General features: G+C 68.1%; 52 protein-coding genes, 1 tRNA gene and 1 pseudogene (2 of these 54 cut by a window edge). 27 read left to right on the top strand and 27 right to left on the bottom strand.

The features are described 5' to 3' along the window. The 8 genes from D473_RS0112735 to D473_RS0112695 form a co-directional block, all read left to right on the top strand. Nucleotides 1-994, top strand: partial view of a DegT/DnrJ/EryC1/StrS family aminotransferase gene (locus tag D473_RS0112735; protein WP_017609453.1) — the 3' portion only. The gene continues 326 nt to the left of window position 1, outside the view; the window shows 994 of its 1,320 coding nt (coding positions 327-1,320); its start codon lies off the left edge, out of view; its stop codon occupies nt 992-994. Then, the gene (gene argC / locus D473_RS0112730) at nt 987-2,030 is read left to right on the top strand and encodes an N-acetyl-gamma-glutamyl-phosphate reductase (RefSeq protein WP_026126889.1); all 1,044 of its coding nucleotides are present in this window, start codon (nt 987-989) and stop codon (nt 2,028-2,030) included. Before D473_RS0112735 ends, argC begins: the two co-directional genes overlap by 8 nt. Beyond that, nucleotides 2,027-3,877: a M20/M25/M40 family metallo-hydrolase gene (locus D473_RS0112725; protein ID WP_017609451.1), complete on the top strand. Its 1,851-nt coding sequence runs from the start codon at nt 2,027-2,029 to the stop codon at nt 3,875-3,877. The genes argC and D473_RS0112725 overlap by 4 nt, the downstream gene beginning before the upstream one ends. After that, on the top strand, nt 3,874-4,677 hold the full coding sequence (locus D473_RS0112720; protein WP_017609450.1) for a 1-deoxy-D-xylulose-5-phosphate synthase N-terminal domain-containing protein: 804 nt from the start codon (nt 3,874-3,876) through the stop codon (nt 4,675-4,677). Before D473_RS0112725 ends, D473_RS0112720 begins: the two co-directional genes overlap by 4 nt. Further along, a complete protein-coding gene (locus tag D473_RS0112715; protein ID WP_017609449.1) occupies nt 4,674-5,630 on the top strand; it encodes a transketolase family protein in 957 nt (318 codons plus the stop codon). The genes D473_RS0112720 and D473_RS0112715 overlap by 4 nt, the downstream gene beginning before the upstream one ends. Before the next feature lie 7 nt (nt 5,631-5,637). Continuing rightward, nucleotides 5,638-7,476, top strand: a complete 1,839-nt coding sequence (locus D473_RS26620; RefSeq protein ID WP_083917992.1) for an MFS transporter — start codon at nt 5,638-5,640, stop codon at nt 7,474-7,476. Continuing rightward, nucleotides 7,466-7,846 carry a VOC family protein gene (locus tag D473_RS0112700; protein WP_017609447.1) on the top strand — a complete coding sequence of 127 codons (381 nt, stop codon included), beginning with the start codon at nt 7,466-7,468 and terminating at the stop codon, nt 7,844-7,846. The genes D473_RS26620 and D473_RS0112700 overlap by 11 nt, the downstream gene beginning before the upstream one ends. Before the next feature lie 224 nt (nt 7,847-8,070). Continuing rightward, nucleotides 8,071-8,499 carry a DUF4234 domain-containing protein gene (locus tag D473_RS0112695; RefSeq protein WP_017609446.1) on the top strand — a complete coding sequence of 143 codons (429 nt, stop codon included), beginning with the start codon at nt 8,071-8,073 and terminating at the stop codon, nt 8,497-8,499. A gap of 97 nt (nt 8,500-8,596) precedes the next feature. Here the strand turns inward: D473_RS0112695 and D473_RS0112690 are convergent, their stop codons facing one another. Further along, nucleotides 8,597-9,001, bottom strand: a complete 405-nt coding sequence (locus D473_RS0112690; protein ID WP_017609445.1) for a winged helix-turn-helix transcriptional regulator — start codon at nt 8,999-9,001, stop codon at nt 8,597-8,599. A gap of 106 nt (nt 9,002-9,107) precedes the next feature. Between D473_RS0112690 and D473_RS0112685 the strand changes: the two genes are divergently transcribed. After that, nucleotides 9,108-9,515, top strand: coding sequence for a RidA family protein (locus D473_RS0112685; RefSeq protein WP_017609444.1), 408 nt, complete (start codon nt 9,108-9,110; stop codon nt 9,513-9,515). A gap of 109 nt (nt 9,516-9,624) precedes the next feature. After that, complete coding sequence (locus D473_RS0112680; RefSeq protein WP_017609443.1) at nt 9,625-10,089, top strand: hypothetical protein; 465 nt, start codon at nt 9,625-9,627, stop codon at nt 10,087-10,089. Nucleotides 10,090-10,137: 48 nt separating this feature from the next. Here D473_RS0112680 and D473_RS0112675 read toward each other — a convergent pair whose 3' ends face one another. Both D473_RS0112675 and D473_RS0112670 read right to left on the bottom strand, forming a co-directional pair. Continuing rightward, on the bottom strand, nt 10,138-11,685 hold the full coding sequence (locus tag D473_RS0112675; RefSeq protein WP_017609442.1) for a cation:proton antiporter domain-containing protein: 1,548 nt from the start codon (nt 11,683-11,685) through the stop codon (nt 10,138-10,140). 31 nt (nt 11,686-11,716) lie between these two features. Then, on the bottom strand, nt 11,717-12,052 hold the full coding sequence (locus D473_RS0112670; RefSeq protein WP_017609441.1) for a hypothetical protein: 336 nt from the start codon (nt 12,050-12,052) through the stop codon (nt 11,717-11,719). A 99-nt stretch (nt 12,053-12,151) separates the two neighbouring features. Here D473_RS0112670 and D473_RS0112665 point away from each other — a divergent pair, with 99 nt between their 5' ends. From D473_RS0112665 to D473_RS24770, 3 genes and pseudogenes are all read left to right on the top strand, one after another. Then, nucleotides 12,152-12,640 (top strand): hypothetical protein, encoded by a 489-nt coding sequence (locus D473_RS0112665; RefSeq protein WP_017609440.1) that lies wholly within the window; start codon nt 12,152-12,154, stop codon nt 12,638-12,640. 223 nt (nt 12,641-12,863) lie between these two features. Continuing rightward, nucleotides 12,864-13,886, top strand: coding sequence for a zinc-dependent alcohol dehydrogenase family protein (locus D473_RS0112660; protein ID WP_193373276.1), 1,023 nt, complete (start codon nt 12,864-12,866; stop codon nt 13,884-13,886). A gap of 111 nt (nt 13,887-13,997) precedes the next feature. Then, nucleotides 13,998-14,240: pseudogene (locus tag D473_RS24770) on the top strand (NUDIX domain-containing protein); the annotation flags it as partial. 930 nt (nt 14,241-15,170) lie between these two features. Here the strand turns inward: D473_RS24770 and D473_RS0112650 are convergent. Continuing rightward, nucleotides 15,171-16,043: a LysR family transcriptional regulator gene (locus D473_RS0112650; protein WP_033353294.1), complete on the bottom strand. Its 873-nt coding sequence runs from the start codon at nt 16,041-16,043 to the stop codon at nt 15,171-15,173. Between the two features lie 25 nt (nt 16,044-16,068). Here D473_RS0112650 and D473_RS25715 point away from each other — a divergent pair, with 25 nt between their 5' ends. Further along, the gene (locus D473_RS25715; RefSeq protein ID WP_449406451.1) at nt 16,069-16,845 is read left to right on the top strand and encodes a DMT family transporter; all 777 of its coding nucleotides are present in this window, start codon (nt 16,069-16,071) and stop codon (nt 16,843-16,845) included. A 790-nt stretch (nt 16,846-17,635) separates the two neighbouring features. On the opposite strand, the gene D473_RS0112640 is transcribed toward D473_RS25715, so the two are convergent. Beyond that, entirely contained in the window at nt 17,636-17,827 is a 192-nt protein-coding gene (locus tag D473_RS0112640; protein ID WP_017609435.1) for a DUF397 domain-containing protein, read from the bottom strand. Beyond that, nucleotides 17,824-18,699, bottom strand: a complete 876-nt coding sequence (locus tag D473_RS0112635; RefSeq protein WP_026126887.1) for a helix-turn-helix domain-containing protein — start codon at nt 18,697-18,699, stop codon at nt 17,824-17,826. Before D473_RS0112635 ends, D473_RS0112640 begins: the two co-directional genes overlap by 4 nt. A 256-nt stretch (nt 18,700-18,955) precedes the next feature. On the opposite strand from D473_RS0112635, the gene D473_RS0112630 reads away from it, so the two are divergent. The 4 genes from D473_RS0112630 to D473_RS0112615 all read left to right on the top strand — a co-directional run bounded on the left by D473_RS0112630 (nt 18,956) and on the right by D473_RS0112615 (nt 21,487). After that, nucleotides 18,956-19,303 (top strand): hypothetical protein, encoded by a 348-nt coding sequence (locus tag D473_RS0112630; protein ID WP_017609433.1) that lies wholly within the window; start codon nt 18,956-18,958, stop codon nt 19,301-19,303. 289 nt (nt 19,304-19,592) lie between these two features. Next, a complete protein-coding gene (locus tag D473_RS28425) occupies nt 19,593-19,715 on the top strand; it encodes a hypothetical protein (RefSeq protein ID WP_017609432.1) in 123 nt (40 codons plus the stop codon). 227 nt (nt 19,716-19,942) lie between these two features. Then, nucleotides 19,943-20,566: a 3'-5' exonuclease gene (locus tag D473_RS0112620; protein WP_017609431.1), complete on the top strand. Its 624-nt coding sequence runs from the start codon at nt 19,943-19,945 to the stop codon at nt 20,564-20,566. A 30-nt stretch (nt 20,567-20,596) separates the two neighbouring features. Then, complete coding sequence (locus tag D473_RS0112615) at nt 20,597-21,487, top strand: aldo/keto reductase (protein WP_017609430.1); 891 nt, start codon at nt 20,597-20,599, stop codon at nt 21,485-21,487. Nucleotides 21,488-21,639: 152 nt separating this feature from the next. Here D473_RS0112615 and D473_RS0112610 read toward each other — a convergent pair whose 3' ends face one another. From D473_RS0112610 to D473_RS28420, 3 genes are all read right to left on the bottom strand, one after another. Further along, complete coding sequence (locus tag D473_RS0112610) at nt 21,640-21,981, bottom strand: hypothetical protein (RefSeq protein WP_026126886.1); 342 nt, start codon at nt 21,979-21,981, stop codon at nt 21,640-21,642. Nucleotides 21,982-22,011: 30 nt separating this feature from the next. Next, nucleotides 22,012-22,449 carry a phage terminase small subunit P27 family gene (locus D473_RS0112605; protein ID WP_152436826.1) on the bottom strand — a complete coding sequence of 146 codons (438 nt, stop codon included), beginning with the start codon at nt 22,447-22,449 and terminating at the stop codon, nt 22,012-22,014. A gap of 720 nt (nt 22,450-23,169) precedes the next feature. Next, entirely contained in the window at nt 23,170-23,304 is a 135-nt protein-coding gene (locus D473_RS28420; RefSeq protein ID WP_275040650.1) for a hypothetical protein, read from the bottom strand. An 839-nt stretch (nt 23,305-24,143) separates the two neighbouring features. Between D473_RS28420 and D473_RS0112590 the strand changes: the two genes are divergently transcribed. Continuing rightward, nucleotides 24,144-24,608: a hypothetical protein gene (locus tag D473_RS0112590; RefSeq protein ID WP_051043046.1), complete on the top strand. Its 465-nt coding sequence runs from the start codon at nt 24,144-24,146 to the stop codon at nt 24,606-24,608. 723 nt (nt 24,609-25,331) lie between these two features. Here the strand turns inward: D473_RS0112590 and D473_RS0112585 are convergent. From D473_RS0112585 to dnaA, 10 genes are all read right to left on the bottom strand, one after another. Further along, nucleotides 25,332-26,009, bottom strand: a complete 678-nt coding sequence (locus D473_RS0112585; RefSeq protein WP_152436824.1) for a hypothetical protein — start codon at nt 26,007-26,009, stop codon at nt 25,332-25,334. 152 nt (nt 26,010-26,161) lie between these two features. Next, nucleotides 26,162-26,238: transfer RNA gene (locus D473_RS0112580), tRNA-Ile, on the bottom strand. 163 nt (nt 26,239-26,401) lie between these two features. Next, the gene (locus D473_RS0112575; protein WP_017609424.1) at nt 26,402-27,046 is read right to left on the bottom strand and encodes a DUF3566 domain-containing protein; all 645 of its coding nucleotides are present in this window, start codon (nt 27,044-27,046) and stop codon (nt 26,402-26,404) included. 112 nt (nt 27,047-27,158) lie between these two features. Then, complete coding sequence (gene gyrA, locus D473_RS0112570; RefSeq protein ID WP_017609423.1) at nt 27,159-29,714, bottom strand: DNA gyrase subunit A; 2,556 nt, start codon at nt 29,712-29,714, stop codon at nt 27,159-27,161. A 47-nt stretch (nt 29,715-29,761) separates the two neighbouring features. Then, the gene (gene gyrB / locus D473_RS0112565) at nt 29,762-31,696 is read right to left on the bottom strand and encodes a DNA topoisomerase (ATP-hydrolyzing) subunit B (RefSeq protein ID WP_083917990.1); all 1,935 of its coding nucleotides are present in this window, start codon (nt 31,694-31,696) and stop codon (nt 29,762-29,764) included. A 467-nt stretch (nt 31,697-32,163) separates the two neighbouring features. After that, nucleotides 32,164-32,718, bottom strand: coding sequence for a DUF721 domain-containing protein (locus D473_RS28130; protein WP_394296767.1), 555 nt, complete (start codon nt 32,716-32,718; stop codon nt 32,164-32,166). Beyond that, nucleotides 32,702-33,838 (bottom strand): DNA replication/repair protein RecF, encoded by a 1,137-nt coding sequence (recF, locus tag D473_RS0112555; RefSeq protein WP_017609420.1) that lies wholly within the window; start codon nt 33,836-33,838, stop codon nt 32,702-32,704. The genes D473_RS28130 and recF overlap by 17 nt, the downstream gene beginning before the upstream one ends. A gap of 87 nt (nt 33,839-33,925) precedes the next feature. Then, nucleotides 33,926-34,822, bottom strand: a complete 897-nt coding sequence (gnd, locus tag D473_RS0112550; protein WP_017609419.1) for a phosphogluconate dehydrogenase (NAD(+)-dependent, decarboxylating) — start codon at nt 34,820-34,822, stop codon at nt 33,926-33,928. A gap of 94 nt (nt 34,823-34,916) precedes the next feature. Further along, nucleotides 34,917-36,056 carry a DNA polymerase III subunit beta gene (gene dnaN, locus D473_RS0112545; protein WP_017609418.1) on the bottom strand — a complete coding sequence of 380 codons (1,140 nt, stop codon included), beginning with the start codon at nt 36,054-36,056 and terminating at the stop codon, nt 34,917-34,919. Nucleotides 36,057-37,176: 1,120 nt separating this feature from the next. Next, nucleotides 37,177-39,072: a chromosomal replication initiator protein DnaA gene (gene dnaA, locus D473_RS0112540; RefSeq protein WP_017609417.1), complete on the bottom strand. Its 1,896-nt coding sequence runs from the start codon at nt 39,070-39,072 to the stop codon at nt 37,177-37,179. Between the two features lie 861 nt (nt 39,073-39,933). Between dnaA and rpmH the strand changes: the two genes are divergently transcribed. From rpmH to D473_RS0112510, 8 genes are all read left to right on the top strand, one after another. After that, nucleotides 39,934-40,077 (top strand): 50S ribosomal protein L34, encoded by a 144-nt coding sequence (gene rpmH / locus D473_RS26610; RefSeq protein WP_083904634.1) that lies wholly within the window; start codon nt 39,934-39,936, stop codon nt 40,075-40,077. Nucleotides 40,078-40,171: 94 nt separating this feature from the next. Further along, the gene (gene rnpA / locus D473_RS0112535; protein WP_017609416.1) at nt 40,172-40,654 is read left to right on the top strand and encodes a ribonuclease P protein component; all 483 of its coding nucleotides are present in this window, start codon (nt 40,172-40,174) and stop codon (nt 40,652-40,654) included. Continuing rightward, a complete protein-coding gene (gene yidD, locus D473_RS26605) occupies nt 40,651-41,007 on the top strand; it encodes a membrane protein insertion efficiency factor YidD (protein ID WP_083917997.1) in 357 nt (118 codons plus the stop codon). Before rnpA ends, yidD begins: the two co-directional genes overlap by 4 nt. A 27-nt stretch (nt 41,008-41,034) precedes the next feature. Further along, nucleotides 41,035-41,964, top strand: a complete 930-nt coding sequence (yidC, locus tag D473_RS0112530; RefSeq protein ID WP_017609415.1) for a membrane protein insertase YidC — start codon at nt 41,035-41,037, stop codon at nt 41,962-41,964. A gap of 160 nt (nt 41,965-42,124) precedes the next feature. Next, nucleotides 42,125-42,610 (top strand): Jag family protein, encoded by a 486-nt coding sequence (locus D473_RS0112525; RefSeq protein WP_017609414.1) that lies wholly within the window; start codon nt 42,125-42,127, stop codon nt 42,608-42,610. Nucleotides 42,611-43,665: 1,055 nt separating this feature from the next. Next, nucleotides 43,666-44,385, top strand: a complete 720-nt coding sequence (gene rsmG / locus D473_RS0112520; RefSeq protein ID WP_026126885.1) for a 16S rRNA (guanine(527)-N(7))-methyltransferase RsmG — start codon at nt 43,666-43,668, stop codon at nt 44,383-44,385. Nucleotides 44,386-44,525: 140 nt separating this feature from the next. After that, nucleotides 44,526-45,374: a ParA family protein gene (locus D473_RS0112515; protein WP_275040649.1), complete on the top strand. Its 849-nt coding sequence runs from the start codon at nt 44,526-44,528 to the stop codon at nt 45,372-45,374. 82 nt (nt 45,375-45,456) lie between these two features. After that, nucleotides 45,457-46,446 carry a ParB/RepB/Spo0J family partition protein gene (locus D473_RS0112510; RefSeq protein WP_017609411.1) on the top strand — a complete coding sequence of 330 codons (990 nt, stop codon included), beginning with the start codon at nt 45,457-45,459 and terminating at the stop codon, nt 46,444-46,446. 102 nt (nt 46,447-46,548) lie between these two features. On the opposite strand, the gene trxA is transcribed toward D473_RS0112510, so the two are convergent. From trxA to D473_RS0112470, 8 genes are all read right to left on the bottom strand, one after another. Beyond that, the gene (gene trxA / locus D473_RS0112505; RefSeq protein WP_017609410.1) at nt 46,549-46,872 is read right to left on the bottom strand and encodes a thioredoxin; all 324 of its coding nucleotides are present in this window, start codon (nt 46,870-46,872) and stop codon (nt 46,549-46,551) included. A gap of 95 nt (nt 46,873-46,967) precedes the next feature. Continuing rightward, nucleotides 46,968-47,900, bottom strand: a complete 933-nt coding sequence (trxB, locus tag D473_RS0112500; protein ID WP_017609409.1) for a thioredoxin-disulfide reductase — start codon at nt 47,898-47,900, stop codon at nt 46,968-46,970. A 301-nt stretch (nt 47,901-48,201) separates the two neighbouring features. Next, entirely contained in the window at nt 48,202-49,071 is an 870-nt protein-coding gene (locus tag D473_RS0112495; RefSeq protein ID WP_017609408.1) for an anti-sigma factor, read from the bottom strand. After that, on the bottom strand, nt 49,068-49,694 hold the full coding sequence (gene sigM, locus D473_RS0112490) for an RNA polymerase sigma factor SigM (protein WP_017609407.1): 627 nt from the start codon (nt 49,692-49,694) through the stop codon (nt 49,068-49,070). Before sigM ends, D473_RS0112495 begins: the two co-directional genes overlap by 4 nt. A 62-nt stretch (nt 49,695-49,756) precedes the next feature. After that, complete coding sequence (locus tag D473_RS0112485; protein ID WP_017609406.1) at nt 49,757-51,325, bottom strand: protein kinase family protein; 1,569 nt, start codon at nt 51,323-51,325, stop codon at nt 49,757-49,759. 281 nt (nt 51,326-51,606) lie between these two features. Next, nucleotides 51,607-53,400: a murein biosynthesis integral membrane protein MurJ gene (gene murJ / locus D473_RS0112480; RefSeq protein ID WP_033353290.1), complete on the bottom strand. Its 1,794-nt coding sequence runs from the start codon at nt 53,398-53,400 to the stop codon at nt 51,607-51,609. A gap of 154 nt (nt 53,401-53,554) precedes the next feature. Then, entirely contained in the window at nt 53,555-55,396 is a 1,842-nt protein-coding gene (gene murJ, locus D473_RS0112475; RefSeq protein WP_017609404.1) for a murein biosynthesis integral membrane protein MurJ, read from the bottom strand. Nucleotides 55,397-55,572: 176 nt separating this feature from the next. Continuing rightward, nucleotides 55,573-57,367 carry the 3' portion of a DUF6049 family protein gene (locus D473_RS0112470; RefSeq protein ID WP_017609403.1) on the bottom strand. 863 nt of this gene lie beyond the right edge of the window, so 1,795 of the gene's 2,658 nt are visible here — the last part of the coding sequence; its start codon lies beyond the right edge, outside the window; its stop codon occupies nt 55,573-55,575.

Below are 57,367 nucleotides of genomic sequence, written 5' to 3'. Positions count from 1 at the left end.
CACCTTCATCGCCACGGCGCAGGCCGTTGTCGCCGCGCACGCGGTACCGGTGTTCGTCGACATCGATCCGCTGACCTACTGCATGGATCCTGCCGCCGCCGAGGCCGCGGTGACCGAGCGCACGGCTGCCGTGATGCCGGTCCACGTGCACGGGCTCCCGGCCGATGTGCCGGCCCTGCGCAGGCTGGCGTCACGGCGCGGCCTGGCACTGGTGGAGGACGCCTCCCACGCGCACTCGGCGCGGATCGGCTCGCACGTGGCCGGGTCCATCGGTGACGCGGCGGGGCAGAGCCTCATGGCGGACAAGAACTTCCCGATCGGCGGGGAAGGCGGTATGGCCTTCTTCGCCACGGAGGAGGCCTACCGTCGCGCAGTGCGTCACCTGCGCGAACACGGGATCGACTACCGGATGTCCTGGGTCGCCGCGGCGTTCGGTTCCGGCCAGCTCGGGCGACTGCCGTACTACGACGCGGTGCGCGCCCGCAACGCCGAGCTGCTCGGGGCGTCCCTGGAGCGGACCGGTCTCTTCACGCCCCCGCACGTGCCCGAGGGGTGGACGCACTCCTACAACATGTACCGGATCGGCCTGCGCCCCGAGGCCGTGGGGCTGGACGATCTGGAGCCGCACGCGGTGAAGGCCGCCGTGCACGAACTCTTGGTCGCGGAGGGTGTGCCGGCGCGGGAGTGGCAGAACACCCCGCTCCCCTTCCACCTGCCCTTCCGCGAACGCTCCGGGTTCGGCCGCGGATACCCGTTCACGCTCACCCCCGCGGGCTCGCGCGAGTACACACCCGGGGACTTCCCGAACACCCTGCGGATGTTGGACACCACACTCGTTCTCTGCCGTGAACTGCGGGCGCCCGTGGAGTACGAGCGGATCCTGCGGTACCGTGACGCGTTCTCCAAGGTCGCGGCCCGCCCGGACGCTGTCCGGGAGCTGGCCGCCCGGCAGGACGCCGCCCACCCCTACGAGAGGGCGGCCCGCCTTGGCTGAGTCCACGTTGAAGGTCGCCGTCGCCGGGGCCAGCGGTTACACCGGCGGAGAGCTGACCCGTCTGCTCCTCGAACACCCGAACGCCGAACCGGTCTTCCTGTCGGCAGAACGCCACGCGGGCAAGCGCCTAGGAGCGGTCCATCCGGCCCTGCGCAACCATCCGACGGCGGCGGGCCTGCGGTTGGCGCCCCTGACCGAGATGCCCGAGGTCGACGTGGTCTTCTCGTGCATGCCCACAGGGACCGCACCCGAACTGGCGCCCGCGTTGGCCAAGAACGCCGACCACCTGGTCAACCTCGCCGGGGACTTCCGGCTCGACGACACAGAGGAGGTGCGCCGCCACTACCCGGCGACCGCCGAGCACCCGCCCCCCGGGCGTTTCGTGAACTTCGTCCCCGAGCTGGCCGAGGGCGCCCCCGACAGCGCCTTCGTGAGTGTGCCCGGATGCATGGCCGTGGCTACGGTCTACGCCCTGCAACCCCTGTTCGCGGCCGCCCTGGTCGACGCGCGGGTGGTGGTGGACGCCAAGACGGGATCCACGGGCGGGGGCCGGTCCGGGGGCGAACACCCGGCCGAGCGCAACGGCAACTTCCGAGTGCACAAGCTGCACGGGCACCGGCACACACCCGAGGTCTCCCAGGTCCTGGGGGAGACCACGGGGCAGCGCCCCGACCTCCAGTTCTCCGCACACAGCCTCGACGCTCCGCGCGGGATCGTGGTGACGGCTTACGCCCGCCTGCTGCCGGGACGGACCGCTCTGGACGTCAAGCGTGCCTTCGGACGCGCCTACGCCCGGACCCCGTTCGTGCGGCTACGCAACAGTCCCAAGTCACCACACGAGTTCCCCATGCTCAAGGCCGTCGTCGGCTCCAACGTGGCCGAGGTGGCCCTGTCGGTCCAGGAGGACCGCTGCGTGGTCGTGTGTGCCCTCGACAACCTGCTGAAGGGCGCCGCCGGCCAAGCCGTCCAGATCATGAACCGAACCGCCGGACTCGACGAACGGACCGGCCTTCCCTCCACGGCGGTGTTGCCATGAGTCCCCTGTACGTCATCAAGATCGGCAGCGCGACCCTCGAGCACAGCACCGTCTTCGGAGAACTGGCCGACCTGGTCGCCCGCGGCGCGCGGTTGCTCGTCGTGGCCGGGGGAGCCGCGGGTATCGAACAGCACTACCAGGAAACGGGACGCGAGATCCCGATCCTCTCCCTGACCAACGGGGAGAGGGTCCGCCACTGCCCGCCCGAGGAGATCCCGCACCTGGTCGACGCGTACGAGCGGGTGACCCTGCCACTGCTCACAGCCGGCCTGGAGTACCACGGACTCACCTCGTTCGTTTCGGTGGCGGGACGCTCGGGCCTGGTCGAGGCGGATCCGAACCGCCCCGTGCGGGCGCTCACGCCGGCCGGTCGCACCCGCGTGGTGCGCGACCACCGGGTCGGTGTGCCGAACCGCGTGGACGCGGACCGGCTCACGAGTCTCCTCGAGGCCTTCGATGTCGTGTGCCTGTCCCCGCCAGTGGCCGACAGCACGGGCGGCGGCATGCTCAACGCCGATGCCGACGTACTCGCGGCGGTGCTGTCCAACGCCCTGGGCGCGGACCACCTCCGGCTCGTGACCGGTACACCCGGGCTGCTGCGCGACGCGGACGACCCCGACTCCACCGTGCACGACCTCCACCCGGGCGAAGGAGACGCCTTCGCGCACGGGCGGATGCGGCAGAAGGTCCGAGCCGCCGAGATGGCCCTGGCCGAGGGCGCTGACGTCGCCGTGACCGGGCCGCACACCATGGCGGACCCCTCCGGTTGGAGCCGCTTCTGGCGGTTGCCCGAACCCGGGGACGACCTGCGGCTGTTGGCTCGGGCGGCCTCGATCCCCTCGGTCTCGGGCGACGAACGCGAACTCGGCGTCTACCTGCGCACGTGGTGCCGCGAACGGGGCATCGACGCGCACATCGACGGGGCCGGGAACCTCGTGGCCGAGCGCGGCAACGGGGAACGCACCCTGATGCTGCTCGGCCACATGGACACCGTGCCCCACCACTGGCCGGTGCACTGGCAGGGGGACGAACTCTCCGGGCGGGGCACGGTCGACGCCAAGGGGAGCCTGGCGTGTTTCCTGGAGGTGCTCGCCTCGGCACGGGTCCCCGAGGGCACGCGGCTGGTGGCCGTGGGTGCGGTGGAGGAGGAGGTCTCCACCTCCCGCGGCGCCTTCCACGTGCGCGACCATCAGCGGGCGGACGCGGTCGTCATCGGTGAACCCAGTGGATCGCGGACGCTCACCCTCGGCTACTTCGGGCTCTTCAAACTCGGCGTCACCGTGACCGTGCCCGCCGGCCACTCGGCCGGGGCCGGTGCCCTCTCCGCGCCGGACAAGCTGATCACCACGCTGTCCGGGTTGCGGGAGGCCGTCCTGGAACAGGCACCCGAGGCCCTGAGCGCGGTCATCGACGTCGGCAACTCCTCCGGCCTGGCCTCGCACTCGGCCACGGGTGTGCTCAACTTCCGCGTTCCGCCCGGGACCGACGTCGAAGTGCTGCTCAAGACCGTCGTCGACCACACACCCGACGGCGTGGACGTGCAGATCCTGCGCGCCACACCCGGCCGGTCGGGCGGACGCACCTCGCCGCCGGCCCGCGCCTTCGGCCGCTCGTTCGCCCACCTGGGGATCCGGCCCCGGCACGTGGTGAAGAAGGGGACCTCCGACATGAACACACTGGCCACCGCCTGGGACGGGGTTCCGATGGTCGCGTTCGGGCCGGGCGACTCCTCCCTCGACCACACCGACACCGAACGGATCGGCGCCGACGAGTACCGCGAGGCACGCGAGGTCCTGTCCCTGGCCGTCGCGAACTGGCTGGACCGCGCGGCGGAGGAGGAACGATGACCACGAGTACGACCGAAACGCCCGTCGAACCACTGGTCGAACGCGCCGCGCGGGCGCGCCGGCTCGTGGTGGACATGGCCGCGGGGCCACGCGGCTGCCACCTCGGCGGCAGTCTCTCCGTGACCGACCTGCTCGTCGCGGCCCTGGACCGGGCGGAACGGAACGACGGCACGGAGGTGGTGCTGAGCAAGGGGCACGCCGCCGCGGGCCTCTACGCGGCCCTGTACACGAGCGGTGTGCTCGGCGAGAACCCGGCCCCGCACTACGGGCTCGCCGGCCACCCCTACACCGGACACCCGAGCGCCCACGTTCCCGGTGTCTCCTTCCCCACCGGCAGCCTCGGCCACGGCGTCCCCTACGCAGCGGGATGGGCGCTGGCACGCAGACTCTCCGGGAAACCGGGCGGCGCGATCGCGATCGTCGGCGACGGCGAGCTCCAGGAGGGCCTTGTCTGGGAGACCTGCCAGGTGGCCGCCGCCCAGGGGCTCGGCAACCTCGTCCTGCTCGTCGACGCCAACGGGGGACAGAACGACGGTCCCGTCTCCCGGATCTCGCCGCTGGAGCACCTCGCCGACCGGTTCGCCGCCTTCGGGTTCCGCACCGCGGAAACCGACGGCCACGACATGGCGGCCCTGACCTCGCTCCTGGCCCGGGAACCCGGCCCCGAGGACCGTCCCCTGGCTGTGATCGCCTCCACGGTCAAGGGCAAGGGCGTGCCCGCCGTCGAAGGCAAGGCCGGCTCGCACTACGTACGCATCGACGCGGCCCGCGCCGCACGGTGGAAACGGAGAATCACATGACACTGTCCGGCCGTGAGTCCTACCGCGACGAGTTGACGCTGCTCGCCCGGGAGGACCCCTCGATCGTCTGTCTCGAAGCCGACCTCGGCGGTGCGCGCCATCCCTTCGAAGAAGCCCATCCCGACCGTTTCTTCAACCTCGGGATCGCCGAGGGCGCCATGATCGACATGGCCGCCGGGCTCGCCGAGGCCGGTTACCGCCCCTTCGTGAGCACGTTCGCACCGTTCGCGACGCTGCGCGCGGCGGAGAGCCTCAAACTCACGCTCGGCTACATCGGCGCGGGTGTGACCGTCGTGGCGCCCTACGCGGGTGTGTCGGGTGCCTGGTTCGGCACCACGCACCACGGCTTGGAGGACATCGCCGTCGCCCGTTCGGTCCCCGGGGTGACCGTCGCGGCACCCCACGGCGAGCAGGAGATGCGTGCCGTGGTCCGGGACGCGGCCGCGTCGGGAAGGCCGCACTACATCCGGACCGGACGCAACGCCGTGTACGACAGCCTCTCGTCGGCGGCGACGGCCGAGCCCCTGGTCTGGGACCGCCACGCCGGCCCCGGGGACCTCTGCCTCGTCTCGGTCGGCGAGGAGGGCACCCGGTTGTGCGTGGAGGCGGCGGCTGCCAGAGACGGCCTCGCGCACGCCCACCTCTGCTACCTGGACCACGAGAACCTGAGCCGCGTCACCGATCTCCTCAGCGGGCGGCACTCGCGTTTCCTCGTCGTCGAGGAGCACCGGGCCGAGGGCGGGGTCGCCGAGGCCCTGGCCCTCCTCATGCCCCGGAGCGAGGTCCACGGGGTCAACGCCGGCCATTCCTGGCCCACCGGGGGAGGCGACCACCACGAGGTCATGGCCTCCCTGGGCCTGCACCTGCCGACGGTCCTGGACACCGTCGATCGGCTCACGGGCCCCGCGCCGGTCTCCCTGCCTCGTCCGAACGTGGCCCTGACGAACGCGTGAAAGCAAGGTGATCAGAGTGTCCGTACACGACACAACTTCCCGGGGGAGGATCTTCTCGGTCTTCCAGGGCTCGGTCCTGGCTGCGGGAGCGGGTGACGGCATCACCCGTGTGGGTCTGCCGCTGCTGGCCCTCACGTTGACGCAGTCGCCCGCGGCCATCGGCCTGGTGACCGCTGCCGCCTGGCTTCCCTGGCCGATCGTGGCGATCCCGGCGGGTGTCCTCTCCGACCGTTTCCCCCCGTTGCGGGTCATGCGGATCACGGAGGTTCTGAGGGTGGTGGCGATCCTGGCGGTCGTGTTCCTCGCTCTCGCGGGGCTGCTCCCGATCTGGATGTTCGCCGTTGGGGTGTTCGTCATCGGTGCCACGGGGGTGGTGTGCGACATCGCTTCGCAGGCCGCCGTGCCCCAGCTCGTGCAGCAGCCTGACCTCACCTGGGCCAACGGCCGGGTGCAGTCCATCCAGATGGGGACGGTGCAACTCCTCGGCCCGGCCGTTGCGGGGTTCGTGGTCGCTCTCGGCGTGGCGGGGGCCCTCGGTGTCCTCAGCCTCACGTACGTGGTCTCGGCAGTGCTGCTGTTCGCGATCCCGCTCACGGCCACCCGGACCGTCCCGGGCCCGCCCGCCCCGGACGGCGCGGCGGAGAAGCGTTCTCCGTTGCGTGAGACCGCCGACGGGTTCGTGTACTTCGTGCGCCGCCCCGACGTGCTCAAGCTCGCCGCACACGCGGCCGCCATCAACTTCACCTTCATCGGCCTGATGACCGTTCTCCCGCTGTGGGTCGTCGCCCCGGGCCCCCTCGGCATGACGACGTGGGCGTACGGGATCCTGTGGACCGTGATCGCGGCGGGCGGCCTGATCGCCGGGCTGGTCGCACACCGATTCTTCGAGACCGTGCCCGAACACCTCTTCGTGCGCCTGTGCCTGCCCGCCTTCGCCGTGAGCGTCCTCCTCCTCACGATCCCGCACGTGGTGCCCGTCGCCGTCGGTCTCACGGCCTTCGGTGTGCTGCTCATGTTCTGGAACGTCGTCACCATCACCTACCGCCAGCGGACCGTGCCCACCGAACTGTTCAGCCGGGTGAATGCGGCCTACCGATGGCTGAGCTGGAGCGTCATGCCGGTCGGTGCAGCGTTCTCGGGCACCGTCGCCGGCCTGGCCGGTGTGCAGGGACTCCTCGTGGGCTACACGGTCCTGCTCGTGGCCATGGCGGTGGTCCTGCCGCCCCGTCTGCGTACGGCCGAACCGGCCGAACCGGCGGAGCGGGCCGAGGAACCCGTGTCCCCCNCCGCCGAACGCCCCGCCACGGAGGAGCGCCGGCCCAGCGGTCGGCAACGGCGGCGCTCGGCCGCCCCGGTGATCGGACCGGCCTTGCCGGGCAGACGGGGATGTGCTCACCTCGCAGGAGAGCCGCATCGCCGGGAGGAGACCATGGACACCGCGGACACCACCGACCAACTCCTCGCCCTGGAGCACGAGGGCTGGAACTCCCTCTGCGAAGGAACGGGGGGCCGCTTCTACAGCGAGCTCATGACCGAGGACGGCCTCATGATCCTGGCCGACGGATCCGTGTTCGGCCGGGAAGCGGTCGCCGCGTCCCTGGACCAGGCACCGGCGTGGGACACCTACGAACTCTCCGACGTGCGCCTCGTCGAGGCCGGCCCCGGCTCCGCCGCGCTCGTCTACACCGGCCGCGCCGTCCGGGGGTCGGCCCCCCCGTTCCTCGCGCGCATGTCCAGCACCTACTGCCGCGCCGGCGGCCGGTGGCGCCTCGCCCTCTACCAACAGACACCCGCTCCGCAGTGCCCCCGATCCGCTGACCCCGGAGGTATCCGCCATGGCCAGTAAGTTCACCGAGCTCGGGATCGATTGTGCCGACGCCGGCGCTCTCGCGCGTTTCTGGTGTTCGGTACTCGACTACGAGGTGCAGGAGGAGCACGACGACGGCAGCATCACCATCGGCCCACCCGGGAGGAACAACCACCACGGCCCGGTACCCCCGGTGCTGACCTTCGCTCCCGTGCCCGAGGGCAAGGCCGTCAAGAACCGGCTGCACATCGATCTCAGCCCGAGTGACAGGGGACAGGACGCGGAGGTCCGCCGGCTGCTCGAGCTCGGCGCCCGGCAGACCGATGTGGGCCAGGGGGAGGAGAGCTGGGTCGTCCTCGCCGACCCTGAGGGCAACGAGTTCTGCGTCCTGGCCGGCCGCCGCCCCTGAGCGGGGCCGCTCACATCCGGTTCGAGGGGCCCGGCCGGATTCAAGAGAATGTAAACCCCGACGCCGACATGGGCGCCATATAGACACTCGTGTGACCGCGGTCCCCGCACCATGGGCACTGCCGCACAGACACCAGAACACCACCCCGGGTAACTGAGGGGTTATCCGAAGTGGGCCACTACCCCCTACCCCTCGTTCCCAGTTGACCCAGGAAGGCCCCCCTCATGCAAGAGCAGTACGGCATCCAGTATCCAGCCCCACAGCAGCCCCAGCAGTTCCAGCACTCCGCTCCTCGGCCCGCCGAGTTCATCAAGCGCCGCAACCCCCTCGGAGTGTGGCTGGGCCTTCCCCTGATCACACTGGGTATTTACATGCTGGTGTGGATTTACAAGATCCACGAAGAGATGGACCAAGCGAACCCGCAACGCCACATTTCGGCCGGCCTTCCCCTGACCGCGGTGCTGCTCGGCCCGCTGACGTTGTTCATCTGGCCGATGATCGCCACCTATCAGGCGGGTGAGCACATCGCCGCCACCCAGCGCGCCGCCGGGGCAGCTCCCACCTGCAGCGGTGCGATCGGCCTCGTGCTGCTGTTCGTGTTCGGGCTGACCCCGCTGTACTACCAGTCCGAGCTCAACAAGATCGTCCACTGATGACCGCAGCGGCTCGCCCCTGACGTCCGAAGAGGCGCCCCGGCCGAAATGGTTCCGGCCGGGGCAGCCCCGCTCGACTCTTCTGCCCGTGCGGACGTCAGGCCTCGAAGCGTCCGCGGGCATCCTCGATGTGGGCCAGGTTCTCCTGGGTCCAGTCGCAGATGGCGTCGACCGTCCGACGCAGGGACCGGCCCGGATCCGTGAGGGTGTACTCGACCCGGGGCGGCACCGTGGGGTGAACGGTCCTTTCCGCCAGGCCGTTGCGTTCCAGCATGCGCAGGTTCTGGGTCAGCATCTTGTGGCTGATGCCCTCGACCTGCCTGCGCAGTTCGCTGAAGCGCAGCGTGCGCTCTCCCAGAGCCTCGATGATCAACAGCGCCCACTTGTCGGCGACGTCGGAGAAGATCTCTCTCGCGAGTGTGTCCGCACGCCGGAGGTCGGCGTTGTCGGACGGCTCACTGTGCGAGTCACCGTCCCCGCCTCTGAACTGCTCGGTCACCATGGGGTTCCCCAGTTACTCGAAAGTGCGTTCTTCCATGCCGGCACTCACTCTCTTATCGTTCCCGAGTAACCGCAAGAGAGCGATACGCAGAGAGCGCGAGGACACCATGGCCATCACCCTCGAGTCCCCTGAAGGGCTGCCCCCGAACGAGCTGTACCGGCACGTGTCGGTGGCGACCGGGTCGAAGATCGTTCTCGTGTCCGGACAAGTGTCCTCGGACGCCGAGGGCACCACGGTCGACGCCGGTGATCTCGCCGCGCAGATCGAGCGCTGTTACCGGAACGTCGCCACGGCGCTGGCCGGCGCCGGCGCCACGTTCGACGACGTGGCCCGGCTGAACGTCTACGTCGTCGACTGGACCCCCGACAAGATGCCGGTGTTCCTCGAGGGCATCGACCGGGCCTCCGAGATGCTGGGCGCCAAGCCGGTCCCCCCGCTCACCGTGGTCGGTGTCTCCGCCCTGGCCGCCCCTGAGTACCTGGTGGAGGTCGAAGCCACGGCGGTCCTGGACTGAGTGCACCGGCGTGACGGCGACCGGCGACATCTCCCGCTCCGCCAACAGCCCCCGGTGCCCCAGTAGGGCCGGCACCCCCAGAACGCACGCGCACACATCGATCCGGAGCATGACGACGATTCCCGCACGGCGCACACTGCTGCTGTCCGCACTCATCGCCTGCACGGTCCTCCTCGCGCTGACAGCGGGGAGGAACTACGTGACAGGAGCGAAACTGAGCCCCGAGCTACCCGTGCACGTGGTCAGTGTCGGGGAGCGCATGAGCCATCACGTGGCACCGAACTCCCACAGGCCCTCGCATTACGTGCGAGTCAGCGGCACCACGTGGATCTCCTGGGGAGGCGAGTCCTCCTGGGGATACGGAAGGGTGTCGGCCCGATGGCCGGGAAACCTGCTGGGCGGGGACAGCGGCTGGGCCAGGATCGAGGTGTCCTGCCCCGTCGGGTCCGACGGCAAGCTCCACTACAACAGGTACGAGCTGGAGTGGCTCGACGGCGACCACGACCGGGACATGGACGGTTGGGAGAGGGGCGAGGTGACGCTCCTGCCCGGGAAGGAGTGCGTCGAGACCTGAACCGGTCCGCGTCGTCACATCGGTGGCGGCGCTCCCTGTCGGCCGCTGTCAACCGGAATGAGCGGGATGGGCGTACACGCGTCGGAAGGCCGACGCGGTGAGGCCGTGCGCGATCACGCTGGCCGTGACGGCCAGGCTGACGGCGGCGAACAGGCGCGGGTCGTGGACCCCTTCGTGGACGGAGTGAGCCGCGTAGAAGAGCGCACTGACGCCCATCGGACCGAACCACCCGACGAAGGCGGCGTCACGCGGCCGCAGGCCCAGCGGTCGCATGAGGACCAGCAGCGCGAGCGGGCGGCGCAGCAGGAGAACGGCGAGGACGAAAACGAGCGCAGCCGGTCCGAAGTCGATCCACTCGCTCCACGGGAGTACCGCGCCCAACAGGACGAATACGGGCAGACCCAGGTAGCGGTTGACCGCCTCGTCGATGTTCTTCTGCGGGTCGCGCTCTTCTCTGCGGACCGTGTGGTTGTAGGTCAGGCCGGCGGCGAAGACAGCGAGCGCCCCGCCCGCTCCGATCAACCGCGCCGCTCCGAGCACGGTGACGGCGAGCAGCAGGGTGAAGACGAGGGAGGGGCCCTCCTCCAATTCCCGCTTACGGGTGGCCGCCTCCATCGACTTGCCCGCCACTGCTCCCAGGGCCGCGCCCAGGAGCACACCCCCCAGTACCTCCCACAACAGACGCCCTGCTGATTCGACGGGACCGGTGAGGGGCACGACAACGGCCACCGCGACCCCGACCAGGGGGAGGGCCAACCCGTCATTGGCGCCGCTCTCCCCGGTGATGAGCTTCCGCAGACGCGCGGGCAGATCCCGCTGGGCCGGTGCTCCGGTCACCACCGACGCGGCGAGCACCGGGTCCGTCGGACACAGGCAAGCACCCACCAGAGCCGCCAGAGCCACCGGCAGCCCGAGCACCAGTGCCGCCGTGCCGGTCACGATCGCTGCGATCGGCATGACGGCGCACAACAACAGCGCGAACTGGGGCACGAGTCCGCGGAGCGAGGTCGTGGGGAAGCGCAGAGCCGCCGTCATGACCGAGGCGGCCAACAGGATCCGGGTTCCTTCGAGGAGAAGGGACTCCCGCGTCTCAGGAGAGAACGCGAGCAGGTCGAGTGCGTAGGGCCCCAGGGCCACACCGAGCAGCAGGGCGAGCAGCGGCTCGCTCAGGGGCAGGGTCTGGATCCTGCTGCTGAACAGCGCGAGGAGCACACTGAGCGCGCCGACGGCCGCATACACCATGTGAAGGGAGTTCATCGGTTCTTCCTCCGCTACCTCGCCCTTGTCCCCGCCGCGGCAGGCTAACCACCGCGTGCTCCGCTCCTGTGTACGCCGGGCCGGGAAAGCGGAAACCCGTCTCTGCGTCCACCGGAACGCAAGGGGTGCCTTCGTGGGCCGATGCACGTCGGTCAGGCTGTCCTCGGGCAACCAGAAGAACGGCAACAGCACGTGCTCGCCCTCGTCCGGGTTCTCCTGGGGTGGGAACCACAGCACGAGCGAGGTCAGGTCCGAGGTCGACGACAGGTCGAGCCCGGCGCAACGCGTGCGCCCAGCCAGGGACTCCACGTCGACCAGGCCGCCGCCACCGCCCCACACCTCGAGCGGAATCCACCGACCCGAAGCAACCTCAGACCGTCTGCTTGGTGCGCACGTTCGGGTGAAGGCGTAGGTACCGGTTCGACTGCGCGGGTGAGCCTTCGGTATCGGCCGCCCTCGCCTTCGAGTGGTCCGCCATGACGGTGACGCCGTATCCGTGGTTCACCCGCTCCAGGGGCTCCTCGGCTGTCTTGCGGTCGTGGCACCGGCGGACCATGGCTCGGCAGTCGGCACGGTCGAAGGCTGGTGGTTCGTCGCCGCGGTGCACCGCGTCGACGCCTTGTCGGCAGGTGCGGCACCGGCCGGGACGGTCGACGAAGTTCCGGCAGGTGGGGTTCGTGCAGCGGGAGGACGGGCGTCGGGGCATCTGGTTTACCTCCTGTCCGGTATGGGCCAGGTGGCCGGGCCCGGTCATGTTCGGCGCCTACCGTGAAGATCGATCCCCTGATGCTGTTGGAGTCTCGCCATGCGTATGTCGATGCCCGTTGCTGCTGCGTCCGCTGCTGTACTCGCCCTCTCGGCGTGCGGGAGCGGCGAGGGGGGCGAGACCGACGGGAACGCCGAGTCCTTCGAGGATGCCGAGGCAGCGCAGGTACCCGAGGGGTACGGGGTCGTCGTCGAGTTCCTCGAAGACCAGGCGGCGGCGGCTGGTGCCGTGGTCGACCACGGCACCGACGCCGACGACGACGCCGAGCTCCAGGGGCTCCTCGAGGAGGTCGAGGAAATCAACGAGCAGTGGGGCGGCGGCGGCTGGCCGGACGTGGGCACGGACGCCTCGAACGGGGTCGAGGTCGCCCAGGTCGCGAGCGACCTCGAAGACGAGTCGGGACGGCTGGCACACGTGATGCTCGACCCGGACGAAACACTGGAGTCCGAGGACCTCGAGAGTGCGCGTGAGGCGGTCGAGGCGGCCGAGGACGAGTTGGGGCGCCTGAACGCGTTGGAGCGCCTGTAGGTATGGGTGTGCTCCGCTCCTGTGTACGCCGGGCCGGGAAAGCGGAAACCCGTCTCTGCGTCCACCGGAACGCAAGGGGCGCCGCACCGAACCCGGGGGGTTCTGTCACGCCCTCCCGCCGGTGCCGATGTTTGGTGTTCGATGAGGGTGAGCAAGGAACTGACCTGCTCTTTCAGAAACGGCTCGAGGCCGTGAGCGCCGACACGGAACAAGGAGGGAACCGATGCGCGGAGTAGTGATGCACACTGCCGGCGACGTCCGCGTGGAGGAGCGCGAGGACCCGAGGATCATCGAGCCCACGGACGCGATCATCCGTGTGACGTCGGCTTGTGTCTGCGGGTCGGACCTGTGGCCCTACCGCGGGATCGAACCGGCCGACCACCAGGTGATGGGCCATGAGTACGTCGGTGTGGTCGAGGAGACCGGCGCGGCCGTGCAGAACGTGGAGGTCGGCGACTTCGTCGTCGGCTCGTTCGTGACCTCCGACAACACCTGCGAGATCTGCCGATCCGGGTTCCAGTCCAAGTGCGTGCACGCCGAATTCGTCGCCCAGACCGTCGGTACCCAGGCCGAGAAGGCACGCATCCCGCACGCTGACGGCACGCTCGTCAAGACACCGGGGCATCCCGGACCCGAACTGGTCCCCGCCCTGCTGGCCGCATCCGACGTACTGGGCACCGGCTGGTTCGGCGCCCACGCGGCACAGGCCGGCCCCGGCAAGACCGTCGCGGTCGCCGGCGACGGGGCGGTCGGCCTGATGGCGGTCCTCGCCGCGAACGAGATGGGCGCGGATCGCATCATCGCCATGTCCCGTCACCCCGAGCGGCAGAAGCTCGCCCGCTACTACGGCGCCACCGACATCGTCGAAGAGCGCGGTGAGGAAGGCGTGGCCGAGATCAAGGAGCTCACCGACGGGCTCGGTGCGCACTCGGTCATCGAGGCGGTCGGCACACAGGAGTCCTTCATGCAGGCCGTGGGCGCCACTCGCGGCGGCGGCCACCTGGGGTATGTCGGTGTGAACCACGACGTGACCATCCCCGGGATCGAGCTGTTCTTCGCCGGCATCCACACTCTCGGCGGCCCGGCGCCGGTGCGCAGGTTCCTGCCCGAGCTCATCCAGCTCATCTGGGACCGCAAGATCGACCCCGGGAAGGTCTTCGACCTCACTCTGCCGCTCGATCAGGCCGCCGAGGCCTACGAGGCGATGGACAGCCGCCGTGCCGTCAAAGTCATGCTGACGCCCTGACCCGCTCGTCTCGAGCTTGCCGGAGTCCATCGAATCGCTTGTGCGAATCACCGACACCAACGGGGGGCCATGGCCACAGGCAACACCGAGAAACCGTCTATGAGGTGACCCGTGCCGGAGCGCTACCGCAGCATCATCGACGTCCACGTCATCCTCCAACGGGGACACGAGATCCTTTTGCTGGAACGCGAGAACACCGGATACGCCGACGGCATGTTGCACCTGCCCTCCGGCCACCTCGAAGAGGGCGAGCCGATCCCGCGCGGCGCAGCCAGGGAAGCCGAGGAAGAGGTCGGGGTGTACATCGACCCCGCCGCCCTGTCCCTGGCCGCCGTCGTGCACCGCTACCAGCGCCCTAGGTCAATCCTGAGGCGTTTGCTTTCTCCATTCGCCCCTTTCCACCCTCCCAAGGCTCCAGTGCCCGACTGAAGGCCTTGACGGCACACGGGGCGGGCACCCCAGCCATGCAACTGCCTCCCTCCTGGCCCTACCGGGCACAGGCTCAGGTGCACAGCATGTACGGGTGTTCTCAGCTCAAGGTAGGCAGGCGAAGAAGCGAGCAGAGTTCAGACAGGAGAGTGAGAGACAGCAGGGTTGGAAGTGTCATCACGGTCGTGGGGAGACCGGGCGGAAGGTAGGTCACCGTGACCTGGAAAGTTGAGAAGTACCGCAGACATACAGGGAGGAGAGCACGATCCAGGTAGAGCAGAGGAAGACAGGAGTCATAAGAAGGAAGATGCTCCTCTCTATACATGGGCAAGAGAGAAGATGTCGGGGTTTGCCCACAACGCTCCATCCCCTACTGCGTCAGGCTCTGACGTTCCGGCGACCTCGGAAAGGTCGAACCCGTTCCTGTAGTGGTGCCTGTAGCGCCCGGTCAACCATAGGGTCAACCCTTGTTCGAACCATTATGTCAACCCTGCCGAGAGTGTCCGCGCCTTGGTGCCTACTCTCTGCGGGACTGCGGACAAAAGGCCACCCGGTCAGGGCGCAGCGAGATGACCGTTCAAGCGCTCCAGCCCCCGGGAGTCGACTGACACAGGCTCAGACAGCAATGGGGCCAAAGATCCGGAGACGACCTCACGGAGGTCGCACAACGTCCCGCCCTGCTCGAAGATACGTGCCCGCGAGGCCGATGCTTCGTCGATGTCGGCTCCCTCAAGGAGCGCCCACACCAACTGGCCCTTGCCACCATCGATGAGATGGTCGATGTTGGTCTGGCCTGAGTTTGGTCATTCGGTTAGTGCGTGTCGCCGTCAACGGGACAGCGCGTCCCCTACTGGATCAGTTCACCAAGCACGTTTTGAGGGCTTGGAGAGCCAACGAGGCAGTCTGAGCTCTCTCCAGAAGCAAGATGTCGCGATGCAGTTCGGTATCGAGTGGCAGGTAGGTGACTCGCGGATCGCTGTCACCAGCCGGGATCGGCACGCACGCGACAGCCAGCCCCTCTCGCACCAACGCGAGCTGGGTCATATGGTCTGCGACGCAGAACGACACGTCGAGCTCGACGCCATGTCGGCGCGCGACCTGTTCGAGTGCGATATGGGCGTCCGAACCCCGGGCACAGGTCGCCCAGCGCTCTCCGGCCAGATCACGAATGCTAAGAGAGCCGTGAGACCGCAGAGGGTGGTCGCCCGGAATCGCCATGAACAAAGCCTCTCGTGTGATCAGTTGCGCGACGACACCCGCCGGCAACCGCAGAGGGGTGGGACTCCAGGATTCGGCTAGCACGAGATCGATGGCACCGGCCGCAAGGCGGTCGAGGTGATCAGCGGTCTCCCCGTCCTCGGCGGACACCCGTACGCGGGGATACTCACGGTGAAACGCGGTCAACTTGGAACCGAGCACATTTCGAATGACGGAAGCGATCGCCGCGACACGCAGATGATCGACGTAGGTCTCGTCGCGATGAAGATCATTCTCCGCCTGCTGCATGGCATCGGCCACCTGCCGGGCGTATCCGGCGAGCACCTCTCCCTTCGCGGTGAGGCGAAGACCGCGTCCCTCCGGCGCCACGATCTTCGTTCTCGTCTCGGCCTCGATGCGGCGCAGCTGTTGCGACACGGCGGGGCCGGTCATGTGCAGTGCCGTCGCGGCTTGAGTCACCGACCCCGTCCGGGCTACGGCGTCCAGTACACGGAGACGGTCCCACCCCATAGTCATAAGGTATACTTAACATANCATGTCTCCTGTCGCTCCACGCTCGTCATACAGTGCATCCCACACTGATCGGACGGTGAGAAGAGGCGGCCCCGTCGTCGCGTCGTCCCTGGTCCTAACCGGAACGCTCTGCCTTTCGGTTTCGGCGATTCTGGTGAAGCTGGCCGGCGTCGATGCCGCTACGGCCGCAGTGGCGCGGTGCGCGATCGCCGTGGTCGTGCTGATCCCTCTAGCGTTTCGGGAACGGTCGCGGGTCGGGTCCCTGTCACGTGGCGGTGTGCTGTGGTCCCTTGCCGCTGGAGCTGCGCTGGGCATCGACTACGCCGCCTGGACCGCCTCGATCTATTACGTCGGCGCGGGGATCAGCACCGTCCTGATCAACATACAAGTCCTGGTTCTACCCGCACTGGCCTTCCTCATCGATCGGGAGAGGGTCACGACGCGCTTCGTCATCACGCTCCCGCTGATGCTCTTGGGAATCAGCCTGGTCGGCGGGCTGTGGAACGCTTCACTTCGGGGTCCGGACACGAGTACCGGTGTGCTGCTCGGTGTCATCGCGGGTTGCGGCTACGGCGTGTACCTGTTCATCACCCGCAGATCGACACGACGCGACCCGGGTCTGTTCGTTCAACCATTGACATGGGCGTCGGCTTCCGCCACGGTCGCCGCCGCCATGGTCTCGCCGATCTCTGGTGGCATCCAAGTGGCTGGGATCTCAGCCCAGTCGTGGATACTGCTTGCGCTCCTGGCAGTACTAGGCCAGGTGGCCGCCTGGCTGTTCANGGCGGGTTGCTGTTGATCCAGCCGATCCTCGCGCTCGGCCTGTCCGCGCTGATCCTGGGTGAGCATCCCACGGTCCTGCAGTTGGTGGGGGCAGCGGTCGTGATCGCCAGTGTCGCTATAGCAAACGGCCTGCTTTTTCGAAAACGTAAGTGCTAGACGGTTCCGCTGTGGCCGGACCTACCGAGCGGTCACCGCGGAGCTTCTGGGCGCGCCCCTGCCCGAGCAGGGAGCGTCGGCTAGAGTCGAGTCGACATAACGATTCGATCTGTTGTCGACTTGGCGTCCTGTCGGTACCGCTCAGTGCCGGGGGAGCACAGGCTCGGACAGGGGAAGCCGTGGGGTCCCGTGGTCAGATGACGGCCACAACAGGAAGAGCCCTGCTCTCCGAGGTGGAGAAGCAAGGCTCTGGACTGCACAAACTGTGTGGGCGTACCAGGACTTGAACCTGGGGCCTCATCCTCATCAGGCACTCACCGACCCCGGGTCAGGAGCTTTCGATCGTTTCTGACCTAGGGTTTCTTGTTCGTCGGTGTTCGCAGATGTCCGCAGTCGGACGCACGTTCTGACGCGCGTGTGACGCACGGGCCGGTGTGCGGTACTCAGAGATGAGGCCGGTTCACCGACCCCCGAGGAGCAGCCTGATTCAAGGATGAGGCCGCGCGCAGTCGGGCCAGACGGCCGTTCCGCCTGATGTTCGCGGCCGGTATGCTCCCCGAGAAGCGTCTGTAGGACGCGACTCAGGTACACGGAACCCCCGCGCCCGATGACGGCGCGGGGGTTCTGTGGTGTCCAGGGTCGACCGCTCGCTAGTCAGCCAGCGGCCCACGCTTCAGGTCCGTGAGGAAGGCGTTCCACTCGGCTGGGGAGAACGCCAAGTGACCGGCCTCGCGGTTCTTCGTGTCTCGGATCGCACCGGCCCCCTCGGGCAGGTACGCGCACTCGACGCAGTCTTGGTTGTGATTGCTGTAGGACGCTTTGCGGAACTCAGGTGTCATCATGATTCGTCGCTTTCTTCGGACAAGATGTCCTCGATGAAACGGGCGCTCTGCACGGTCGACAGTGCCGCGCCCTGCAGCTCGCCGAAAGTGGCCGTGTAGGACTCAACCTCGGCTTCAGTCTCCTCGAAGACGCCGCTGGCCACGCTATCGGTGTAGGCGATCGGAGCATCCAGCGGATCGGGGAAGTCCAGGAGGGTGAACGACATCCCGAGTGCCGCGTGCGGCCCGGCCGCGAACGGCAGCACCTGGATGTCGATGTTCGGCAACTGCCCGATACGTAGCAGGTACTCGAACTGACCGCGCATCACGTCGCGGTCGCCCATCGGGCGGCGTAGCGCCGCTTCGTCGATCACCGCTACCAGCCGCGGCGGTCGTTCGTACCTCGTCAGAATCTCGCGGCGCTCCATGCGGGCGTCGACCTGACGCTTGATCTTGTCGGGCGAGGTGTACCGCCCACCGAGGAACACGCCCTCGGCGTACTCGGGAGTCTGTAGCAATCCGGGGACGATCGCGACCTGGTACGTCCGGATCAACGACGCCTCGGCCTCGAAGTCCGGCAGGCTCTCCGCGCCGAAGACGTCCCGGTACTTCCACCACCAACCTCTCTGCTTGGCGTCGCGCGCGAGCTGATGGAGTGCCTCCCGCTGCTCGTTCTCCTCGACGTTGTAGAGGTCCAGCAGCGCGTCGAGGTCGCCGGGCTTGACCGTCTTCAGCTCGCTCGTTTCGAGCTTTCCGACCTTGGCCTTCGCCCAGCCGAGCCGCTGGCTGACGTCGGCCATCGTGTACCCCGCTTTGTCGCGCAGGCTTCGCAGGTGGCGCCCAAGGCGTCGCCGCCGGACGGACGGGGAGTAGGTGGGGTTCGCGCGTGCCATAGACGCATCTTACCTCCGCCCAAAATCGTAGAGTCTCTCTTTTGGGGTTGTTTTCCTCGGTGTTTCTGTCGCATGATGTCGACACCTGAGCATTGGCCCTACAGACGGCGGACAGGAGAAGATGCCTAATGTCCGATTTCTTGGAAGGAAACCCCGCCCGAAATCCCCAAACACGCGGTGCCCCGCTCTGGGGCAGGCCCCGCAAGGCTTCCCGCGTCCGGCCCTTCCTGGGCGCCCGGTCGGCGGTGATCCAGTGATGGAGCTGTTCACCTTGGAAGACCAGCGAGACGTCATCCTCACGACCGACGCCGTACTGGCTGACGGCAGAGAACTGACGGGCGACGAGATCGGCGAGCTGATGAAACAGCTCGAACCGCTGCGCCTCGAAACCCTGTGGCGCGAAGTTCATCGCCACTACCCGCTTGGCACGTGGGTGACCGCCGTCAACAGCAAGCGCGAAACCCCGGACCAGGTCGTGGGATACCAGCGAGGCCGCCCCGGGTCCCCCGGTCACATGCTGAAGGTCCGCACACAACGCGGCGACGAACTTCGCGTACCCGTCGCCGAGGCACACGTAGTGCCCCCTCCGAGGGGGCGACCATGATCCGGCTGTTCCTCCGCCTCCTCGGCGCCGCCCTACGACCCGTTCGGTCTGACGTCCGTGCTCGACCTGCACCGAGCGCGGCAGTCTCCTCGATCCCTCGCCAGGCTCGGCGCACCCCGCATGCCCAGGTCGATCTCGTCGCCCGTGATCACCCCGACTGGCGCGTGCTCGCCCTGCCGGGGCCGTCCGGTCTCTGCTACGTCGCGGCTCGGGGCGCCCACCTCGTGCGTGCCGATTGCCCCGAAGAGACACGGCGCCGTATCCGTGAGATCGACGAGGAGCCCCCGCCGTGACCGCGATCGGCCTGGCGCTCATCCTCCCGCCCGGTGCCGTCGAGGACGGTCACCCCGTGGCGAGGATGCGCGAGGTCCTGGCCGACGAGATCGAGGCTGCGCGAACGTGCGGCCGCTGAACCCCTGATCCCCCGCGTGCCCGGTGCGTGTGCGGCTGTCGTCAGGCACGCGGGTTCCCCGCCCTCGAGCCACGGGGCTCGAGGGCGTCCCCCCACACACGGAAGGATTGCTCTTGCAGCGATTGACCCCCATGTCGAACAGAACTTCCACGACGCCTACCTGACGGTGCTCGACGCCGTCACCAACCTCACCGAACAACACACCTAGAACCACCGGGGGAACCGTCATGCTCGATCGGCCGTGGACCGAGGCGCCGCTGTGCGCTCTCGACCTCGAAGGCACGGGCGCCCAGGACAAGGGCAACGAGGTGATCCTGGAAGTCGCCGTAATCCCGATCGTGGACGGTTCCCCCGACATGCAGGCGGCCTACGAGAGCCTCGTCAACCCGGGCCGCCCGGTGCCGCGCCGTCCCTGGATCAGCCCAGGACTGACCGACGAAGCGTTGCGCGAAGCGCCGAGCCCCGCACAGGTCGGCCCCGAGCTGGAAGCCCGCGTCAACGGTCGGTACATGGTGGGACACAACGTGATCGTGGACTGGAAGCTTGTCCACCTGCGCCACCCGCACGTTCAGCCTGCTGGGCTGATCGACACTCTGCGCCTCACCCGTCACCTCCAGATCCCAGCCCCGCGCGGGCTCGGTGCGCTCCTCGACCGGTTCGAGCTACGCGAACAAGTCGACAAGTCGGCTCCCAGCGGACGCCCGCACCGGGCGTTGTGGGACACCGTCGCCGCTGCGGTCCTACTCGCCCGCCTGCTCGAAGACGACCCGAACGTGCACACCTTGGCCGAGCTGCTGGCGACCGCATCGGTGCCGGGCGTCCCCGCTTCGGAAGACCCGACCCTGTTCTAACCCCCTGAGAAGCCGCGGAAGGAACCCGCAGTGACCACTACCGACGACCACGCTGCCGGACGTCCCGCCGACGAGTCGGGGACGTTCGACATCGGCGGAGCCCTGCCCGTCAACCGGCTCGGCTACGGCACGATGCGGCTCACCGGCGAAGGCGTCTGGGGCGAGCCCGCCGACCGCGCCGGGGCGGTGCGCGTTCTGCGCCGCGCCGTCGAACTGGGCGTGAACCTCATCGACACCGCGGACTCCTACGGTCCGCAGATCAGCGAACAGCTCATCAAGGAGGCCCTCTATCCCTACCCCGAGGGCCTAGTCATCGCCACCAAGGCCGGCCTGACGCGGCGCGGCCCGGACGACTGGCGTCCCCTCGGCAGACCTGAGTACCTGCGTCAGCAACTCGAGCTGAGTCTGCGCCACCTGGGTGTGGAGCGCATCGACCTGTTCCAACTGCACCGCGTCGACCCGCAGGTGCCGCTAGCTGATCAGGTGGGCGAACTCGCCGCCATGCGCGACGAAGGCAAGATCGGCCACACCGGCCTTTCAAAAGTGACCGTCGAGCAGGTGACCGAGGCCCGCGCGATCGTCCCCATCGCGTCCGTGCAGAATCGCTACAGCCTCCTCGACCGTGCCAGCGAGGACGTTCTCGACTACTGCGCCGCCGAAGGCACCGGATTCATCCCGTATGCCCCGGTGGCGACCGGCGACCTTGCGCGCCCCGGCGGCCCGCTCGATGAAGCCGCCGAACAGCACGGCGCAACCCCGTCGCAGCTTGCGCTCGCCTGGCTGCTGCGCCGCTCGCCGGTGATACTGCCGATCCCCGGAACGCCGAAGACGGCGCACGTCGAGGAGAACAACGAGGCGGCCCGCATCAGGCTGAGCGATGCGGACTTCGACGCGCTCTCCGCGCTGGCCACCACCGCTTGAGCGGCGCTCCGGCCGACCGGTTCTCCCTGAGATCTGGACATGAAAAGGCGCCCCACTCTCCCGCCGAGAGAGTGGGGCGCCGTCGTGTCCGTCGAGGCCTTCCCCAGCCACGACTAGAACGCGTGTACGAAAATATCACGCATCATGTCTGGTCAGTGCCGCCCTCGAGGCGGCACTGAACCCACGCGGCCCGTAGTCGCCGAGCAGGTCACCGACTCCTGCGTGGCGAAGGATGGCCTGGAGTTCTTCGAGGCGCTCGCCGTTGTCACCTTCTGAGAGTCGGTCTCGGTGCGCTCTTCACACAACACGTGAGCGGTGCGATTCAACAGGTGTTTGATCACAGCTCGCCCCTTGGCCTTGGCGCGGTAGCGACCGAGCAGGCCCCGCTCGTAGTCGGTCAGCTCGATACGCCCCGGCTGCGCCGAGGAGGTGTCGAACGAGCGGGAGTAGTCACCAACCGACTCCTGGGAGAGCTGACGCGGGTTCACCCCCACGCGGGCGGCGACCTGCCCCGGGGAAGGGATTCACAAAGCGGCTTCGGTCGAGTACGCCCTGATCGTCCTCATCCTCGCCCCGTCCGGCTCCACCGATCGAAGACGCGAGTTCGGGCCGGCGGACAGCTCCTTGGGCAGGGCCGCGATCACGGTCGCCGTCTCCCTCCACTGCTGACACGCCGGATGCTTGCGATCGGCGCCCCGGTGCCCGACCACGGACACCCCGTCAGCCTGAATCGTCCGCTCGGCGTCGACGAACTTCAACCAGGCCGAGCAATACGTGGTCAACACCGCCCGATCGATGCGGAAGAGGACCCCGACCCGCTTCCATTCCGTTTTCGCTTCGCGGTCGAGCCACGTCGGGGGAGAGGGCGCGGACGGCGGCGCCTTCACTCGAGGAGCCGCCGGAGACATGCCGCGCAGGTTCCGGACGTTGTCCGGGGCGGCAACCGGGCCCCGTTCACCCATAGGCACCTCCTCACCAGCCAAGCAATTTCCGGATTACTGGAAACAGTAAGTCGGAAATCATGTAGCTACACGACATGCAGCCACGTGTCAGGCGGAAGGCAATCAGTGGTGATCTGAGCTAGCTCTGCTTTGTTATGTAAGATCTGCAAGGACATAATGCATATCCTTTTAATCTGGGCGCTCTTTGCTGGCATGCCTCGGCGCCTGGAGTCGCGTAGGACCAAGTCATAGATCTGCGGAGATAAATCGGACATCCGAATCAACGAACCGAGATTCATATGGGCATTGATTCGCAAGACCCTATTTCTGTACTGACAAAACATTCGGATTGGCCTGGGAGGGCTCATCGGTGGAGCTTGGTTGATACACCGAAGGGCACCAACGAAAGCATCCGATATGAAGGGTGGACTGTGCACCAAAACGATCTCTGGAAGGCTCCGCAACTCTGGCGCACACTCGAGCTCTTTGCTCGACTCATGATCGAAGTACTGCGCTGGAAGAAGTAGGAGAGGGACCCAGCTAAGCGCCAGGTCCCCCGTCAGGGCTCCCGGAACCGGCTGCAAACCAACCGGGAGCCCACCCGCCAAGTAGACCACGGCAGAGTTCACCTAAGGTCACAGAGCCCGGTGATGAAACCGCTCGAAACCCTCTGTCACGCGCGCTCGCCCACCCCGCGCGTTCTGGCGCCCCTCACGGGCTGGACTTTTGACCCGTCCCTGGTCACCGAGAGTCGCCGCGCGCCGCACGGGTTCGGTCGACGATGAACCATTCCTCGATCAGCTCGTGCCACTTCGCCGGACGATTCGCCGCGTTCGCGCGCCGCTTGCATTCCTCGGCGTCGACGTCGAGTCGCATCACTCGAGCGCCAGGAACAGCGTCGGCATCGGTGTGCCTCGTCGTCACGATCCACACGTGCCGTGCGGAGTGAGAGCGGGCGAGTCTGCGAACGAGCGCGTCGCGTGCCTCGTTGGCGAAGGCCACGATGTGGCGGGCGTGCCCGTAGGTGGTCGGCGGTGTGTCCTCGGTCGAGGGCGGCCGGACCCAGGGGCCTCGGTGTGAGGGGGCCTGTTCAGGGTGGGGGGTCGTGCAGGGGTAGGGGGTTGGGCGGTGTGGGGTGCCTTGGTGGGGTGCGGGGTCAGGGCCTGGGCGAGGGCGTCGAGGTCAACGACGATGTCCCGCGCGGGGTCGGCGAGGGTGTGTGCGGTGCTGGTCTTGCCCGAGCAGGGCGGGCCGAGGATGACGGTCACGGTGTCGCGTCCGGGAGCGTTCAGGGTCTCAGTGGTGGTCTTGCGGTCGTGGCACCGGCGGGTCATGGCTTGGCGGTTGGTGCGGTCGAAGGCCAGTCGTTCGTCGCCTCGGTGTGGGGTGATGTGGTCGACGACGGTCCGCGGGGCGCCGCATCCGCACGCGCAGACGGGTTCCTCGGACAGCACGCGATCGCGTAGGGCGTGCCACCGGGGGTCGTTGTAGATCCACTTCCAATCGGTGCGATGCGCGGCGTTGGTGCCTTGTCGGCAGGTGCGGCAACGGCCGGAGTGCTCGACGAGTGTTCGACATGTGGGGTTCGCGCAGCGGGACGACGGGCGTCGGGGCATCTGGTTTACCTCCTGGCCGGTATGGGTCAGGTGGCCGGATGTGGTCGGGGCGGGCGCCTACCGTGGCGAGCCCATCCCTGATGCCTTAGAGGACGTTCTATGCGTATGTCTGTTGCTGCCGTGTCCGCTGCTGCTGTGCTCGCCCTGTCGGCGTGCGGGGGCAGCGAGGATGTCGAGGCCGACGACGCCGGCGGCGCGGGGGAAGCCGAGGCGGCGCAGGTGCCCGAGGGGTACGACGTCGTCGTGGAGTTCCTCGAGGACCAGGCGGCGGCGACCGAAGCGGTCGTCGACTACGGCCCCGAGGCCGGCAACCCTGCCGAGCTTCAAGGGCTCCTCGAAGAGGTCGAGGAGATCAACGACGGTTGGGGCGGCGACGGCTGGCCGGACGTGAGCGCGGATGCCTCGGACGGGGTCGAGGTCGCCCAGGTCGCGAGCGACCTCGAAGACGAGTCGGGATGGTTGGCACACGAGATGCCCGACCCGGCTGCCGCGCTGGAGTCTGACGACCTCGATCGGGCGCGTGAGGCGGTCGAGGCGGCCGAGGACGTGTTGGAGCGCTTGTAGAAGCCCCGTTCCCTTTCGAACCTTTTAGGCATGGCTGCCACGTCTCAGGCATCATGCGCTCTCGGCTGACATACGGAAGCACCTAGGCCCACTCCCAAGCGGTGGGCGTGGTTGTCAGCTATCGTCGTTCGTGTTCTCGCTGATTCGCCGATGGGCCGGCCGTCGGCGAGTAGCGGCCCGAGTCGCCGGCGGCCCCATCCAAGGGTCGTGAAATCGAAGGGCACTCATGGGTCAGAGGAACAACGACCGCTGGTGGCAGCGCCCAGAACTGGTTCGAATGGCAGAAATCCTGCTGCGCATCATTTTGGAGGTGTTGCGCCGGTCGTGAGCTGAGGCCCCACCTCGGCAGCCAGCCAAGGTGAGGCCCCGTCGAGCCCTCGGCTGTTCGTCTGGCGGCGGCAAGCCGGGGGCTCTCCCCTTTACGACCTCGGAACTCATGACTTCATGACTCCGAGAGTTCCAGAGTTCGTGCTAGCACCCTAGCAATCTAGCTTCCTATTTTAGGAACAAGCAGGAGACGAGTGCCCGCCCTCGACGCCGAGGACCCCCAGCCTGGCGGAGGGCGGGCACGATCGGGGCCGGACTATGCGGGGTCCGGCCAGCTCATAAGGTCTCGGATCGCGGCGGCGGCCTGCGCAGGCACGACGCCGTTTCCGAGTAGTCGGCGGTGCTCGGTGTGGGGCAGACCGGGTATGTCGGTGACCCAGCCGTCAGGCAGCCCCATCATCCATTCGAGGAACCGGACGGAGATGCGCGGTCCGCGGGGGCCGAGTTCGGCAGGGAAGAGGGCCGGTCGGCGGCGGGGTCGACGGGGTCAAGGCGTCCACGTCGGCGCCACTGACGCACACGCGCGGCTGAAATGTCCACGCCGAGGAGCACCGAGGCAGCACGGGCGGCGTCGACAGCGGGCAGCACAGCAGCCTCGAGGCGTTGAAGCGCGTCGTACCGCCACTCAGCGGCGTCCACCACTCCGTCGCAACCGTCACGCCGACACTGGGCCTCGCGGACCGTCTCGCGCCCGTACAGGGCCTGCCCGCACTCGGGGCACAAGCCCAACAGGGCCGATGCCGATGAGTCGCCTGGTTCGTGCACCTGGTCACGTGCGGCTTCGACGGCCGCGCACACCTCGTCGACCAAGGCGCCGCCGTCCGGCCGATGCCGGATCGTCTCGACCCGGTCGGCGAGGAAGGCGGTCGCCGCTTCGCCGTCGTCGAGGCCGGCTGGGGCACCGAGCACGTCGCCCCACACCACGCGCGCCCAGGTACACAGGGTCGAGGCGAGCGCGTCGGACACAACCGAGGCGGAGAGGTCGAAGGGCAACGGCGCCTCGGCCGAGCGGCCCCCGACTCTGCCGCCTCGGCGCCCTTGCCGGGTCAGCTCGGTCTCAAGCTCGGCCGCCACGTCGGCAACGTCGCCCAACGCGACGGCAAGCCGATGCGTACACGTCGAGCAGACGAACGCCTCGGCGACGAGCCCGACGACGTTCGGGTTCTGCCGTGGCGCACGTGTGGCGCATGAGCATAAAAAAGACCCCCCGTAGGGAGTCTTTTCGGTGGTGGGCGTACCAGGACTTGAACCTGGGGCCTCATCCTTATCAGGGATGCGCTCTAACCGTCTGAGCTATACGCCCGTGTTCCGGGTGGAACTCTACCGCATCCGGGATGCCGGGGCGAACCGGTGGCCGGAGGCGGAAGGTGAGGGGACGCGGCCGGACCGCGTCCCTCTTCACCTCCCAGTTTATCGCGTTTCGGGAGTGCTCGGACCATCACCGGGACCGGGCCCGCACGAGTGCGCTACTCGGCCTCGGACAGGGTGACGTCGACGCCGCCGACCAGGTCCGCGACCAGGTTGTACAGCATGGTGCCCACCGTGGCCAGGGCGGTGATCAGCACGATGTTGAGGGCGCCGACCACACCGGTGAGTCCGAGGACGCGGCCGGGGGAGAACCACGCGGCGGGGTTCAGTCCGAGCTCGTCCTCGCCCCCGTCCCCCTCGAGCAGCGCCGTCATCATCGAGGTGAGCTCGTCGAAGACGCCGAGCATCGACAGCGTCGCGTAGATGACCGCGACCGCCACGAACAGGATGATGAAGCACACCAGCGAGACCACGAAGCTGAACTTCATCACCGACCACGGCTCCACACGGGAGACCGTCAGGTGCGCCTTGCGGCTGGACATCGTCGCCTTCACGGCGTTGGGCCCCTCCGGAGCCGAGGAGGTGCCGGTCACCGACGAGGTCACGTCCGCCGAGCCCTTCGCCTCTGTGGTCTTCGAGCTCTCCGCGGTCGCATTCTCCGTGGTCTTCGCGCTCTTCGTGCTCTCCGCGCTGCCGGCCGAGCCGGTCTCGGCGGTGGTCTCGCCCGCACCCTTCCCAACGGCCGTGTCGACACCGTCCGCGTCGGAGTCGTTCGAGGTGCTGTTCCGCTCGTTGTCAGACATAGAAACGTTACCGCTGGACTTTCCTTGAGAACGGTGATGGCGCCGTGGTTCCCATGGCCCCCAGAACGCGGGAACCACGGGAACCGAAATACATCGGGACGTATCGCGCAGTCTAGGCGTCGATGTCCGGAGTCTCGCCGACCTCGGGCCCGCCCGTGTCGGCTTCCTCCGCCTCGACCTCGCCGACGGCCTCGGCGTTGCGGGCCACGGCGACGATCTTGTTGCCCTTGTCGAGGTTCATCAGGCGCACGCCCATGGTGGTGCGGCCCGACTGCTTGATCTCGTCCACACCGGTGCGGATGACCCCGCCGTTCGAGGTGATCGCGAAGAGCTCGTCCTCCTCGGGGTCGACCGTCATGGCTCCGACGATCTCACCGCGGGCCTCCACGACCTTGGCGGTCAGCACACCCTTGCCGCCCCGGTTCTGCAGCGGGTACTGGTCGGAGGGTGTGCGCTTGCCGTACCCGTTCTCGGTGGTGACCAGGACGTCGGTGGCAGCGTCGCCGGGCCGGATGACGTCCATGGACAGCAGGTGGCCGCCCTCGGGGAAACGCATACCGATCACCCCGCTGGTGGCCCGGCCCATCGGCCGCAGCGACTCGTCCGAGGCCGGGAACCGGATCGCCTGCGCGTCGCTGGAGATCATCAGCAGGTCGTCCTCGGAGAAGACCAGGCGGGCGGCGATGAGCTCGTCGCCCTCGCGCAGGTTGATCGCGATGATGCCGGCGGAACGGGCCGAGTCGAAGTCGCCCAGGCGGGACTTCTTCACCAGACCGTCGCGGGTGGCCAGGACCAGGTACGGGGCGGCCTCGTAGTCGCGCAGTTCCATGATCTGCGCGATCTCCTCGTCCGGCTGGAACGGGAGCAGGTTCGCCACGTGCTGGCCGCGGGCGTCACGTGCGGACTCGGGCAGCTCGTGGGCCTTCATCCGGTAGACCCGGCCCTGGTTGGTGAAGCACAGGATCCAGTGGTGGGTCGTGGTGACGAAGAAGTGCTGGACGATGTCGTCCTGCTTGAGCTGGGCACCGCGCACACCCTTGCCGCCGCGCTTCTGGGCGCGGTAGCTGTCCACACGCGTGCGCTTGGCGTATCCGCCGCGGGAGATCGTGACGACCACGTCCTCCTCCGCGATGAAGTCCTCCATGCGCATGTCGCCCTCGAAGGGGATGATGTGCGTGCGCCGCTCGTTGCTGTACTTCTCGACGATCTCGCCCAGCTCCGAGCGGATGATCGAACGCTGGCGCACGGCGGAACCGAGGATGTCGTTGTAGTCGTCGATCTGCGCCATGAGGTCGTCGTACTCGGACGTGAGCGCGTTGCGCTCCAGGGCCGCGAGCTTGCGCAGCTGCATGTCGAGGATCGCGCGCGCCTGCACGTCGTCGATCTCGAGCAGCCCCATGAGGCCGGTGCGGGCCTCGTCCGCGGAGGCACTGCTGCGGATGAGCTGGATGACCTCCTCGATGCGGTCCATGGCCCGCAGGAGGGCACGCAGGATGTGGGCCCGCTCCTCGGCCTTGCGCAGCAGGTACCGGGTGCGCCGGACGACGACCTCGACCTGGTGCTTGACCCAGTGGCGGATGATCTGGTCCAGGCGCAGGGTGCGCGGCACGCCGTCGACCAGCGCGAGCATGTTCGCGCCGAAGGTTTCCTGCAGCTGCGTGTGCTTGTACAGGTTGTTGAGCACGATCTTGGCGACGGCGTCGCGTTTGAGCACGATCACCAGACGCTGACCGGTGCGGCCGCTGCTCTCGTCGCGCACGTCGGCGATGCCGGTGATCTTGCCGTCCTTGACCAGCTCGGCGATCTTCAGCGCGAGGTTGTCCGGGTTGACCTGGTAGGGCAGCTCGGTGATGACCAGGATCTGGCGCCCGCGGCTGTCCTCCTCGACCTCGACGACGGCCCGCATGGTGATGGAGCCGCGACCGGTCCGGTAGGCCTCCTCGATCCCGCGGCGGCCCACGATGAGGCCGCGGGTGGGGAAGTCGGGGCCCTTGACCCGCGCGAGGAGGGCCTCCAGGAGTTCGTCGTCCTCCGTCTCGGGGTTGTCGAGGTACCAGTTGACGCCCTCGGCGATCTCGCGCAGGTTGTGCGGCGGGATGTTGGTGGCCATGCCCACCGCGATACCCGAGGAGCCGTTGACCAGCAGGTTCGGGAAGCGGGACGGTAGGACTACGGGCTCCTGGGAGCGGCCGTCGTAGTTGGGACGGAAGTCGACGGTCTCCTTGTCGATGTCCCGGAGCATCTCCATCGCCAGCGGCTGGAGCTTGGCCTCGGTGTACCGCATCGCGGCCGCGGGGTCGTTGCCGGGAGACCCGAAGTTGCCGTTGGGGTCGACCAGAGGCATGCGCATCGACCACCACTGGGCCAGGCGGACCAGGGTGTCGTAGATCGCGCTGTCACCGTGCGGGTGGTAGTTGCCCATGACGTCACCGACGACACGGGCGCACTTGAAGTACCCGCGGTCGGGGCGGTAGCCGCCGTCGTACATGGCGTAGAGCACGCGCTGGTGGACCGGCTTGAGGCCGTCACGCACATCGGGCAGAGCACGGCCGACGATGACCGACATCGCGTAGTCGAGGTAGCTTCGCTGCATCTCGACCTGGATGTCGACGGGTTCGATCCGGTCGTGTTCGCCCGTGGGGGCGTCCGGGTTGTTCGCATCCGCCACGGATGTCGATCCCTTCTTCGAGGAGTCGTTGAGCGGGGTGGGCCGGGTCAGATGTCCAGGAAGCGGACGTCCTTGGCGTTGCGCTGGATGAAGGAACGCCGGGACTCGACGTCCTCACCCATGAGCACGCTGAACATCTCGTCGGCCTGGGCAGCGTCGTCCAGGCTGACCTGGGCCAGAACCCTCCGTGCCGGGTCCATCGTCGTGTCCCACAGCTCGTTGGCGTTCATCTCGCCGAGGCCCTTGAACCGCTGGACCAGGTCGCGGGGCCGCGGGTCCCGCTTGCCCTGGGCGATACCGGCTTCGACGGCCCGGTCGCGCCCAGCGTCCGAGAAGGCGTAGTCGGAGTCGTTCCCGCGCTGGTCCCACTTGATCTTGTAGAGCGGCGGCATGGCGAGGTAGACGTTGCCCGCCTCGACCAGGGGCTTCATGAAACGGAACAGCAGGGTGAGCAGCAGGGTGCGGATGTGCTGGCCGTCGACGTCGGCATCGGCCATGAGGATGATCTTGTGGTACCGCAGCTTGCTCGCGTCGAAGTCCTCGTGGATACCGGTGCCCAGGGCGGTGATGATCGCCTGGACCTCGTTGTTCTTGAGGATCCGGTCGATGCGCGACTTCTCGACGTTGAGGATCTTGCCGCGGATGGGCAGGATCGCCTGGTGGTGCGGGTCGCGACCGCCCTTGGCGGAACCGCCGGCCGAGTCACCCTCGACGATGTAGACCTCGCACTCCTCCGGGTTCGTGGACTGGCAGTCCGACAACTTGCCCGGCAGGGAGGTGGTCTCGAGGAGGGTCTTGCGCCGGGTGAGGTCGCGCGCCTGGCGGGCGGCCACACGCGCGCGAGCGGCCTGGCTGGCCTTGGAGACGATGTCCTTGGCCTCGCCGGGGTTGCGCTCGAGCCAGTCGCGCAGGTGCTCGTTGGTGACCTTCTGGACGAAGGACTTGGCCTCGGTGTTGCCCAGCTTGGTCTTGGTCTGGCCCTCGAACTGTGGATCGGTCAGCTTGACCGAGATGATCGCGGTCAGACCCTCGCGGATGTCGTCGCCGGTGAGGTTGTCCTCCTTCTCACGCAGCAACTTCTGGTCACGGGCGTACCGGTTGATGAGCGCGGTCAGCGCGGTGCGGAAACCCTCCTCGTGGGTGCCGCCCTCCGCCGTGTTGATGGTGTTGGCGAAGGTGTGCACCGACGAGGTGTAGGACTGGTTCCATTGCATCGCGATCTCGGCCGCGATGCCCTCGCCCTCCTCCTCGAAGGAGATGATCGACGCGTGGGCCGGCTCCTTCTTGGCGTTGATGTGGTTGACGTAGTCCGACAGTCCGTTCACGTAGTGGTACGTGTTCACCACGGGACCGTCGTCGATGAACTCCGGCCGCTCGTCGCGGATGGTGATGGACAGCCCCTTGTTGAGGAAGGCCATCTCCTGCATCCGGCGGGAAAGCGTCTCGTAGGAGAACGTGATGGTCTCGAAGATGTCGGGGTCGGGCCAGAAAGTGATCTGGGTACCGGTCTCGGAGACCTCCTCGCCGCGGACGAGCTCACCCGGCCGGGTCACGTCGTAGCGTTGGCGCCACACGTGCCCGTCGCGGCGGATCTCCACGTCCAGTGCCGTGGAGAGCGCGTTGACGACGGAGACACCGACACCGTGCAGACCACCGGAGACGGCGTAGGACTTGTCGTCGAACTTGCCGCCCGCGTGCAGCGTGGTGAGCACGAGTTCGACGGCGGGACGTTTCTCGACGGGGTGGAGATCGGTGGGGATGCCTCGGCCGTTGTCGGCGACGCGTACTCCGCCGTCGGCGAGGAGAGTCACCTCGATGCCGGTGGCGTACCCCGCCATCGCCTCGTCGACGGAGTTGTCCACCACCTCCGAGACCAAGTGGTGCAGGCCCCGCTCTCCGGTGGAACCGATGTACATCCCGGGGCGCTTGCGTACTGCCTCAAGCCCCTCGAGGACAGTGATTGATCGAGCGTCGTAGGCCAAGTGGGAACACCCTCCTGCTGGGGACACCCGTCCACCGGTTCCGAGCGGTCAGCGGGTCGGCGCACGGCGCGACTGCCCACAGGGACCGATGCGACTCGGTGCCTGGAGATCAGCGTTCACCGTACGGGCCGTCCGCCCACCCTCTGATTGGGGCGTGGTACCGGCTTGGGGGCGTCTGAAGAACCGCCTTCATGATACCTCGCGTGGTGCGACAAAGTGGCATTGGCGGCCCTGTGCCGCCTCACAACGAATTTTCAGTGAGGGACGCGAGCCCCCTCACACGGAGCGGGCTCCCCGAAAGCCGGTGACCCCTTCAGCGCCCTTAGGGAGTATGTGACGCACTTCACCCCATTGCCCTGCGCCCACAGATGTCAACTCGTGTCAATCACACCGCACGAGACCATTAAAACACCCACTGACCTGCGAAAATTCCGAAACCCGGGGGAGGGGGCGAAGACGCGCGCCCATCAGCGTCGGCGGGAACCGGGGCCCCGAACCTTGATGGCCAGGACCGTGCCGTCACCCAGCTCCTCGTTCAGTTTCCTCATCAACGGCCGCACCATCGTTCGAGCCTGGGCCGCCATGGTCGGCGAATCGGCCACAACGACCAGTTCGCCCTCCGAAAAACTTTCCGGTTGGAGACGACTGGCGTTGAACTCACCAACGATGTCCGACCACCGGCCGAAGACCCCTCCGATGGCCACTTGTTCCTGCCACCCGTGCTCGATCAACCATGTGCGGACCGCGTCACCGAACATCTGGGGCTCCTCCCGTGACCGCAATCGGCCACGGCGGCGGGCACGCCGCGGCGCCCGCGTATCACCCCCGCGCTCACGCGCTTGCGCGCGCGCCCGCGCGAGGGCCTGGCGGGCGAGGTCCGCGCCGGTGGCCTGTGGATCCTCACCCGCCGGGGAAGCGCCATCCACAGGGTGTGGACGACCCTGCCCCGCGCGGGGGACCTGGCCTCCGGAACCGCCGACACCGTCCACAGGCTGTGGAGGAAAATCATCCACGGTCGACATCCCCCTCCCGGACCACGAAACGTGCGCCCTCCAGCTCCCGGGGGATGTCGTCCTCGACCGCGGCGGTCACCAACACCTGCTCGGCGTCGCGCACCCGCTCGGCCAGTCTTCGGCGGCGCTCGGCGTCCAACTCGGCGAACACGTCGTCGAGAATCAGCACGGGGTCGTCACTGTCGGCACGCAGCAGTCCGAAGGCCGACAGCTTCAGGGACAGCGCGAACGACCAGGACTCGCCCTGGCTCGCGTATCCCTTCGTCGGCAGCTCGCCCAGGCTCAGCCCCAACTCGTCCCGGTGCGGACCCACCAGGCTGACCCCGCGCTGCAACTCGCGGTCGCGCGTCTCGGCCATCGCCGACCGCAGCGCCACCGCCAGGGCCTCGCGATCGGGCGCGGGCTCCGGGCCGTCCGGGTCCATGGAGGAGCGGTAGGAGAGCCGGGCCGGGCCACCGGAGTCGGTCAGGCCCGCATAGGCCTCCTCCACCAGCGGACGCAGGTCCTCCACCAGGGACAGCCGGGCCGCGAGCAGCTCGGCGCCGGTCTCGGCCAGGTGGGCGTCCCACACCTCCAGGGTGCTCAGGTCGGGCGGTGCCCCCTTGCGGGCGAGCATGCGTCCCGAGGCCGACTTGAGCAGGGCGTTGCGCTGCTTGAGCACACGCTCGTAGTCGGATCGCACCCCCGCCATACGCGGCGCCCGAGACACCAACAGGTCGTCGAGGAAACGGCGCCTTTCCCCGGGATCGCCCTTGATCAGGGCGAGGTCCTCCGGGGCGAAGAGGACGGTACGCAGAGCGCCGAGCACCTCACGCGGGCGCCCGGCCGGGGACTGGTTGATCCGGGCACGGTTGGCCTTGCCCGGGTTGAGCTCCAGGTCCACCACCATCGACCGCTCGTCCCGCACGATCTTGGTACGGATGATCGCACGGAGTGCGCCCTGTCGTACCAGCGGTGTGTCCGAGGAGACCCGGTGGCTGCTCAGGGTCGCGACGTAACCGAGCGCCTCGACGAGGTTGGTCTTGCCCTGACCGTTGGCTCCGACCAGAACGGTGATCCCGGGGGAGAGCTCCAGGAGTGCCTCACCGTAGGACCGGAAGTCAGCCAGTTGCAGGTGGGAAACGTACATCCGGCCTTCCTCCTGTGGACGGCGTCGGGGGCGCGGGCGGCAGGAGAACAGGGCCGGGGCGCACCGGTGCCGCCCCGGCCGGGAAGGTCAGGCGGAGGGGGTGTCCTCACCGGATCTGGTGACGGCGTGGCCGCCGAACTGGTTGCGCAGGGCCGCCACGACCTTCATCGCCGGGCTGTCGTCCTGGCGGGAGGCGAAGCGGGCGAAGAGCGCGGCCGTGATGGCCGGGGCCGGCACGGCGTGGTCGACGGCCGCCTGGACGGTCCAGCGGCCCTCACCGGAGTCCTGGGCGTAACCGCGCAGCTCGGCCAGCTCGGGGTCCTCCTCCAGCGCTCGCGAGAGCAGGTCCAGCAGCCAGGAACGCACAACGGTGCCCTCGCGCCAGCTCTCGAAGGTGCCGGGGACGTCGTCGACGAGCCCGGAGGCCGCCATGAGCTCGAAGCCCTCCGCGAAGGACTGCATCATCCCGTACTCGATGCCGTTGTGGACCATCTTGACGAAGTGGCCCGCACCGACCGATCCGGAATGCACGAACCCGCCGCCCTCGTCGGGGGTGAGGGACTCGAACAGGGGCCGGGCCTGCTCGACCTGCTCGGCCTCACCGCCGACCATGATCCCGTAGCCGTTCTGCCGGCCCCAGACCCCGCCGCTGACACCGACGTCGAGGTAGCCGATGCCCTTGGCTGCGAGCGTGTCGGCACGGGCGCGGTCGTCGGCGTAATGGGTGTTGCCGCCCTCGATGACGAGGTCTCCCTCGCTGAGCAGCTCACCGAGTTCGGCGACGGTCCGGGAGGTGGGGTCACCGGCCGGGACCATCACCCACACCACACGCGGAGCCTCCAGATGTGCGACCAGGGCCGCCGGGCTGTCGACGTCGCGCTGGTCGGAGGTGACGTCGTAGCCGACGACCTCGTGGCCCTTCTCGCGCAGGCGGGCGGCCATGTTGCCGCCCATCTTCCCCAGGCCGATCATTCCGAGTCGCATTGGTCCTCCCTTGATCCCCGACAGTGGACACGTACGGACCAGCCGGCCACCGCGACAGGCGGCCGGTGGTGTCAGTCGATCGAACGGCCGCGGATCAGTTGGACAAGCGCACCGGCATGATCAGGTAACGGTACTCGGGGGCCGTGCCCTCCTCGACCGGCTTGCCGGTGAGGATCGCGGGCTTGGTCGACGTGGTGAAGTTCAGCCGCGCCACATCGCCACCGATCGCCCCCAGGCCGTCCAGCAGGAAACCGGAGTTGAAAGCGATCTGGATGTCCTCGCCGTCGAGTTCGGCTTCCAGGGTCTCCACCGCCTGGGCGTCCTCGCCGGTGCCGGCCTCGAGGGTCAGGGTGCCCTCGGAGAAGGCCAGACGGAGCGGGGTGTTGCGCTCGGCGACCAGGGACACGCGCTTGACGGCCTCGACGAACTCGGCGCGGCCGATCTCGGCGACCGAGTTGAAGCTGTCCGGGAGCAGGGCGCGGTACTTGGGGAACTCGCCGTCGAGCAGGCGGGTGGTGGTGCGGCGGCCGCCGCCCTCGAAACCGATCATCCCGTCGCCGGTGTCGCCACTGGCGAGCGCGACCGAGATCTCGGCTCCGGACGTGAGGGACTTGGCGGTATCGGCCAGGGTCTTGGCGGGCACCAACGCGACCGCGGACAGCTCCGGGTTCTCCGGCTTCCAGGTGAGCTCACGCACCGCGAGGCGGTAGCGGTCGGTGGAAGCCAGCGTGATGGTCTCGCCCTCGATCTCGACGCGCACGCCGGTGAGCATCGGCAGGGTGTCGTCGCGGCCGGCCGCGATGGCGACCTGGCTGACGGCGGCGGCGAAGGCGTCGCTGCCGACGGTCCCGCTCAGACCGGGCATCTCCGGGAGCGTGGGGTACTCGTCGACGGACATCGTGTTGATGGTGAACTTCGCGCTGCCGCAGGTGACGAGGGCCTTCGCACCGTCGGTGGAGATCTCCACCGACTGTGGAGGAAGGTTCCGGGTGATCTCGGACAGGAGTTTGCCCGGAACCAGGACACGTCCGGACTCCTCGACGTCGACGTCGATCACCGACTGGGTGGAGACCTCGTAATCGAAGCCGGACAGGCGCACCCGCTGGTGGCCCTCACTGTCGTCGGTCTCGAGCAGAATACCGACCAGCACCGGGACCGAGGGGCGCGTCGGGAGAGTGCGCGCGGTCCAGGCGACTGCGTCGGCCAGTACGTCGCGTTCGACCCGGAACTTCACTTGTCCGACTCACTTTCCGCACGACCGACGGGGTCGGTCGAAGCCTTCACGTTGGCAGCTCGTGGGTGTCTGTGGGGGTGACCGGGTCCTGCCCGTCACCGATGGGCGTCCACAGCGTGTGGATCCTCCACCGGGGGAGTCACCCGGTCCCCGTCGGGGTCTCCACGCCAGTGGCGGGAACGGGACAGGGGCGAGACCACACGTTACCCGGATTCACCCGCTGCCGCTCACCTCACCACACCTGGCTGCTGACACCCCCGTCTCGCCGAGTTGTCCACAGATTTTGCCCGAAGCTGTTTTGACGCCACATCTGGGTTACTCAAGGTGCGCAGTAGTAGTAGGGGCTGTGGACAGTGTGGATAACCATTGTCTTTGCAGGTCAGAGCCCAAATTTTTGTCCACAGGGCCTGTGGGCGAAGCTGTGTACAACTCCAGGTCACTGTGGACGAAGGAAAGCCCCCACAGGTTGTCCACACGGCATCCACAGGTCCATCCACAGGTTTTCCCCATGTTGTCCACATCAGCCTGAGGTCCCGTGATCCGATGACGGGTGGAACTATCCACAGCCGACCCCCTGGTTACCCACAGGCCTGAGGCACTTGTCCACAGCTTTTCCACAGGGTTGTCCACAGAATTTGGCCCTTGCCTGTGGATAACTCGGCCGAGATCTCTGAAAATTTTTTTTCGAGCCCACCGACGTACCTCGCGTACCCGGACAAAGATGCTGTGCACAGCGTTATCCACAGGCGCGCAGGAAAACATGATCATCGTTCATTGGCACAGTCTTCCGGGGGTGGGCCCGTCCTGTGCACAAGAAGCCCCCGACCCCCCGAAGAACAGGGCATTCAGGGCTTCGCGGTCGAGAAAAGGGAGGTCAAAGGCGGTACCTCGCACAGCGGGCACCAGGGTGTGGATGCACACACAAGCCTGTGGATAACTTGCTCCGGAGCCGTGGCAGAGCGTCCCGAGGCCGGTCCGCCCGCCGAAGCCCTGTGGACCTGTGGACGAAGCACTCTGTCGACACGGAGACACGTCGACCCGCGGACACACGGCGGGGAGGGCCGACACTCCGGTCGCCCTCCCCGTGGCCGCTCTGTTCCCCTTCGGCAGGGATGTCCGGTCAGTGCATCGGGGGCTGGTCCTTGATCCGGCTGGTGAGCTCGTGCACCTGGTTGTAGATGGAGCGCCGCTCGGCCATGAGCGCGCGCACCTTCCGGTCGGCGTGCATCACCGTCGTGTGGTCGCGGCCGCCGAACTGCTGCCCGATCTTGGGAAGGGACAGCTCGGTGAGCTCCCGGCACAGGTACATGGCGATCTGACGGGCGGTCACGAGCACCCGGGAGCGAGAGGTCCCACACAGGTCGTCCACGGTCAGCCCGAAGTAGGCGGCCGTCTGGGACATGATCGTGCCGGTCGTGATCTCGGGGACCTCGTCGCTGGGGACGAGGTCGCGCAGCACCTGCCCGGTCAGCTCCAGATCCACCGACTGCCGGTTGAGGCTGGCGAAGGCGGTGACACGGATCAGCGCCCCCTCCAGCTCGCGGATGTTCGTGGAGATCTTGCTCGCGATGAACTCCAGGACCTCCGGCGGTGCGGCCAGACCCTCCTGTGCGGCCTTCTTGCGCAGGATCGCGATCCGGGTCTCCAGCTCGGGCGGCTGCACGTCCGTGAGCAGGCCCCACTCGAACCGGCTGCGCATCCGGTCCTCCAGCGTCGTCAGCTGCTTGGGCGGCCGGTCGCTGGAGATGACGATCTGTTTGTCGGAGTTGTGGAGCGTGTTGAACGTGTGGAAGAACTCCTCCTGGGTCTGCTCCTTGTTCTCCAGGAACTGGATGTCGTCCACCAGGAGCACGTCGATGTCCCGGTACCGGCGGCGGAACCCGTCCGCCTTGCCGTCCCGGATCGAGTTGATGAACTCGTTGGTGAACTCCTCGGAGCTGACGTACCGCACACGCGATCCCTCGTAGAGACGGTGCGTGTAGTGCCCGATCGCGTGCAGGAGGTGGGTCTTGCCCAGGCCCGAGCCGCCGTGGATGAACAGCGGGTTGTAGGCCTTGGCGGGTGCCTCGGCCGCGGCCACCGACGCGGCGTGCGCGAACCGGTTGCTGGACCCGATGACGAAGGTGTCGAAGGTGTACTTCGGGTTCAGGCGCGCGTGCTCGCTGGGCGGTGCCTCCTGGGAACGGCCGGGCGGTGCACCGGGCGACTCGCGCGCCCCTGTCACCCGCTGGTTCCCGCCTCCGCTGGGGACCGGTGCGTCCTCGGCCGGCGCCGCCGGGGTCTCCCAGCGGTTGGGGGCGTCCCACTCGGGGGCCCCGAACTGCTCCTCGGACGGGGGAGCCCACCCGCCGGGCTCGGGCGGACGGGGGGTGGGCTGCGGTGCGGGGTCCGGCCCAGCTGCGGGCGCGTGCCCGTGCGTGTTCCACGCCGGTTCCCCGCCGTGCGAGGGGGCGCCGGGCAGTTCCTCCTGGGAGTAGTGGTGCGGTTCTGCCTGCGGAGCGGCGTGGGTACCGCGCGGTTCCCATCCCTGGGGTTCGGAGTGCAGCAGGTCGGCCTGTCCGGGCTGCTGCGGGGCGGGACGGCCGTGCCTTCCCTCTCCGTGCTGATCCGGGTATTCGTGGACCGTGTAGTACCGGTCATCCGAGGGCTGGTGCGCCGGGCCGGGGGCCGGCGTGTGCTGCGGCCCGTGGGCCGGATCCTCGGGGTGCCGCGGCGGCGCCGGGGCGTGCGGCGCCGGAGAAGCCTGCGGGGACTGCGGGGGCGGCGGCGGGGTCGGGACCGCGGTGGGATCCACCGTCACCGCCACACGGATGTCCCTGCCCAGATGCCCGGACAGTGCCTTGCTGATGGCGGGGTAGAGCCGGGTCTCGAGCACCTTCTTGGTGAACTCGTTGGGTGCGGCGATGAGCGCTGTGTCCTCGATCAGGCCGAGCGGACGGGTCTGCGGCAGCCAGGCGCGCTGGTGTGCGGGCAGGGCATCGTTGTCGATCCCGTCCAGCACGCTGGACCAGACCATTGCGAGGTTGACCTGTGCGTCAGCCAAGGTGACCTGCCATGGGAGCTGTCCCTTTCGGTGCGGATCTGTTCGGGTGTTCGTGCACTCGTGTGCGCTGCCCCGGTGTGAGAGCGACTCTCCATTGTCCTCTCACAGAGGGGGTCGACGGGACGGTTCGGGCGTACTCGAGGGGGATCCGTGCCTGTGGACAACTTCACCGGACCGTGTTCGCCCGAGTGAGGGTTACTCCCCGGTATCCACAGCAGGAAGTAGTTGTCCACAAGTTGTGCACAGGTTTGTCCACAGGGTCTCAGATGGGTGTGCACAGCGCAGAGTTTTCCACAATAAGCAGGTCAGAGCGTGTGTGTAGCGAGCTGGAAGCGACTGTGCACAGGCTGAACCGTGGCGAGGGGAAAGTTATCCACAGGATGAGGTTATCCACAGGAGTCCTGGGATGTGGACGTGCTACACGCTGTGGACGACCCGAGATCCACAGGTTCACCCGGACCGTGTGCGCAGCCGGGTGTTTCGCCGGACGGTAGCCCCCTCCCGGTACGGCTTCTCCGGAAGTCGGACCGGGCGCGGCTCCCGGAGGGCGGTCCCTGCCGGGGGAGAGGCTCACCTCTTGAGGGCCCGGACCGCCGATCCGGTCGCGGTGAGGTCCCGGCGGCAGGGGAGGAGCACACGCGGTGAACGTACGTGAGCAGGACCGATTTGACCCCGAGAGGCCCAGGCCGTATCTTCTTTATGCTTATGCCGATGATCTGTCTGCGCCCGTGTGCCCGACACCGGTGACGTCGCTCCGGAACATAAGCAGTGCATGACCCCGCATATCCTGGGGGTCTGTCGTATGTATTTCCTGACACGCCCCTGGAGCCTTAAGTGAGCAAGCGTACGTTTCAGCCGAACAACCGGCGTCGCGCTAAGGTCCACGGCTTCCGGCTGCGCATGCGTACGCGCGCCGGCCGCGCCGTCATCGCCTCGCGCCGCAGCAAGGGGCGCAAGGCTCTGAGCGTGAGCCACTAGGTCACGCGCGAGACCCACATTCTCGGGGACCGGTCCGGCCACTCGCCGGCCGGTCCCTTTGTCATGGGAAGTCGCAGCGAGCCCGGAGGAAGCCATGCTGTCGCCGAGGAACCGGATGCGCCACAGCTCCGAGTTCGGCTCCGTCATGCGATCCGGACGACGCTCCTCCCGTGACACGTTGGGAGTGGTCTACCTCCCACCTCCTGCCGTCGGCCCCCGTTCCGGGGAGGACCCCGATCCGCCCCGCATCGGCTTCATCGTGAGCAAAGCGGTCGGGGGAGCGGTCGTCCGCAAACGGGTCCAGCGCCGGCTGCGCCACCTCATGCGGTCTCGGCTGAGTGATCTGCCAGACGGTAGCCTTCTGGTGGTACGCGCCAAACCCTCGTCCTCGACCGCGCGGAACGAGGAGCTGGCCGCGCAACTGGACAGCGCGATCGCCGCCGCGAAGCGTCCCAAGAGCGCCTCTCGGCGCCGTCGTGGCCGTGACAGAACACGTCCCCCGGCGGACCCGGCGAACGGTGGAACAGAAGGGAACCGCCGCCCCGAAGCGGACGGAGAACGGTGGACCAGCCGATGACCGAGCACAGACCGACCGCGTCCGCGCGGGTGCTGATGCTGCCGATCCGTGGATACCAACGCTTCATCAGTCCGCTCTTTCCCCCGGTCTGTCGCTTCTATCCTTCGTGCAGCGCTTACGCCATGGAGGCTCTGCGTGTGCACGGCGCCCTCCGAGGGCTGTGGCTCGCGATCAGGCGGATCGCCCGCTGCCAGCCTTTCCACTCCGGAGGACTCGATCCCGTTCCGCCTCCCTGGGGCGCGCCTACCGACCGGGCCGCTGTTGACGGCGGGCCCGAGCTCGAACAGGGATCCTCTCCCGAGGATCCGACGGACGGAACCGGTGAGCCCGGAATCCGGCCGGGAGACCGTTAGCCGAACGAATCATCTAGGAGTTGGCCGGTGCTGGACTGGCTTTACAACATCGTCGGCCACGTGTTGGTTTGGATCCATGCGGGTCTGACCGTCGTTGGCCTGGACCCCGAGAGCGGGTGGGCGTGGGGCCTGTCCATCGTGCTGCTCACCGTCGTCATGCGCCTTCTTCTGGTGCCGCTGTTCGTCAAGCAGATGAACACGCAGCGCCAGATGCAGGAGATCCAACCGAAGATCAAGAAGCTTCAGGAACGCTACAAGCACGACAAGGAACGCTTGCAGCGCGAGTCCATGCAGCTCTACAAGGAGAGCGGCACCAACCCCCTCATGGGTTGTCTCCCGCTCCTCCTGCAGATGCCGGTCTTCTTCTCCCTCTTCAACGTGCTGCGCAACGTCGCCGAGGGCAACCCCCGCTTCGGGTTCGACGAGCAGCTGGTCGAGCAGGCCCGTGAGGCACAGATCTTCGCGGCCCCCATCGCCGCCCAGTTCAACTCCTCCGAGGAGGAGCTGATCGCGCTGGGGTCCTCCGACCCCATCATGGCCAAGGTCATCATCGTCATCGCGTGTGTGGCCATGGGCGTGACGACCTTCCTGACCATGCGGCAGAGCATCCAGCGGAGCATGGCGCAGCAGCCTGACAACCCGATGATGCAGACCCAGAAGATCATGATGTACATGGCGCCCCTCTTCGGGCTCTTCGGTCTCATGATGCCGGTCGGTGTGCTGGTCTACTGGGTCACCACCAACCTCTGGACCATGGGTCAGCAGAACATCCTCTACCGTCGTCAGCCGCAGCCGGGTGAGGAGCCCAAGGCCAAGGAGAACGGCGGTTCCGCCAAGGGCATGCTCGGCCGCAAGAAGGCGGCCGAACCCGAACCCGAGCAGACGGAACAGCCTAAGATCGAACGCAAGCAGCCGAAGAAGCAGTCGCGTTCCAAGCGCACGGGCGGCGGTTCCTGACGGAAGGCCCCGTCGGCCCGGCCGGAGACCGGTTCTCGTGCTTCGTGTCGGCCGCGCACACAGCCTGGTACGCGGGTGACAATGCCCTTGAAGGTCACGACATGGACGAGGAGACGGGATCGCTGTGGAACGTAGCGAGGAAGAGAGCGGTGGAGTAGCGGTGGCAGAGGCGCCTGAGGCCGGCACCGACGTCGAAGCCCTGGAGAACGAAGGCGACATCGCCGCGGACTACATCGAGGGCCTCCTCGACATCGCGGACTTCGACGGGGACATCGACATGGACGTCGAGGGCGATCGGGCTCTCGTCTCCGTGGTGGGTGCGACCCTCGACGAGCTCATCGGTGACAACGGCGAAGTCCTGGAGTCGCTCCAGGAGCTCACCCGTCTCGCTGTCCACCGGGCGTCGGGGGAACGCAGCCGCCTGATGCTCGACATCGGCGGTTACCGGGAGGGGCGCCGCAAGGTGCTCCACCAGGTCGGTACGGAAGCGGTGAACAAGGTCAAGGAGAACGGGGAGTCCTACTCCCTGGAGCCCATGACCCCGTTCGAGCGCAAGGTCGTCCACGACGCTGTCGCGGATGCCGGCCTCACGAGCGAGTCCGAGGGTGAGGAGCCCAATCGGTACGTGGTGGTCAACCCCGCCTGAGGGCCACGCAGAACGAAGAACCCGAGGGCGTCGGTGCGGAAGCACCGGCGCCCTTTGTCGTGTCCGGGGGCTGTTTCACATGAAACACCGGCAGACTGTTTCGGCGGCTGTTTCACGTGAAACATCGGCGCTCGGAGACGGCCTGTCGGACGGGGCCGGTCACTCTCCGCGGAGGCCGAAAGCGCGGGACAACACTGAAGCAGTACCCGCGCAGACCCGGTCGGGCGAACTTCCCGATCCCGGTGGACCATCGCTCCGGACACCCGGAACCACTCCACTCCCGTCTCTGGCGTATCGGCGCTCCGGTGCACCGGACGGGCCAACCCCCAAGGCTCTGACGGACACGGGAGAACGCGGGTGTGTTTCACGTGAATCATCCTCAGGAGCGGGCGTGCAGAATCCGGTATCCGGGCGGTGGGTCCTCACGCCTTCGTCCCGTGTGCTTTCGAGGTGGGGGAGTGGTGTCCGAGAGGGATTGTCGCCCGCGGAGCCTGGGTGGCGGGGGTGCCTCTGCGTCTGCTCGCCTTCTCCGCCGGAGAGCGTGCTGTGCCGAGCGATGAAGGGAAGCGAACGTTCGGTTCGGGCGAGCTCAGAGATGCAGAGCCGGAGCGTGTTTCACGTGAAACCGGGCCGACTCGTAGCCATGTCGACATGGCTGCCGCCGGGGCTCCGTTTCGGGCGCGCGAAGGTCGGGCGCCGGCGCGGCGACCGGAGAGGGGAAAGTGTCTTCGTGGGCTCATCGGTATGTCGACATGCCGATGAGCCGTCGGCTCCAGAGGTGGAGCGCTTCCTGTTTCACGTGAAACAGCCCGTCTCCGGGTGCTGGTGTTTCACGTGAAACACCAGCACCCGGATCCCGAGCCCCCGGGCCGGCGGTGAGGAAAGGGCGGTGCGCCGCATAGGATCTACGGGGGCCCGTCCCGGTGGATCGGGAGACCTGGACTGGATTCCTCCGCCGCACGAAACCCGTCCGGCCATCCCCGGAACGTCCGCGCCCGCGGGTGGCCGAGTAAGCATGGAAGTGACGATGGACGAGTACCGACAGGTGGTGTCCGATGACTTCGGGTCCTGACGTCCCGCCCGCAGCCGAGCCCCCTCCGCCGGAAGCGGAGGTGGTCTTCGGTGAATCCCTGCCCAGGGTCCGCCGTTACGCGGACCTGCTCGCGGACGACGGGGTCCGCCGAGGGCTGATCGGCCCTCGTGAGGTCCCGCGTCTGTGGGGCCGCCACATCATCAACTGCGCCGTCGTGGAGGAGATCCTCCCCGAGGGGGCCCAAGTGATCGATGTGGGATCGGGCGCCGGGCTTCCCGGGATCGTGTTGGGTCTGCTGCGGCCCGACCTCGAGGTGACCCTCCTGGAGCCGCTCCTGCGCCGGACCGTCTTCCTGGAGGAGGCGGTCGAGCTCCTGGAACTCCCGAACGTCCAGGTGTACCGCGGCCGCGCCGAGGAGGTGCGCGCAGAGCTGTCCGCCGACTTCGTGACGGCGCGGGCTGTCGCTCCGTTGGGCCGGCTGGCGGGGTGGTCGCTGCCTCTCCTGCGTAAGAACGGGAGTCTCCTGGCGCTCAAGGGAGAGCAGGCCGAGGCCGAACTGGCAGCGGTGGAGAAAGACGTTTCAAAATTGCGGCCAAGTGTCAGCGATGTGATCCGGGTCGGCCGGGGTAAGGTCGATCCCGCTACCACGGTCGTTCGCGTCACGGTGACATCAGACGGTGGCCCGCCCCGAGGATCCCAGAAGCCGCGAGGCGGCAAGAAGAAGCGCGGACGGAAGAGGTGAACTCATTCGTGCCCCAGTACCCAGCCGACCACGCCGGTGTTTCACGTGAAACACCGGCGGGCGCCTACGGTGACCTGCTCGACGGCGCCGGTGTTTCACAGGAAACATCTCAGCCCTCACCGGCGGCCCCGGAAACACCCTTGGCTCGCTCCGCCCACGCATACACGTCCACACGAGGACGTGGGGACGTGTGGCCGCGTCCGGAGCGCTGCCGTGTGATCAGCGTCGCCAACCAGAAGGGCGGCGTCGGCAAGACCACGACGACGGTCAACATCGCGGCCGCCCTGGCCATGCACGGCCAGCGTGTGCTCGTGGTCGACCTCGACCCTCAGGGCAACGCATCCACGGCGCTCGGCGTCGAGCGCGACAGCCAGACCCGGTCCATCTACCACTGCCTGGTGGAGGACGAGGAGATGAGCAAACTCGCGCAGCCGGTTCCCGACAACCCCAACCTGTGGTGTGCGCCGGCCACGATCGATCTGGCGGGCGCCGAGATCGAGCTCGTCTCCTTGGTGGCGCGCGAGGCCCGCCTCAAGCGTGCCTTCGCTGCCTACGACACCTCCGAACTCGATTACATCCTCGTGGACTGCCCGCCCTCGCTCGGGCTGCTGACCGTCAACGCGATGGTGGCCTGCGACGAGGTCATGATCCCGATCCAGTGCGAGTACTACGCGCTGGAAGGCCTGGGCCAGCTCTTGCGGAACGTGGAACTGGTGCAGTCCCACCTGAACCCGGGACTGGCCATCAGTACGATCCTGCTGACGATGTACGACGGGCGTACACGACTGTCACAGCAGGTCGCCGACGAGGTTCGGTCCCACTTCGGTGAGGTCGTCCTGAACACGGTGGTGCCACGCAGCGTGCGGGTATCGGAGGCCCCGAGCTACGGGAAGTCCGTGATGACCTACGACCCGTCCTCGACGGGTGCATCGGCCTACGAGGCCTCCGCGCGGGAGATCGCCCACCGCGCGCCGACCGTCGGCCGCTGACGGGACGGTTCGTTCTCCGTGTCCCCGGGCAGTCCCCGGGGGCGCATGACGCACGCAGGAAAGAATCTGGAGGGAGTTGCCGGTGAGTCAGCAGCGGCGCGGACTGGGCAAGGGACTGGGGGCGCTCATCCCGCAGGGGCCGGCGGCCCCCGCGCCGTCGGAGGACAGCTCCCCCGAGCCGGTGCCCGTGGCGGAGACCCCCGAGGTGGTCGACGTGACCCGGGAGGCCCCGGCGGGGCTGTCCGACGGCACGTATCTGGAGGAGGTCGAGGTCGGGGCGATCACCCCGAACCCGCGGCAGCCGAGGATCAACTTCGACGACGAGGCTCTGGAAGAGCTGCGTGACTCGATCGTCGAGGTCGGGCTCCTCCAGCCGGTGGTGGTGCGCAAGCTCGCCGCCGACGGAGGCCCGGTGCGCTACGAGCTCATCATGGGGGAGCGCCGGTGGCGGGCCAGCAAGGAGGCCGGGCTCGAACGCATCCCCGCGATCGTCCGGAGCACGGGCGACGACGAGCTGCTCAGGGACGCGCTCCTGGAGAACCTCCAGCGCCAGGAGCTGGATCCGTTGGAGGAGGCCGCCGCCTATCAGCAGCTCCTGGACGACTTCGGCGCCACCCACGGCGAGCTCGCCCAGCGGTTGGGCCGGTCGCGGTCGCACATCACCAACACCCTCAGGCTGTTGAATTTGCCGCCGAAGGTGCAGACGCGGGTGAGCGCCCGCGTCCTGAGCGCCGGCCACGCGCGGGCACTGCTCGCGGTGGAGGACCCGGACCTGCAGGACCGCTTGGCCGAGCGGGTCAACAACGAGGGCATGTCGGTGCGTTCCCTGGAGGAGACCATCACTCTCCAGAAGAACGGGCACGAGATCGACGACCGGGACCAGGGGCGCCGCAGTACCGGCCGTCCGACCCCGCCGCCGGAGGCGGAGGAGTGGGCGACCCGCCTCTCCGACCGTTTCGACACGACGGTGAAGGTCGACTTCGGCAAGAAGAAGGGGAAGCTCGTCGTCGAGTTCGCGACGATGGAGGATCTCGAACGCATCATCGAGCAGATGGACGGCCGCGTGTCCTGACCGCCGCCTCGGGGTGTTTCACGTGAAACACCCGGCACGAAAAAGGGTCCCGGAGCGCGGGGAAGCACTCCGGGACCCTCGTATGCCCGTGGACCGGTTCGGTCACAGGAACTCGGCGAGCTCCTTCTCCAGCGTACGCTTCGGCTTGGCGCCGATGAGCTGCTTGACGACCTCACCGCCCTTGTAGACGTTCATGGTCGGCAGCGACATGACGTTGTAGGCGCGGGGGGTCTCGGGGTTCTCGTCGGTGTTGATCTTGACGATCTCGATCTTGTCGCCGTACTCGTCCGCCAGCTTGTCCAGGACCGGGGCCATCTGCTTGCACGGTCCGCACCAGTCGGCCCAGAAGTCGACGAGGACGGGCTTGTCGTTGGAGAGGACGTCCTCCTTGAAGGAGGCGTCGGTGGTGGTCTTGACGTTGGACATGGTTCTCCTCGGTTGACGGAACGTGAGTGGTGCTGCTTCGGCGCGGCCGGAGGCCTCGGGGCTGCTGCCCCGCGACGACAGGGTCGGGCGGGGTGTCAGTTGCCCATCTCGGCGAGGTGGCGCTCGGCGTCCAGGGCGGCCGAGCAACCGGTCCCGGCGGCCGTGACCGCCTGGCGGTACTGGTGGTCGACGACGTCACCGGAGGCGAAGACCCCGGGCAGGGTCGTGCGGGTGGAGGGGAACTCCACCTTGACGTAGCCCTCCTCGTCGAGCTCGATCTGCTTGTCGAACAGCTCGACGCGGGGGTCGTGGCCGATGGCCACGAAGAGACCGGAGACCTCCATGGTGCTGGTCTCGCCGGTCTTGTTGTTGTACAGCTTCAGACCGTTGACACGCTCCTCACCGAGTACTTCGGTGACCTCGGTGTCCCACACGAAACTGATCTTCTCGTTGGCGTGGGCGCGCTCGGCCATGATGGCGCTGGCGCGCAGTTCGTCGCGGCGGTGGATGACCGTGACGGACTTGGCGAAGCGCGTGAGGAAGAGGGCTTCCTCCATCGCGGTGTCGCCTCCGCCGGCCACGGCGATGTCCTGGTCGCGGAAGAAGAAGCCGTCGCAGGTGGCGCACCAGGACGTGCCCCGCCCGGAGAGCTCCTTCTCACCGGGCACACCCAGCTCGCGGTAGCCCGAACCCGTGGAGAGGATGATGGTGTGCGCGTAGAAGGTCTCGCCGCCGGCGACGACCTCCTTGACCGCCTTGGTGAGGTCGACCTCGGTCACGTCCTCGGGGACGAGATCGGCGCCGAACCGCTCGGCCTGCTTGCGCATGCTGTCCATGAGGTCGGGCCCCATGATGCCGTCGGGGAACCCGGGGAAGTTCTCGACATCGGTCGTGTTCATCAGCGCGCCGCCGGCGGTGATGGAACCCTCGAACACCAGCGGGCGCAACTCGGCACGTGCCGCGTAGACGGCCGCGGTATACCCCGCGGGCCCGGAACCGATGATGATCACATTGCGGACGTCACTCACGCTCGTTGGCCCTTCACGTTGCTGCCCCGGCCACCCGGCGTGACCTCGGGGGAGGTTGATTAGCACAACCGATGGTAAGCGTCCGGCTATTCCCGTTCGGCCATACCTCCGGGGTACGGGGGCAGGGTATCGGGTTCCACCTGCTGCGCGGACCGTGAGGCGTGACCGCCGTGGCCTCCTGTGCGGCGCCCAGGTGTCCCTCCGGAGGACGTGTCGGGCCACGCCTGGCCGGTGGTGACAGGTCGAGGGGTCGCCTTGTCGACATGGGGACAAAGTGATCAGGTGACAGAGCCACAAGGTGTCAGGGGGCCTGGACGGTCTCCTGGTCCAGCACACTGTCACCGACCTCGCTGCCCTGCTCACAGTCGGCCTCGACCACCATCACCTCGACGGTTCCGCCGTCGGGGGCGAACATCACCCAGGCGGGGTCCGCGCCGTACAGCGCGTCGTCGACCAGCACCACTCGCAGACCGAGCTCCTCGGCGGCCCCGGAGGCACAGGCCTCGGCGCCGGGAGGGACGGTCGTCTCGGCGGGCAGCGGAGCGGCGTCGGACGTATCGCCCACGGAGGAGCGGTCCAGGGTCTCGGAGGCCTGCTCGGCCAACCCGTCCTCGGTGTAGGTGGTGCCGCTGCGCACGAGTTCGGGTGTGTAGGACTGCGCCGCGTCGGGGTCCTGCTCCTCCTCGGCCTCGGGACCGTCCACGAGCGGCGCGGCCACGCCCGCCTGTTCGTCGTCCTGCAGCAGGGTCCCGTTGATCACGGCCGCTCCGCCGCCGACGACGAACACCGCGGCAGCGGCGGCCGTCATGATCCGGGGCAGGCCGAAGCGGCGCTTGCGGCGTTCGGACAGGTTCGCGACCGATGCTGTTTCGGCTCCCGGGACAGCGGGCGTGTCAGCGGGTCCGGAGGGGGTGCCGACGGGGTCCGGTTGCCGGACCGCACGGTCGCGGACGGCCTCCGCGATCTGCTGCTCGAGGCGGTCGGCCACGTCCGGGGGAAGTTCCGGGGCCGGTGCTGCGGCCAGGAGCTGGGAGACGTTCGACAGCTCGTCCAGGGCCTTCGAGCATTCCTCGCAGGATTCGACGTGTCGGGCGACGTTGCGTTCCTCGTCGGGCTCCAGGAGCCCTTCGGCGAAGAAGGCGAGTGCCTCCACCTCGGGATGGGACGTCACGATGGATTGACACCTCCTCTCTCAGATGTGACGTCTTGTGGAGGCGGAGGGTTCCTCAGATGCGCGAGCGAGGGCAGTAGTTTCGAGCGACCTCGCGCACATCTGCTCTTGATGGTCCCGGAGGCCACCTCGAGGATCGCGGCGGCCTCCTCCACGCGGTAGCCGAGCATGTCGACGAGGGTCAGGGCGATGCGCTGGTCGTGGGGCAGGTCCTCGAGGGCGTCGCGCACGACGATCTGCGTCTCGGTACGGGAGGCGTGGTCGCGGGTGCTGCCACTGCGCACGTCCTGGTCGTTGGCCATGACGTCGAGGGTCTCGCCCTCGGTCGGGGTCGCCGGTCGCACTTTGCGGCGCCGTAGCCGGTCGTGGCAGGCGTTGACGACGATGCGGTGCAGCCAGGTGCTCACCTGTGCCTCGCCCCGGAACCGGCCAGCGGCGCGGAAGGCGGACAGGAAAGCGTCCTGGAGGGCGTCGGAGGCTTCCTCGGGGTCGGCCATGATGCGCACGGCGACCGCCCAGAGGCGCTCACGGTGGCGCCGCACCAGCACCGCGAAGGCTTGATCGTCGCCTTCTGCGTGCCTCGTCAGAAGCTCACGATCTGCGAGCTCGTGGACCGACTCCATCAGTGCTGATCACATACCCCACAACTAGGCCGTGTTTTTCGAAAGCCTTCCAAAAACACTCCTCAGACGCCGCGTACCTCGACCTCGTGCACGGTGCCCCGGTAGATACCGCCATCGGAGGGCATTTCGGTGAACCAGACCACGACGTACTGTCCGGAGACGGGCTCGTCGAGCTCGATCGTCTCCTCGCCCGAAACCTGGCCTTCCCAGGCGACCGGCATCTCGGAGTTCAGGGTCTCGTCGTTCACCTCGGTGCTGCTACGGGTGTCGCTGACCCGAACCTGGATCCCGTAGTTGTTCTGGGGCACGGTGAGGTCGAGCTCGTGTACCTCTTGGCTCTGGCCGAGGTCCAGCAGCAGGCCGACCCCGGCCTTGGTCACGCCCATGGGGTCCTGGTAGCCCTCGGTGTTCCAGACGGTCTCGTGATTGCCGTCGTAGGCCTTCGGGGCGTTCTGGCCGTGCTCGCTGCCGTCGCCGAGCGGGTCGAAACCGGAGGAGTCGGTGATCTCGAGGGCGCTCAGGTCGACGCTTTCCACGTCCTCTTCGCTGGTGGAATCACTGCTGGGGGAGGCTTCGTCGGACGGTCGCATCATCGACCCGACCGTCCATGCGCCGGCGACCACACCGATGAAGAGGAGCCCGGCCGCACCCCACGTCAGGGCCTTGCGGGCAGTGCTGTGCTGTTCGGAACGGCGACGGCTCCGGGGGGAGGCCGCCGCNGCGCCCCCCGCCGCGGCAGTGGCACCGGCGCGCTCGCTGTGGCGGGGGCCGGTGCCCGTGCTGCCGAACTCACCGGTGCGGCGTGAGGTGCCCTGTTCGGGCTCGGGTGCCGGCTCGGCCGGGGACACCGGCAGCGGGATGAGCCGGGGCACGTCGGCCATGGCCTGGCAGAACGCGGCCGGTGTCGTCAGGGGTGGCCCGGGAACGACCTGCCCCACCAGCTGCGGCAGGGCAGCGCGGGTGGAGATGCCGGCCAGGGGATCGGTGATGCCGGGGCGTACCTGGTCGGCGGGTACCGGACCGCCCGGGCCCTGGGGCGCGGGCGGGAGGGAGCTCTGCTGGGGGCCGGGCCAGTGGCCGGTCAGGGCCGCGTACAGCAGGTGTCCCAGGCCCTGGGCGTCGACCGCCGCGGGGTCCTGGACGTTGGTGCCGAGGAGCGCGGCGTCCACACCGATGCCGGTGACCTTGACCGCTCCTCCGCTGCTCCACATGAGTTTGTCGGGGGTCAGGCACAGGTGGTGCAGGCCGCCTTGGTGGGCGGCGGTGATGGCTTCGGCCGCCTCGGTGACCAGACCGGCGGCGCGCTCGGGTTCCATGGGGCCCTGCGCCAGCAGGTCGGCCAGGGAGGAACCGATGACCCATTCCTCGACGACGTAGGGGACGGGGGCCATGTCGTCGGCGTCGAAGACCTGGGTGACACGGGAGTCGGGGATGCGGCTGGTGGCGCGTGCGGCGCGCACGGCCTCGGAGGTGCGGGGGAACCCTTCTGTGAAGGTCCACACGGCGACGGGCCGTGCGAGTGTCTCGTCGGTGGCCTTCCATCTGGTGGCACCACCGGTCTCGCTCACGACGTCGTCGAGGCGGTACCGGTTGGCCAGCTTGGCTCCGGGTTCGATCAGGAAGGTGCTCATGATGGGAGTGACGGGCGCCAGGGCCGTGGTCTCCTCGTACTGTCCGCGTTCCTCCTCCGACTCGGGGCGGAGGGGTGGCGCGGGAAACGGACGAAGGGGTCATCGGCTCTGAGTGCTGTCCCCAGCCTCCCTTCGGGCAGCTCGGATAAACAATGCGGTAGCGGTTAAGCGGTGCCTGTCCATGCTAGGACGCGTGAACAGCACCTTTGGTGGACAACGGATACTGATCCATCTTCCGGTTCTTTCCGGAGGCCGAGCGCCGGGGGGCGCGTTCCCGGTGATCAGCTGCGTCGCAGCTTGGCCTTGACCAGATCGAGGAACGATGTGACTTCCGTCACATTGAGGAACTTGGCCGTGACCACGAACAGTACGGCACCCACGACGCCTCCGGCCAGCATGGAGCTCAGAGCCGGCCACAGCTCACCGGGAAGCCCTTGGAAGGCGAAGACCACGAACACCCCGAACACCGCGGACGGGACCGTCGCGATGTGCAGCTTGGACAGGGTCGAGGCGGTCCTGCGTCCGTCGAGCCCGTTGAGGCGTTTGTTGAGCATCCGCCACATGATCGCCGACCCCAGGAGGTAGTAGAGGCCGTAGGGGAGCGGCAGCCAGACCACGATGTACTCCGGCTCCATCCAGAGCAGCAGGCTGAAGGCCGTCACCGCGTGCGCCGCCTCCGACGGCAGGGCCACCAGCGCCGGCGTGCGGGTGTCTCCGAGCGCGTAGAACACCCGCATCTGCAGCTGGAACAGCGTGAACGGGATCAGCACCAGGCAGAACACCATGAGGATGTGCCCGATCGTGGCCGCGTCCTCGACCGAGGTGCTTCCCCGGGCGTAGATCATCACGCAGAACGGGACCGCGAACACGATCATCGCCACGGAGATCGGCACGATGAGCACCGACGAGAGCCGGAAACCCCGTGAGAAGTCGGCGCGCACCTGGTCCTTGCGGCCGGTGGCCACGTGCTCGCTCATACGCGGCAGCAGCGCCGTGATCACCGAGACCGCGATGATCGCGTACGGCAGCTGGAAGATCATCGACGCGAACTTGTAGGCGGCGATCCCGGCGCCCGAGGCACCCGCCTCCGACGCCATCGCACCCGCGCGCGTGGCCACGTTGGTGGAGACGAGCGCGCCCACCTGTGCGACCACGATGTAGAGCATCATCCACGAGGCGGCACCGGCCGCCTCACCCAGACCGGACCCGCGCAGGTCCAGGCGCGGCCGCCACCGGAAACCGGCGGCGGCCAGCGACCAGATCAGCACCGAGGCCTGTAGGACCTGGCCCAGCACCGTTCCCAGACCCAGCAGGGCGATCTGCCCCTGGTTCTCCATGAGGTCCTCGGGGCTCTGCCCGGGCCCGGCGATGGTCAGGAACCACAGGCAGATCCCGATGATGACCACGTTGTTGAGCACCGGCGCCCACATCGGGGCGCCGAACTTGTTGCGCGCGTTCAGCATCGCGCCGACCAGGCCGCTGGCGCCGATGAAGAAGATCTGCAGCACCAGGAACCGGGCCATGATCACCGAGACGTCGTACTGCGCCCCGGAGAACCCGCCCGCGTAGATGCGGATGAACCACTCCGCGAGGAACACCGAGACCACGGTGATCACCAACAGGCCGGCCAGCAGCAGGGTGACCAGCCGCTGCTCGGTGCGGTCGCCGCCGTCCTCGTCCAGCTTGCGCCGCTTGACCAGGAACGGCACGAACACGCTCGCCAGCAACCCGCCGATGAGCAGGTCGTAGATCATGAACGGGACCATGTTCGCCGTCTGGTAGGCGTCGCCCAGCAGCTGGGTTCCGATCGCCGCCGCCAGCACGATCGTGCGCAGGAACCCCGTCGCGCGCGAGAAGACCGTGCCCAGCGCCATGATCGCGCTCGACTTGGCGAGGTTTCCCGACGAGGTGTGGCTGGAACCGCCGACCTCGTCGCCGTCCTCCAGCCCCGCCCGGTCTGCTGTGCCCAGGTCACCGATGTCGCTCGGGTCCCGGACGGTACGCAGGCCGGTCTCGGGCGCGCCCTCGGGTTCACTGCGCTCATAGGCGTCGAGGACGTCGTCCGGCATCATCATCGTGTGCCGTCCGCGCACGCGCGTCTCGGCCTCGGAATCCCGGTTTTCCGGTGGGTCCTGGCGGGGGTGGTCGTTGGACACCGTCGCGCTGTCCTTCACTGGGTCGAAACTGGCATGCCCCCGATGGGGGCCGATCGGGAGGCGGGGGAGGCTGTCATCGACGCAGGCGGCCGCGGATCAGTTGCACGGCGGAGGTGAGCTCCTGGACACGCAGGAGCCGGGCCGCACCGAGGAAGAACAGTGCCCCGAGGACACAGCCCACGACGGGTGCGCCGATGTAGTTGAGCAGCCCGGGGCCGGCGTAGGTGTCGAAGAGGTGCAGCACGCCGAAACCGGCTGCGACGCTCGGGAGCGCGGCCACGTGCAGGCGCAACAATGTGCCAATGATGTGCTTTCCGTCAAGCCCTCCCAGCCTGTGGCTGATGATGTTCCCGGCGATGATCAGGCCGGACAGGAACGAGACCATGAAGCCCGCTGCCACGCCCGTGACCACGTACGCGGGGGGAAGCAGCATGTAGGAGGTGAAGGCCAGCGCGGCGTGCACCGCCAGGTTCGCGATCGCGATCATCGCCGGGGTCCGGGTGTCGCCCATCGCGAAGAAGACACGCAGCATGAGCTGGAAGATCGTGAAGGGCACCAGGCCCAGCGCCATCACCGCGAGGATCTGGCCGATGTTGGCCGCGTCGTCCACCGAGATGGACCCGCGCGCGAAGGCCAGGATCGACAGAGGCTGCGCGAACAGCGCGATCGCGAAGCCCATCGGCACCAGCACGAAAGCGGAGATCCGGAGCGTGCGCGAGAAGTCGGAACGCACCATCGTCCAGTCGCGCTCGTCCGCGTAGGCGCTCATGCGGGGCAGGAGCACGGTGATGAGGGAGACCGCGATGATCGCGTACGGCAGCTGGAAGAGCTGGTAGGCGAGGTTGTAGGCGGTGATGCCCGCACCCACGGCGGCGTCCGGGTCCTCGACGGCGGCCACGTTCGCGGCGTTGGCGATGTTGGTGGTGATCCACAGGCCCGCCTGGGTGAGGAAGGTGTAGAGCATCATCCACCCGGCGGTGCGCACGGCCTCACTCAGGCCGGAGCCGCGCAGGTCCAGGCGCGGACGCCAGCGGTACCCGGTCCGGGTCAGGGCCACGAACAGCACCACGGCCTGAAGGGCCATACCGGCGGCGGTCCCGGCGCCGAGCAGGGTCAGCTGGCCGCCGGTGACCTCTTCGGGGGTCAGGTCGGGGCCGGCGACCAGCAGGAACATCACGGACACGAGCATGATGACGACGTTGTTCAGCACCGGGGCCCACACGGCGGCGCCGAACTTGCCGCGGGTGTTGAGCATGGCGCTGAGGAGCCCGCTCATCCCCACGAAGAAGATCTGTGTCAGCAGGTAGCGGGCCAGGTACACCGACGCGTCGAACTGTGCCGGGGTGAAGCGTGACCCGTAGAGGTAGATGAGGATCTCGGCCGCCAGCACCGCCACCGCGGTCAGCGTGAACAGCGCCACCATCGTCGTGGTGAACAGGCGGTCCTCGGTGGCCTTGCCGCCGTCGGCGTCGCGCTTGCGGCGCTTGACCAGGAACGGGACGATGACGCTCGCCATCAGGCCGCCGATGAGCAGATCGTTCAGGATGAACGGGATCGTGTGCGCGGTGTGGTAGGCGTCACCGAGCAGGTGGGTGCCGATGGCCGCGCCCAGCACGATGGTGCGTGCGAACCCGGTGATGCGGGAGGCCATGGTGCCCACCGCCATCACCATGCTGGACCGCATCATCCCGCCGTCGTCGGAGCCGCCCGCGGTGCTGTCCCCTTCGTTCCCGGAGCCGTCGCCACCGGACTCGGCGGGCGCAGGATCGGGCAGTTCACCCTCCTCGTAGGAGGGCGCGGGACCGCCCGTGGGGCGGATCGTGCTGTCGCCCGGGAGCTGCCCCTCGGCCGTGTCCTGCTCTCGGGGGGATGGGCTGCGGTGTTTCCCGCTGCTGTTCGGGGAATCGGCGACCACGGTGGATCAGACTTCCTTTCGTCCGGCTGGGGAAGCCCCGGTCGGGGCGGGGGAGCGGCGCGCGGCCGCGTGTGTCGACATGCGGACACCGGGACCCGTCGGTACGGCGACGTGTCGACAGGTCGGGAGATCGGCGAGTCGACACGTCGACCCGCCGCGGGCGGCGGCCCCGGACCTCATGTCCGGGGGCCGTCCGGCCCGGAAGGGCTGTCTCTCCCGTCCTCGGGGGATGCGGAGGCGTCCGTGCCGTCATCGGGCTCGGCCGCGGACGGCTCGGTGTTGTCGTCTGCGGTCTCCTCCATGGTCCCCTCGGCGGTGTCGTCGCCGGGCTGTTCGGGGGTCTCCGCCTCGGGCCCCCCTTCTCCGGTGGAGCTCTCCTCGGGCCGGGGTGCCTCCTCCCTGACGGAGGCCGGGGCCCCTTCCTCGGCGGAGGATCCCTCTCCGGCGGGCGCGGCCGTTTCCGAACGTGCCTCGTCGGTCTCGGACCCGCCGTCGGTCTCCTGGTCCCCGTCCTCGTCGTCCTCGCCGCCACCGGGAGCACCCGCGGCCGCCGCGTTCGACGACTTCGCCGACGAGCGGGCCCACTTGCGGACCGCCCGGGGCGCGAGCGCGGCCACCAGGATCAGTACACCGATCCCGCTGATCAACAGCGCCTGGGTGCCCAGACCCGTCGCGTTCACCGGGATCTCCGTGTCCTGGGCGTTGATCGGTTCACCGGCCGAGTTGTGCAGACTCGTGTGCAGCACCGTCCGCCCGTTCACCCGTGCCGACAGCGGCACGTACACCGTCGTCTTGGCCCCGGGAGCGATCTCGAAGGAGTCGGTGTAGCTCTCCACCGTCAACCGTTCGGAGTTCTCCGAGAACACCGACAGTGTCACGAAGACCGATTCGTCCTCGAGGTCGTTGGCGACCAGGATCCCGGTGATACCGGTCCGGCTGGCCAGTGTCACCGGCTCCCCGGGGATGATGCGTACCGAGTCGAGCCCCTCCTGGACATCCTGTGCGACCAGCGTACGCACCGCGCCGGCCAGCGCCTCCTCGTCGCGCCAGTAGGCCGACGACAGCCGCAGCAGGGCGGGGCGGAAGGGATCGTTCTCCTCCACCAGGATGCTGTTGAACATGCGCACGTCGCGGTTCACGTCCTGGATCTGGTCCAGATGTGTGGAGCTCAGCTCCGTCTCGTAGGAGGAGTCGGGGTAGGTCAGCCCGCGCCGGGTGTCCTCGCGCTCCTCCTCCGGCGGCAGTTCGACGTCGTCGAGGTTCTCCGCGTTGAGCCATGGTAGGGACTCGGTCGCCTCCAGCACCCCGGAGGCGAACTCCTCGCCCGGGTCCCACCGCGGTTCGGGGGAGGCCACGACCACTCGGTCGCCGCCCGCGTTCTCCCCGGCGATCATCGCGGTCTCGGCGGCGAACCTCTGCAACGCCAGCGCCGAGTCCCCCTGGGCCTGCGAGGGCATCGACAGCACATCGGTCAGTCCCGGGTCGCTCACCAGGGCCGTCTCCTCCTCGCCGTCCGAGGGCGAGGTGAGTTCCTCCTGCGCGGTCGGGGTCGTCGACAGCCACGACGCGGGCGGCAGCGCAGCACTGTCCAACAGGTAACGGTCGGCGCCGTTCTCGGAGAGCAGCTCGTGCACGGAGCCGTCCATGAGGCCGCCGGGCGGGAGCGCGTAGTTCTCGTCCGGGACCAGCTCCAGCGCCTCCATCGTGGCCTCGCGGCCGATCCGCAAGGACTCCTCGGCGTCGGTGTCGATGCCGTTGCGCAGCATCGCGGCAAGGTCCGCGTTCGCGTAGGGGGAGGCCACGACCGTGTCGGCCGGCAGGACCCGGCGGGCCTCGCGCAGCCACACCTGGGCCGATTCGTCGGCCGCGTGCTCGTGGCGGACCGGTGCGGACTCGGCCGGGACGGACAGCACGTCGTCGAGCACCTCGAAGTCGTCGGAGGCGGCGCGGACCACGTCGTCGAGCGTGCCC

It is taken from the genome of Nocardiopsis xinjiangensis YIM 90004, assembly GCF_000341145.1.
GTDB classification, from domain to species: domain Bacteria; phylum Actinomycetota; class Actinomycetes; order Streptosporangiales; family Streptosporangiaceae; genus Nocardiopsis; species Nocardiopsis xinjiangensis.
Note: the sequence above shows the minus strand (reverse complement) of the source record. Positions and strands in the feature narration are given on the sequence as shown.

Excerpts from the sequence above, each read along its gene's own strand:
- D473_RS0112725 (WP_017609451.1), top strand. The coding sequence starts at position 2,027 with ATGAGTCCCCTGTACGTCATCAAGATCGGCAGCGCGACCCTCGAGCAC.
- D473_RS0112720 (WP_017609450.1), top strand. The coding sequence starts at position 3,874 with ATGACCACGAGTACGACCGAAACGCCCGTCGAACCACTGGTCGAACGC.
- D473_RS0112715 (WP_017609449.1), top strand. The coding sequence starts at position 4,674 with ATGACACTGTCCGGCCGTGAGTCCTACCGCGACGAGTTGACGCTGCTC.
- D473_RS0112700 (WP_017609447.1), top strand. The coding sequence starts at position 7,466 with ATGGCCAGTAAGTTCACCGAGCTCGGGATCGATTGTGCCGACGCCGGC.
- D473_RS0112695 (WP_017609446.1), top strand. The coding sequence starts at position 8,071 with ATGCAAGAGCAGTACGGCATCCAGTATCCAGCCCCACAGCAGCCCCAG.
- D473_RS0112690 (WP_017609445.1), bottom strand. The coding sequence starts at position 9,001 with ATGGTGACCGAGCAGTTCAGAGGCGGGGACGGTGACTCGCACAGTGAG.
- D473_RS0112685 (WP_017609444.1), top strand. The coding sequence starts at position 9,108 with ATGGCCATCACCCTCGAGTCCCCTGAAGGGCTGCCCCCGAACGAGCTG.
- D473_RS0112680 (WP_017609443.1), top strand. The coding sequence starts at position 9,625 with ATGACGACGATTCCCGCACGGCGCACACTGCTGCTGTCCGCACTCATC.
- D473_RS0112670 (WP_017609441.1), bottom strand. The coding sequence starts at position 12,052 with ATGCCCCGACGCCCGTCCTCCCGCTGCACGAACCCCACCTGCCGGAAC.
- D473_RS0112665 (WP_017609440.1), top strand. The coding sequence starts at position 12,152 with ATGCGTATGTCGATGCCCGTTGCTGCTGCGTCCGCTGCTGTACTCGCC.
- D473_RS0112660 (WP_193373276.1), top strand. The coding sequence starts at position 12,864 with ATGCGCGGAGTAGTGATGCACACTGCCGGCGACGTCCGCGTGGAGGAG.
- D473_RS0112650 (WP_033353294.1), bottom strand. The coding sequence starts at position 16,043 with ATGGGGTGGGACCGTCTCCGTGTACTGGACGCCGTAGCCCGGACGGGG.
- D473_RS0112640 (WP_017609435.1), bottom strand. The coding sequence starts at position 17,827 with ATGATGACACCTGAGTTCCGCAAAGCGTCCTACAGCAATCACAACCAA.
- D473_RS0112635 (WP_026126887.1), bottom strand. The coding sequence starts at position 18,699 with ATGGCACGCGCGAACCCCACCTACTCCCCGTCCGTCCGGCGGCGACGC.
- D473_RS0112630 (WP_017609433.1), top strand. The coding sequence starts at position 18,956 with ATGGAGCTGTTCACCTTGGAAGACCAGCGAGACGTCATCCTCACGACC.
- D473_RS0112620 (WP_017609431.1), top strand. The coding sequence starts at position 19,943 with ATGCTCGATCGGCCGTGGACCGAGGCGCCGCTGTGCGCTCTCGACCTC.
- D473_RS0112605 (WP_152436826.1), bottom strand. The coding sequence starts at position 22,449 with ATGGGTGAACGGGGCCCGGTTGCCGCCCCGGACAACGTCCGGAACCTG.
- D473_RS28420 (WP_275040650.1), bottom strand. The coding sequence starts at position 23,304 with ATGCGACTCGACGTCGACGCCGAGGAATGCAAGCGGCGCGCGAACGCG.
- D473_RS0112590 (WP_051043046.1), top strand. The coding sequence starts at position 24,144 with ATGCGTATGTCTGTTGCTGCCGTGTCCGCTGCTGCTGTGCTCGCCCTG.
- D473_RS0112575 (WP_017609424.1), bottom strand. The coding sequence starts at position 27,046 with ATGTCTGACAACGAGCGGAACAGCACCTCGAACGACTCCGACGCGGAC.
- D473_RS28130 (WP_394296767.1), bottom strand. The coding sequence starts at position 32,718 with ATGTCGACCGTGGATGATTTTCCTCCACAGCCTGTGGACGGTGTCGGC.
- recF (WP_017609420.1), bottom strand. The coding sequence starts at position 33,838 with ATGTACGTTTCCCACCTGCAACTGGCTGACTTCCGGTCCTACGGTGAG.
- gnd (WP_017609419.1), bottom strand. The coding sequence starts at position 34,822 with ATGCGACTCGGAATGATCGGCCTGGGGAAGATGGGCGGCAACATGGCC.
- dnaA (WP_017609417.1), bottom strand. The coding sequence starts at position 39,072 with ATGGTCTGGTCCAGCGTGCTGGACGGGATCGACAACGATGCCCTGCCC.
- rnpA (WP_017609416.1), top strand. The coding sequence starts at position 40,172 with ATGCTGTCGCCGAGGAACCGGATGCGCCACAGCTCCGAGTTCGGCTCC.
- yidD (WP_083917997.1), top strand. The coding sequence starts at position 40,651 with ATGACCGAGCACAGACCGACCGCGTCCGCGCGGGTGCTGATGCTGCCG.
- rsmG (WP_026126885.1), top strand. The coding sequence starts at position 43,666 with ATGACTTCGGGTCCTGACGTCCCGCCCGCAGCCGAGCCCCCTCCGCCG.
- trxA (WP_017609410.1), bottom strand. The coding sequence starts at position 46,872 with ATGTCCAACGTCAAGACCACCACCGACGCCTCCTTCAAGGAGGACGTC.
- sigM (WP_017609407.1), bottom strand. The coding sequence starts at position 49,694 with ATGGAGTCGGTCCACGAGCTCGCAGATCGTGAGCTTCTGACGAGGCAC.
- murJ (WP_033353290.1), bottom strand. The coding sequence starts at position 53,400 with ATGATGATGCCGGACGACGTCCTCGACGCCTATGAGCGCAGTGAACCC.